The sequence below is a fragment of the Microcoleus asticus IPMA8 genome, assembly GCF_013179805.1.
In the GTDB taxonomy this organism is placed as follows: domain Bacteria; phylum Cyanobacteriota; class Cyanobacteriia; order Cyanobacteriales; family Microcoleaceae; genus Microcoleus; species Microcoleus asticus.
The window spans coordinates 1-57,671 of record NZ_SRRZ01000011.1; the positions used below are offsets into that span (position 1 = coordinate 1).

45 protein-coding genes (1 of these 45 running past the window's edge) are annotated in these 57,671 nt (G+C 46.3%); 22 read left to right on the plus strand and 23 right to left on the minus strand.

Annotated elements, in window-relative coordinates:
• Positions 1–177 precede the first annotated feature (177 nt).
• The 4 genes from E5S67_RS04370 (at position 178) to hppD (ending at position 5,119) form a co-directional block, all read left to right on the plus strand.
• Positions 178–1,449, plus strand: a complete 1,272-nt coding sequence (locus E5S67_RS04370) for an APC family permease (RefSeq protein ID WP_172185844.1) — start codon at positions 178–180, stop codon at positions 1,447–1,449.
• A 42-nt stretch (positions 1,450–1,491) separates the two neighbouring features.
• Positions 1,492–2,901, plus strand: coding sequence for a PIN domain-containing protein (locus E5S67_RS04375; protein WP_172185845.1), 1,410 nt, complete (start codon positions 1,492–1,494; stop codon positions 2,899–2,901).
• Between the two features lie 83 nt (positions 2,902–2,984).
• Entirely contained in the window at positions 2,985–3,692 is a 708-nt protein-coding gene (locus E5S67_RS04380) for an SDR family oxidoreductase (protein WP_172185846.1), read from the plus strand.
• Positions 3,693–4,057: 365 nt separating this feature from the next.
• Positions 4,058–5,119: a 4-hydroxyphenylpyruvate dioxygenase gene (gene hppD / locus E5S67_RS04385; RefSeq protein WP_172185847.1), complete on the plus strand. Its 1,062-nt coding sequence runs from the start codon at positions 4,058–4,060 to the stop codon at positions 5,117–5,119.
• Positions 5,120–5,139: 20 nt separating this feature from the next.
• Here the strand turns inward: hppD and E5S67_RS04390 are convergent, their stop codons facing one another.
• Positions 5,140–5,673: a GNAT family N-acetyltransferase gene (locus E5S67_RS04390; RefSeq protein WP_172185848.1), complete on the minus strand. Its 534-nt coding sequence runs from the start codon at positions 5,671–5,673 to the stop codon at positions 5,140–5,142.
• Positions 5,654–7,705 (minus strand): diguanylate cyclase, encoded by a 2,052-nt coding sequence (locus tag E5S67_RS04395; protein ID WP_246276625.1) that lies wholly within the window; start codon positions 7,703–7,705, stop codon positions 5,654–5,656. Before E5S67_RS04395 ends, E5S67_RS04390 begins: the two co-directional genes overlap by 20 nt.
• A 578-nt stretch (positions 7,706–8,283) precedes the next feature.
• Between E5S67_RS04395 and E5S67_RS04400 the strand changes: the two genes are divergently transcribed.
• Complete coding sequence (locus tag E5S67_RS04400; RefSeq protein WP_172185850.1) at positions 8,284–8,970, plus strand: HAD family hydrolase; 687 nt, start codon at positions 8,284–8,286, stop codon at positions 8,968–8,970.
• 189 nt (positions 8,971–9,159) lie between these two features.
• On the opposite strand, the gene E5S67_RS04405 is transcribed toward E5S67_RS04400, so the two are convergent.
• Together E5S67_RS04405 and pgeF are read right to left on the minus strand one after the other, a co-directional pair.
• Positions 9,160–9,771 (minus strand): CPP1-like family protein, encoded by a 612-nt coding sequence (locus E5S67_RS04405; RefSeq protein WP_172185851.1) that lies wholly within the window; start codon positions 9,769–9,771, stop codon positions 9,160–9,162.
• 243 nt (positions 9,772–10,014) lie between these two features.
• Positions 10,015–10,893 (minus strand): peptidoglycan editing factor PgeF, encoded by an 879-nt coding sequence (pgeF, locus tag E5S67_RS04410; protein WP_172185852.1) that lies wholly within the window; start codon positions 10,891–10,893, stop codon positions 10,015–10,017.
• Between the two features lie 428 nt (positions 10,894–11,321).
• Between pgeF and E5S67_RS04415 the strand changes: the two genes are divergently transcribed.
• Together E5S67_RS04415 and E5S67_RS04420 are read left to right on the plus strand one after the other, a co-directional pair.
• The gene (locus E5S67_RS04415; protein WP_339382706.1) at positions 11,322–13,109 is read left to right on the plus strand and encodes a M23 family metallopeptidase; all 1,788 of its coding nucleotides are present in this window, start codon (positions 11,322–11,324) and stop codon (positions 13,107–13,109) included.
• Positions 13,110–13,313: 204 nt separating this feature from the next.
• The gene (locus tag E5S67_RS04420; RefSeq protein WP_172185853.1) at positions 13,314–15,614 is read left to right on the plus strand and encodes a hypothetical protein; all 2,301 of its coding nucleotides are present in this window, start codon (positions 13,314–13,316) and stop codon (positions 15,612–15,614) included.
• Positions 15,615–16,158: 544 nt separating this feature from the next.
• On the opposite strand, the gene E5S67_RS04425 is transcribed toward E5S67_RS04420, so the two are convergent.
• The 9 genes from E5S67_RS04425 to ribE all read right to left on the minus strand — a co-directional run bounded on the left by E5S67_RS04425 (position 16,159) and on the right by ribE (position 27,254).
• Positions 16,159–17,514: a glycosyltransferase family 4 protein gene (locus E5S67_RS04425; RefSeq protein ID WP_172185854.1), complete on the minus strand. Its 1,356-nt coding sequence runs from the start codon at positions 17,512–17,514 to the stop codon at positions 16,159–16,161.
• 5 nt (positions 17,515–17,519) lie between these two features.
• Positions 17,520–18,290, minus strand: a complete 771-nt coding sequence (locus tag E5S67_RS04430) for a class I SAM-dependent methyltransferase (RefSeq protein WP_172185855.1) — start codon at positions 18,288–18,290, stop codon at positions 17,520–17,522.
• Positions 18,291–18,312: 22 nt separating this feature from the next.
• Positions 18,313–19,596, minus strand: coding sequence for a glycosyltransferase (locus tag E5S67_RS04435; protein WP_172185856.1), 1,284 nt, complete (start codon positions 19,594–19,596; stop codon positions 18,313–18,315).
• Positions 19,597–19,636: 40 nt separating this feature from the next.
• Positions 19,637–20,623 (minus strand): glycosyltransferase, encoded by a 987-nt coding sequence (locus tag E5S67_RS04440; protein WP_172185857.1) that lies wholly within the window; start codon positions 20,621–20,623, stop codon positions 19,637–19,639.
• 59 nt (positions 20,624–20,682) lie between these two features.
• Positions 20,683–21,906, minus strand: coding sequence for a glycosyltransferase family 2 protein (locus E5S67_RS04445; RefSeq protein WP_172185858.1), 1,224 nt, complete (start codon positions 21,904–21,906; stop codon positions 20,683–20,685).
• A gap of 21 nt (positions 21,907–21,927) precedes the next feature.
• Positions 21,928–23,724 carry an ABC transporter ATP-binding protein gene (locus tag E5S67_RS04450; RefSeq protein ID WP_172185859.1) on the minus strand — a complete coding sequence of 599 codons (1,797 nt, stop codon included), beginning with the start codon at positions 23,722–23,724 and terminating at the stop codon, positions 21,928–21,930.
• A complete protein-coding gene (locus tag E5S67_RS04455; protein WP_172185860.1) occupies positions 23,724–24,914 on the minus strand; it encodes a glycosyltransferase family 2 protein in 1,191 nt (396 codons plus the stop codon). Before E5S67_RS04455 ends, E5S67_RS04450 begins: the two co-directional genes overlap by 1 nt.
• Before the next feature lie 815 nt (positions 24,915–25,729).
• Complete coding sequence (locus tag E5S67_RS04460) at positions 25,730–26,518, minus strand: SMI1/KNR4 family protein (RefSeq protein WP_172185861.1); 789 nt, start codon at positions 26,516–26,518, stop codon at positions 25,730–25,732.
• 22 nt (positions 26,519–26,540) lie between these two features.
• Complete coding sequence (gene ribE / locus E5S67_RS04465) at positions 26,541–27,254, minus strand: riboflavin synthase (protein WP_172185862.1); 714 nt, start codon at positions 27,252–27,254, stop codon at positions 26,541–26,543.
• 229 nt (positions 27,255–27,483) lie between these two features.
• On the opposite strand from ribE, the gene E5S67_RS04470 reads away from it, so the two are divergent.
• From E5S67_RS04470 to E5S67_RS04490, 5 genes are all read left to right on the plus strand, one after another.
• A complete protein-coding gene (locus tag E5S67_RS04470) occupies positions 27,484–27,990 on the plus strand; it encodes a bifunctional nuclease family protein (protein ID WP_172185863.1) in 507 nt (168 codons plus the stop codon).
• Positions 27,991–27,995: 5 nt separating this feature from the next.
• Positions 27,996–29,126, plus strand: coding sequence for an aldo/keto reductase (locus E5S67_RS04475; protein WP_172185864.1), 1,131 nt, complete (start codon positions 27,996–27,998; stop codon positions 29,124–29,126).
• Between the two features lie 633 nt (positions 29,127–29,759).
• A complete protein-coding gene (locus E5S67_RS04480) occupies positions 29,760–32,978 on the plus strand; it encodes a PAS domain-containing sensor histidine kinase (protein WP_172185865.1) in 3,219 nt (1,072 codons plus the stop codon).
• Between the two features lie 233 nt (positions 32,979–33,211).
• The gene (locus E5S67_RS04485; RefSeq protein ID WP_172185866.1) at positions 33,212–33,718 is read left to right on the plus strand and encodes a hypothetical protein; all 507 of its coding nucleotides are present in this window, start codon (positions 33,212–33,214) and stop codon (positions 33,716–33,718) included.
• Positions 33,719–33,822: 104 nt separating this feature from the next.
• Positions 33,823–34,758 carry a YwqG family protein gene (locus E5S67_RS04490; protein ID WP_172185867.1) on the plus strand — a complete coding sequence of 312 codons (936 nt, stop codon included), beginning with the start codon at positions 33,823–33,825 and terminating at the stop codon, positions 34,756–34,758.
• A gap of 252 nt (positions 34,759–35,010) precedes the next feature.
• Here E5S67_RS04490 and E5S67_RS04495 read toward each other — a convergent pair whose 3' ends face one another.
• Both E5S67_RS04495 and E5S67_RS04500 read right to left on the minus strand, forming a co-directional pair.
• The gene (locus E5S67_RS04495) at positions 35,011–36,120 is read right to left on the minus strand and encodes an extracellular solute-binding protein (RefSeq protein WP_172185868.1); all 1,110 of its coding nucleotides are present in this window, start codon (positions 36,118–36,120) and stop codon (positions 35,011–35,013) included.
• 97 nt (positions 36,121–36,217) lie between these two features.
• Positions 36,218–36,397, minus strand: coding sequence for a hypothetical protein (locus E5S67_RS04500; RefSeq protein WP_172185869.1), 180 nt, complete (start codon positions 36,395–36,397; stop codon positions 36,218–36,220).
• 496 nt (positions 36,398–36,893) lie between these two features.
• Between E5S67_RS04500 and E5S67_RS04505 the strand changes: the two genes are divergently transcribed.
• Positions 36,894–37,451, plus strand: a complete 558-nt coding sequence (locus E5S67_RS04505) for a hypothetical protein (protein WP_172185870.1) — start codon at positions 36,894–36,896, stop codon at positions 37,449–37,451.
• Between the two features lie 388 nt (positions 37,452–37,839).
• On the opposite strand, the gene cobT is transcribed toward E5S67_RS04505, so the two are convergent.
• From cobT to E5S67_RS04525, 4 genes are all read right to left on the minus strand, one after another.
• Positions 37,840–38,946: a nicotinate mononucleotide-dependent phosphoribosyltransferase CobT gene (gene cobT, locus E5S67_RS04510; RefSeq protein ID WP_172185871.1), complete on the minus strand. Its 1,107-nt coding sequence runs from the start codon at positions 38,944–38,946 to the stop codon at positions 37,840–37,842.
• Between the two features lie 100 nt (positions 38,947–39,046).
• On the minus strand, positions 39,047–39,802 hold the full coding sequence (locus tag E5S67_RS04515) for a DUF2232 domain-containing protein (RefSeq protein WP_172185872.1): 756 nt from the start codon (positions 39,800–39,802) through the stop codon (positions 39,047–39,049).
• Positions 39,803–40,051: 249 nt separating this feature from the next.
• Complete coding sequence (locus tag E5S67_RS04520) at positions 40,052–40,549, minus strand: universal stress protein (RefSeq protein ID WP_172185873.1); 498 nt, start codon at positions 40,547–40,549, stop codon at positions 40,052–40,054.
• Between the two features lie 78 nt (positions 40,550–40,627).
• Entirely contained in the window at positions 40,628–41,338 is a 711-nt protein-coding gene (locus E5S67_RS04525; protein ID WP_172185874.1) for a Crp/Fnr family transcriptional regulator, read from the minus strand.
• Positions 41,339–41,633: 295 nt separating this feature from the next.
• Between E5S67_RS04525 and E5S67_RS04530 the strand changes: the two genes are divergently transcribed.
• From E5S67_RS04530 to E5S67_RS04565, 8 genes are all read left to right on the plus strand, one after another.
• Positions 41,634–41,843 carry a hypothetical protein gene (locus tag E5S67_RS04530; protein WP_172185875.1) on the plus strand — a complete coding sequence of 70 codons (210 nt, stop codon included), beginning with the start codon at positions 41,634–41,636 and terminating at the stop codon, positions 41,841–41,843.
• 190 nt (positions 41,844–42,033) lie between these two features.
• Positions 42,034–42,210 (plus strand): hypothetical protein, encoded by a 177-nt coding sequence (locus tag E5S67_RS04535; RefSeq protein ID WP_172185876.1) that lies wholly within the window; start codon positions 42,034–42,036, stop codon positions 42,208–42,210.
• Positions 42,211–42,426: 216 nt separating this feature from the next.
• Entirely contained in the window at positions 42,427–44,736 is a 2,310-nt protein-coding gene (locus E5S67_RS04540; protein ID WP_172185877.1) for a hypothetical protein, read from the plus strand.
• A gap of 53 nt (positions 44,737–44,789) precedes the next feature.
• A complete protein-coding gene (locus E5S67_RS04545) occupies positions 44,790–46,784 on the plus strand; it encodes an acetate and sugar kinases/Hsc70/actin family protein (protein ID WP_172185878.1) in 1,995 nt (664 codons plus the stop codon).
• Between the two features lie 274 nt (positions 46,785–47,058).
• The gene (locus E5S67_RS04550) at positions 47,059–47,769 is read left to right on the plus strand and encodes a sugar transferase (RefSeq protein WP_172185879.1); all 711 of its coding nucleotides are present in this window, start codon (positions 47,059–47,061) and stop codon (positions 47,767–47,769) included.
• Positions 47,770–47,854: 85 nt separating this feature from the next.
• Positions 47,855–48,694 carry an ADP-ribosylglycohydrolase family protein gene (locus E5S67_RS04555; protein WP_172185880.1) on the plus strand — a complete coding sequence of 280 codons (840 nt, stop codon included), beginning with the start codon at positions 47,855–47,857 and terminating at the stop codon, positions 48,692–48,694.
• A gap of 163 nt (positions 48,695–48,857) precedes the next feature.
• Positions 48,858–49,382 carry a CDP-diacylglycerol--glycerol-3-phosphate 3-phosphatidyltransferase gene (gene pgsA / locus E5S67_RS04560; protein ID WP_172185881.1) on the plus strand — a complete coding sequence of 175 codons (525 nt, stop codon included), beginning with the start codon at positions 48,858–48,860 and terminating at the stop codon, positions 49,380–49,382.
• A 45-nt stretch (positions 49,383–49,427) separates the two neighbouring features.
• Positions 49,428–50,879 (plus strand): HAMP domain-containing methyl-accepting chemotaxis protein, encoded by a 1,452-nt coding sequence (locus E5S67_RS04565; RefSeq protein WP_172185882.1) that lies wholly within the window; start codon positions 49,428–49,430, stop codon positions 50,877–50,879.
• A 140-nt stretch (positions 50,880–51,019) separates the two neighbouring features.
• Here E5S67_RS04565 and E5S67_RS04570 read toward each other — a convergent pair whose 3' ends face one another.
• From E5S67_RS04570 to E5S67_RS04580, 3 genes are all read right to left on the minus strand, one after another.
• The gene (locus tag E5S67_RS04570; protein ID WP_172185883.1) at positions 51,020–52,765 is read right to left on the minus strand and encodes a diflavin flavoprotein; all 1,746 of its coding nucleotides are present in this window, start codon (positions 52,763–52,765) and stop codon (positions 51,020–51,022) included.
• On the minus strand, positions 52,758–53,387 hold the full coding sequence (locus tag E5S67_RS04575; protein ID WP_172185884.1) for a vWA domain-containing protein: 630 nt from the start codon (positions 53,385–53,387) through the stop codon (positions 52,758–52,760). The genes E5S67_RS04570 and E5S67_RS04575 overlap by 8 nt, the downstream gene beginning before the upstream one ends.
• A 150-nt stretch (positions 53,388–53,537) precedes the next feature.
• Positions 53,538–55,265: a diflavin flavoprotein gene (locus tag E5S67_RS04580; RefSeq protein WP_172185885.1), complete on the minus strand. Its 1,728-nt coding sequence runs from the start codon at positions 55,263–55,265 to the stop codon at positions 53,538–53,540.
• A 478-nt stretch (positions 55,266–55,743) separates the two neighbouring features.
• Here E5S67_RS04580 and E5S67_RS04585 point away from each other — a divergent pair, with 478 nt between their 5' ends.
• A complete protein-coding gene (locus E5S67_RS04585; RefSeq protein ID WP_172185886.1) occupies positions 55,744–56,337 on the plus strand; it encodes a DUF4129 domain-containing protein in 594 nt (197 codons plus the stop codon).
• Positions 56,338–56,796: 459 nt separating this feature from the next.
• Here E5S67_RS04585 and E5S67_RS04590 read toward each other — a convergent pair whose 3' ends face one another.
• Positions 56,797–57,671: the final stretch of a Calx-beta domain-containing protein gene (locus E5S67_RS04590; protein ID WP_172185887.1), read on the minus strand. Its footprint extends 1,366 nt past the window's final position; 875 of the gene's 2,241 nt are visible here — the last part of the coding sequence; its start codon lies beyond the right edge, outside the window; its stop codon occupies positions 56,797–56,799.

Here is a 57,671-nt window from a genome sequence, read left to right on the forward strand (position 1 = left end):
TGAGAATTCTTTAAGATGCACCGTACTTGCTCTCCCTTTTTGGACACAATACGTAATTTACCATCATTTAAGCCTTAACTGAACCGTATTGTGCTATAGTTATGTCTTCAGAACAGGCAAGATGCCTGTTCCACAACAGACAAATATTTTTGTTCACGCATCTTGCTTGCTACAGTTATGTCTTCACCACTTCTTAAGCGAGAGTTAGGTGTTTTCGGCGCAACTCTCATGGGCCTGGGCTCAATCCTCGGTACCGGAGTATTTGTGAGTATCGGCATTGCGACGGAAGTTGCCGGACCGGGAGTGATTTTGGCTGTCGGTATTGCGGCTTTAGTGGCTGTTTGCAATGGCCTTAGCAGCGCTCAATTAGCGGCAAATCATCCTGTTAGCGGCGGTACTTATGAATATGGCTACAAATATCTCAATCCTTGGCTGGGTTTCACTGCCGGCTGGATGTTTCTGGTGGCGAAAACGGCTTCTGCGGCTACTGCTGCTTTAGGTTTTGCGGGGTATTTTTTAAATGCAGTTGGTGTCGCCGATCGCACTTACCTGATCCTAACAGCTTTAGTCGCCGTCGCCGCCATCACTTTAATTGTATTGACGGGAATTAGGCGATCGAATATCGCCAATACTGCCATAGTCTCAGTTACACTTTTATCCTTAGCGGTGTTTGTTGCTGTCGGTTTGCCAGAGGTAAGGTGGGAAATGGCCACCGTACAGAATGATAGCTCGATCGGCTCCATCTTCCAGGCTACCGCCCTGATGTTTGTCGCTTATAGCGGTTACGCCCGCATCACCACAATGAGCGAGGAAGTGCGGGAACCGAGGGAAACCATTCCCAAAGCCATAATTTTCACTTTGGTACTGACAATGCTGCTTTACGTCGGGGTAGCAGTAGTTGTCGCGGGTGCGGGGGGAGCCGATAAATTGTCTTTACAAATAGGCGGTACGGCTGCACCTTTGGAAGTCATCGCCCGCAGTTTCCGAATTCCAGGAGTTTCTCAACTGCTAGCCGTCGGCGCAATTACCGCTATGTTGGGAGTCTTGCTGAACTTAATTTTAGGGCTGTCGCGCATCTGGCTGGCGATGGGGCGGCGCTTGGATATGCCGAGAGTCTTGGCGCGGCTGAATCCTTCGGGGACAACTCCCTACGTGGCTGTGGTGGTTGTCGAAGTTACGATCGCACTTTTAATCCTCGTCGGCGATGTCAAAACCACTTGGTCGTTCAGTGCTTTTAGCGTTTTGATATATTACGCTATCACCAACCTCGCCGCGCTGCAACTTTCCCCCGCCGAAAGGCTTTATCCGCAGTGGGTGGCTTGGGTGGGTTTGGGGAATTGTCTGTTTCTGGCTTTTTGGGTGGAGAGGCAAATTTGGCTGACAGGATTGGCATTAATTGCCGCCGGTTTAATTTGGCGGGCGATCGTCCGACTCCCAGCGAGAAAGTAGAATTGTGATAAATTGAAACAGCATCCCGCATTGTAGAGGGCCATGCCCGATCGAACTCCCGAGCTTGCGACTCAAGAATCTCTCGCATTCAGCGCCATCAGTCGCTATATCGCTCAAACACTAATTACCATTCAGGAACAGCATCCCGAATGGATAGCTGAAAAATACAGGAAAACCCCCTGGGCTAAACCTGATTTTCAGTCTGTTTTGATTGGAAAATTGACAAAAAGTTTCCGAGTAGCCGGCGATACAGATTCCCTGCTGCTAACTGCGAAAAAATACTTACAAATTCTGCTGGTTCCAGAATTCGTTAATTCACCTCAATTCAGCAAATTATCTGCCAAAATTCAGCAGCTAGCCCAATCTCAAACAGCACCAGCTAAATCACAAAACTCAGTTTCCTCAGAACCTCCAACTCCAACAGCCAATCAACCAGCCCCGCTTCCTGTCGGCATTGCTATATTGCTGTTAGATGTCGAAAACTTGCAACTCACCATCGAAACCGAAAAATTCCTAGAGGGAATTTGCCACTATCCCATCCAAATCAAAGTTGCCTTTGCCAACTGGCGCAGCATGGGCAAGAAAGATGCCGAATTTCACCAGCGCGGGTATCAACTAATTCACGTCCCCCCCGGCAAAGACAGCGCCGACTTAAAAATGGCTACAGTCGGCGCATCGATTTTCGTACATTATCCCACAGCCAAAGAGATTTTTGTCTGTTCGTCCGATCGAGCCCTCACTCACCTCAGCAATACACTGCAAGCCCACGGATTAACAGTATTTCAAGTCCGCAAACAAATAGATAAAATTATAGTTTTAAACAGCAAAACCGGACAAGTGGAAACCCATTCCCTCGTAACTATACCGGAAATTACACCCCTAGAACAATTAGTTATCCAGCTTAAAGAATTAATCAAAAAAGAGCAAAAACGCACCTCAACTCAGTGGATAAAACTTTCTACTGTTTCAGCTTTATTTAGGGAAAATTACGGCTTAGTCCTAAATCAAGTTGTTGCCCATCATTCGCTCGGTACTAAAACCCGGGATATCTTTCTTAAATATCCCACCGATTTTGTCCTCCACAAACCCTCAGAAAATTCTCAAACTTATGTGACTCTTTTTGAAGTCAGACTGTCGCCCCCACAGCCAATACTTAGCCAAGAAATTCAGAATAATTACCAGGCAGCACCTGCAAGTTTGACAGATATTAATTCTCTGGAAGACTTGGAAAGAGCTCTTGTCAAAATAGTTGGCGACTTAACCGACAACTCTCCTAAAAATTATGTATTTCTCTCTAATGTAGGCAGCGAATTTCACAGACAATACGGCAAACAAATTACCCAAATAATTAAAGATTTTAATCTCGGTAGAAAGTTTACTAAATTTTTGCAATCCTGCGCTTCTCTCCAGCTAAAAAAAGGTGAAAAAGGCTGGCAAGTTTCTCTCAATTAATTAAAACTTAAAATATATAAGCATCCCCATTACTAGCAACTTGAGCTATCATACAAACTGGACGTAAAGAAATGTAAAGGGATATGCACGACAAAGTTGTGGTTGTGGTGGGTGCGACTGGCGGCATCGGTTCAGCGGTAGCCCGCAAACTCGCTGATGCGGGTGCGAGGCTAGTGCTAGCCGCCAGAGACAGCAGCAAATTAGACGCTTTAGCTAGCGAACTTTCAGCAACAGAGGTAATGTGCGTACCCACAGATATCACCGATTTGCCGCAAGTCGAGACGCTGATGCACAAAGCTGCGGGGCATTTCGGACAAATTGATGCCCTCGTAAACGCCGCCGGTGCCGGAATTCTCAAGCAGTGGAACAAGTTAGAACCCGCTGATTTAGATGCAATGCTTGACTTGAACTTGAAAGGCAGTTTTTACACGTCTCAAGCAGCGGCGAATGTGATGAAAGAGCGCAAATCCGGCCACATTTGCAATGTCATCGGGATTTTGGGCAAGCATTCAATGGCGATGGGAACGGCTTATTGCGCTTCAAAGTTTGGGGTAGTTGGTTTCAGCAAGTGCATGGCAGATGAGCTGCGACGCTACGGCATTAAGTTTACGCTATTCTATTTTGGCGGGGTGGATTCTCCGTTTTGGGATAATGTGAGTTTAAAGGTAGACCGGTCAAAAATGCTGAGTACCGAAACTGCCGCAAATGCGATTATGTTTGCTCTTTCGGCTGACCCGCAAGCTGTGCCGATGGAGATTAATATTCAGCCGGAAAGTCATTTGTTCTTTTAGCGATTGAGGAGTGATTTGAAGGCATTTGGGATTCGGCAGCCAAAGCTCAAAGGCAAAAAAATTATGACATCTTTAAGTTTGAGAACTTGCCCGTAACCTCTATATCTAGGGTGCTTATGGGTACACCTGACCGCTTGAGGCAGACCTCGCGGCCGAATCCAAGTTATCGCAGACACCGGGTTTCTTTTAATTGCCGACCTATTTCTGCCTTCAGGGGGATTTAGGATATTAAATTTTTACGTTATTATTAAGCGCGCGCACTAAAAATACATGAAAAATATCCTTTCCTCAGTTCCTTCCTTGCAGTTTCGCACTGAAAATCGGCTGATTTTCCATTTTTCAGTCTCCATTTTCAATTATTGATTATGGAGTTCGATCGCATTCACTTTTACGTTGAAAATGCTAAAATATCCCGCGACTGGTTTGTCAGCCGCTTAGGCTTTCAATCAACAGCAGGTTATGCCAACAGCCACACTCAAACTGAAGTTGTCACCAGCGGCAATGTATGTTTTGTTTTATCTTCGCCCCTAACTTCCGCTAGTCCCGCTGCTAGTTGGTTGAAGTTTCATCCTCCCGGGATTGGCGATGTGGGTTTTCGGGTAAAAAATATCGAATTAGCGGTAGCTAGAGCGGCTGCCGAAGGCGCTAATATCCTCGAACCGATTCAAGAAGGCCTAAACCAAGGAGGCTATTTTAAGCGGGCAAAAATTGCTGGCTGGGGAGATTTAAGCCACACGCTCGTTGAGCGAATTGGTGGTCATTCACAGCTATCGGCTTCGGGTAAGCTGTCCCTGTTTACCTTGATTGACCACGTAGTGTTAAATGTTGAATCTGGCGATTTGTCAAGTGCTGTTAGTTGGTATCAAAAAATATTAGGTTTTCAACCCCAGCAAAATTTTGACATTCAGACTCAGAAATCGGCTTTGCGGAGCCAAGTTATGGTGCACGCTGAAGGTGGGGTGCAATTCCCGATTAATGAACCGGCATCAACTAATTCTCAAATTCAAGAGTTTTTGAGTGCAAATCGGGGGCCGGGAATTCAGCACATGGCTTTGCAAACTGATAATATTGTGGGGGTTGTTGCCGATTTGCGATCGCGCGGTTTGCCTTTTCTGCCTGTTCCTCCAACATACTACTCGGAATTGCAGCAGCGGCAAAACTATTTGCCCTCAGATTGGCAATCAATTGCAGCTTCTGAAGTTTTGGCAGATTGGCAAGAAGATACTCCCGCAGCGATGCTGCTGCAAATCTTTACCCAGCCAATTTTTGCAGAACCGACTTTCTTTTTCGAGATGATTGAGCGCCGAGTTACTTTAGTTAACGGCAAACAGGTGCAAGCGGGAGGTTTTGGGGCAGGGAATTTTCGAGCTTTGTTTGAGGCAATTGAACGGGAACAAATGAAGAGGGGAAGTTTGATAAATGATTGATAAAATTTCCACTTTTTACGTCAGGCGGGCGTGTTAATCAGCACTGCGATATCCCTCCAACCGTAGGCAATTTCTTTGAGTGCAATTCCTGCTCTGCTTGTCTGTTGTTCCTCCACTTTTTCACCTCCTAAAAATTCATAAAACCTGCAAGCTGAATTGTCTGCCAGTACCCAAACCAGCATCGAATTCAAAGTGAATTCTGCCAATTTTGTTGCAACTGTTCTCACAAGTTGCTGTCCGATTCCTTGACGCTGATATTCCTCCAAAATATAGATGGCAAATAATTCTCCTTGATAAACATATTTGCCCGTTCGCTCGCGACCACCCGCAGCAAAACCCACAATTTTTCCCTCGTCATTCTCAGCTACACACACAAAATCTTCACTTTTTTCTGCCTTGACGAGGATTTCTTGCCAACGGCTTTCTCCTTTTTCATAGGATAACTGTGCGAGGTAATCTGCGGGTACAATTTCCCGGTAAGCTGTCCGCCAAGTATCTAGATTAACCCGTGCGATTGCAGGTGCGTCAGCGATTTTAGCTTCTCTCACAATCATCAGAAAATACTCCTTTCCCGCCCTGAAATTCTCTTTTCAAGTCTAGGCAAACTATACGATCGCGCCCTTCTAGTTTAGCTCGATAAAGCGCTCGATCGGCCTGTCCAATTAACCCCTCAATCGATAAACTAGCAGAAGGCACAGCACTAGCGATCCCGATACTGAGAGTTATAAACTTACTTACCTTGGAAGCAGCGTGAAAAATTGCCGCAGCTTTCAAATCGCTGCGAATTGATTCAGCTACCCGCATTGCTCCTTTCACATCAGTTCGCGACAAAATTACCGCAAATTCTTCGCCGCCGTAGCGGGCGGCTAAATCTCCCGCCCGCTGAGCGTTGCTAGCTAAAATCTGCGCCACTTGTTTTAAACATTCGTCGCCTCGTTGATGCCCGTAACGATCGTTGTAAAGTTTGAAAAAATCGATATCGCACAAAATTAAAGACAGCGACTCTTTTTCTCGCTCCATGCACTGCCATTCTAACTCCAATTTTTGGTCAAAACAGCGACGGTTGGGAATTTGAGTCAATCCGTCCATCGAAGCGAGGCGCTGCAATTCCATGTTAGCTGCTTCTAATTTTAATTTGGCTTGTTCTAAAGCTAAATTTTGCCGAGCTAATTCTTCACTTTGCCGTTTTTCTTGTTCGTACAAAAATCGGATTGAAGCTTCAGCTTTTTGCAATTCTTGCTCCGCAAATTTGCGCTTAACAAACTCGCCTAATTGAGAACCTAAACCACCTATTATCTGAAGTAACTCTTGATCCGGTGGCAGTTCTTCCCGACAAAAAAAAGTCATTACTCCTACAACTTGGCCCCTAGCGTGAATGGGAAAACCGAATCCCGATCGCAGTCCCGCTTCCTCGGCCAAGCCCGATCGCACGAAATAGCGATCGCCCGCAATATCAGTAATCCACTGCGGAGAACCGCTCCTGGAAACCGCTCCCGGCAAACCCTCACCCGGAGCAAAAGTAATCTGCGGGTCGTTTTCGGCAAACTCGCTAACTTCTTCCGCTGCCTGCCAAACTGCCACCCGCCGCCAACAAGGAGTTTCCTCGATCGGACTGCAAAGTGGCAGACACCAAAGTGACTGTTTTTCGGATTTTATTGTCGCACCCAATCTAGTTTCTTTCTCCCCCTCTGCGGGCGTCCACAGTTCGCCAATATCCCACCCAAAACTTTGGCAAATACCTTGCAAAATTCTCGGAGTTGCGCTATCTAGAGAACTTGATTCTGACAGGATATGAGTAACAGCATACTGTGCTTCTTGACAATTTTTTATGCGCTCTTGCTTGGTAATGTCTTTGCCGATATAAACAAAATCTTGTATAACCTCGCTATCTGGATACTTGCTTCCTATGCTTGTATTGAAAGTAGAGCATGAAAACGCGACAATCAGCTTTAAACCTATTTTCGTTTGGCAAGCTACTTTTACTTGAGGCCAATATTCGCTTTTAAGTGCAGGAGGTAGCTGGCTGATTTTGCGCAACAATTCTTCGTCCGTCGTAATCATGGATATGGATTTGCCGATAAATTCCGCTTCTGTATATCCAAATAATTGCTGTGCAGCTTGATTCACTTTTTTGATTTTTCCCGATGGTGCTGTTACTAACAAAACATCGCCTAGGGAATTAATAATTTTGTCAATATAATCTCCAGTCGCAGCTAAGTAATCGACTTTAATACTGTTTTCGTTGGCAGCCTGAACCATGTTTTGCTGAGCTACAATGCTATCTGTCACATCTTCGCATAAAATAATCAATCTGTCAGCATTGGCTTCTCCCTTATAGCCAAAGATGTACAAATTTAGATACAAATAAGATCCATCTTTGAGAACTCTGGTAATTGATTTTAACTGAAAGTCTTGCTCTCGTTCTTCAATAATGCCTTCAAGGATTCCTTCAATTCCAATCAGTTCAGGAAAGCTATCGCGCACGTCTCTTCCTTCGGCTACTTCCTCATGAATGTAGCTAAAATCTTGCACTTTCAAAGATATTTCTTTAATCTTAAGTTCCCGATCCACTGCGATGTATTCCATCCTGCGTAAGGATAACAGCTTATAAAGAAGAATATTAATATTTCTCAGGCTGCTCTCTAGAGTTAATGTTGGAAGTATTTCGTTATTGTAGAGCATCACTATCCAAGGTTAGCAGGTAAAGTTAGTTGTTTTTTGGCTGCTATTTCTCATGGGAATTTTCATCCTGGCGGATGCCACCACCTGCTACCGCTGGCTAATTTATGGAAACAGTGCACTTTGGATTCTCCCAACAGTTTTTTGCTTATTTTTAAAATGGGCAAAATATTAATTTTACCAACTTTATTTTTGAGAAAGCGCAGTCAAAATCAGTCTCACTTGAGGTTGAGATTTATGAACAATACGTAGCGGTTTGCACTATTTGTGCCGCACATCTTAATTTTAAATTTCCCGATATGGGTTACAACCACTAAAGTTGAGGAGCGGCACAGTTTAATTCAAATGTTTCCTTTAATTAGCACCATTCCTATAGACCTTACCTCCCCTGGGTATTTGTGTCAATTTTTGTCAATAAACTGTTACCTTTAAGTGATATTATAATATCGAACAATTTGTATAAAAGCTTAAAAATATTCTGCTAAATGCTGAGACTTATTACCGACTTTGATGGCCCGATCATGGACGTGTCCGATCGCTACTACCGAGTTTACCAGCAGTGTCTCGCCGAGACTAAGCGTTCGGGCCAACCAGTGTGCGAACTCCTCAAAGCGGAGTTTTGGGACATGAAGCGCGCGCGGGTTCCCGAAACCGAAATCGCCATCCTCTCAGGATTAGACGCAGCCCAAGCCCGCGATTTTGCCCAGAAACGCCGTCAAACCGTCCACACCCTACCCTACATGATTTACGATCGACCAGCTCCCAGCGCTCTGGAAACCCTCGAAAAGGTGCAGCGCGCTGGAGTAGACTTAGCGGTGATGACCATGCGCCGCGTCAGGGAACTAGACGAAGCTTTCAACCGCTGCAATTTAGGGCAATTTTTCCCTGAAAACCGCCGTTATTGCCTCCCCAACGATTACGTCAAAACCGGGGATGTCAAAGATAAGCCCCTGCTGATGGCAAGAGCTCTCGCCGAACTGCCGCCGGCTTCTGACATTTGGATGGTTGGCGATACGGAGGCAGATATTATAGCAGCAAAAACGCACGGTGTTAAGGTAATTGGTGTTTTGTGCGGAATTCGCGATCGCACCCAACTAGAAATGCACCAACCGGATTTAATTGCTAACAATTTGAGTGAAGCATTTGAGATTATTTTAAGTCGCCAAAATTAGTCATTAGTCATTAGTCATTAGTCATTAGTCATTAGTCATTAGTCATTAGTCATTAGTTATGAGTTATTAATTGTTAGCTGATATTATTTGTCCGAGGTCTGGCATTTCACAGTTATTAGTTGTTGGCTGCTGACTGCTGACTAATGACTAATGACTGCTGACTAATAACTGCTGACTAATGACTCTTGACTATCGCAGAAAACCGCTGACCAGCCACAGAATTAAAAACGTAAACAAAGCGATAAATTTCTCTGTTGTTATAAATGCCGGACTGACAAAAGATCCCACAACGCCTCCCAGCAGCAAGCCTATAACCAAGCCAGCCACAGTCAGCAGCACGGCCCGACCAAATTTTTGTTCCTTGCGATTAACAAAATAAAGACAAGAGCCGACCCCAAGAGCCAGAGTCAACTGTAGTAAAGCATCATTAGCCGCCGGATAAATACTCAGTCCGCCTAACCCCACATACACCCCAGCCGGCCACAAAATGTCCGATCGACTAGGAGTATCGATTAGGCGCTGCAACCAAGCTGGGCTGCCACTAGGAGGAGAGGGAGTAAAGCTTGCGGGTGGGGGAGTCAGCCGCTCGGGAAAGCGGATGCGTTCGGGCACTTTAATTTTACCTTCCTGTCGCTGCCGCAGGCGATCCATGAGGATCGCGTCGTAGGCTGCTTCGATCGATTCCAAACGTTTCTTGTCACCACTGTACTGCTCAGCTAGGCGCGTGCGGGCCTCTTGCACTTCATCAAAGGAAGCATCTTCATCGACTTCAAGCAGTTGATAGGGAGTTGGCTCACTCATTGTAATAACCCGCTGAAGACTCTCGTTATAGAGCAATCTTAACAAGAGAGGAAAGCGGGGCGGGGGCTCTGCCGCTTTCCCAAAAGTTTTGCTGCTAGTTTTTAGTGCTTTAAAACAGGAACCAGCAAACCTTAGGAAGGTAGAAGATAGAAGGCATTTGGCATTGGGAAATACAAAATAATGAATCCAAAGATTTTTATTTTTATCTTTGCCGTCTAAAATTTTACCTTCTGCCAAATGCCCTCAGAAGGAACTTGTCCCGCCGGCGCTCACAATTCCCGACCACTGGACTTTTTTAAGTCGATCGCGGCGGTAGGAAAAAAAGCGAGCCGAGTCAGAATAAGTACAGAAAGGAGCGATCGCCACTTGAGAAAGCTCGATTCCCAACTGCTGCAATTGCAGAGCATTGCAGAGGCGAACATCCAAGCGTACCTTTCCCGGTTCTGGATCGGCCAAGACAGGCGTTTCCGGCAGTTGGTGCAAAAACTCTAGAATGCCGTCGGCTGTCGCACTAACGCCACTCTTAGGAGCAATGGTGGCTCCCAGTTCCGCTGCTACTTCCACAGATACCTGGTAAACCTCTCCAGCGATCGCCGGCCCCATAGCAATCTTCAGACTTTCTAGTTGACTGCCTTGTGCCACAAGTTGAGCGATCGCCTCTGGTAATATCTTAGCAGCAGTCCCGCGCCAACCCGCGTGAACTGCCGCAACCAGTCCCGTGCGTTCGTCAGCAATCAGCACCGGCACGCAGTCGGCCGAGCAAACCCACAGCGCCTCCAATTCTCCCTCGGCCACCAAGCCATCAGCCTCAGCATAGTTTCGGGCAGCGGTGGACGGGCCCGGAGCCACAACAGGGAGCAACTGACTGGTTTTGAGTACCGCATTGCCGTGTACCTGTTGGAGTCGGTAAACCTGAGCTCCAGGTTGCAGAACTTCCGTCAGATCGATCGGCCCCTGCGACGAGAAATCGCGCGTAAAAAAGCCGTGAGACCAGCGGGAAAGCAAGGTGCAAGTCAGATAGGGCAAGCCTTCAGAACTCTGCCACTCCCAACTGATACCGTCTGGTTGTCCGGCGCACTCAGAGTCAGAAACATTTGTCAAGAGATCGCCAGCTACAGTCATGAAACCTATCCTTACCCAAGCGAATCATTTGCCTTGTATTCTAAACAATCAACAATTTTGCCGACTAAGTTTAAATCGACGATCGGCTTTAATCAAAAAATCGCGGTTCCTCGGCGGTTAACTCCGGCGGACTCCACCAAAATTTTGCATGACCCGAGAGCAAAATTTCGGTAACTAATTAACATATACGAACGCCAAAGCGCTATCATCAGTGTGACCGTCAGAGACGAGTTGTCAGTGCAATCAGGCTCGAGAACACCAGGGTATCCATCGCGACTCTACCCAGCGGCATTCGACTTATTCGATGCGCCAAAAAAATTGCCTCAAGCCCGGTAAAATCATTTAGGGCTGTATAAAGACAAGGATTGCAATACATTCGATCCTGACTTCGATCTCCTTTTACCCCCTGTTGAGTTGGGAAAAAAATCGTGAAACCAGTTCCAGACAAGCAAATAACAGCCCATTTGAACACCAAACAGCAAAAAAAGAACCCTACAGGCGCCCGGACTCGATCGCGCCTTTTGTCCGAGCGCTCACTGCTGGTGGGACTGGGTTGCCTTGCCAGTCTGGGACTGCTCAGCAAAGGCATAGTGTGGGCCCAAGCCGAAACTCCGCCAGCAGAACAAGCCGTCCCAGGCGCAGCAGAGCTCCAGCCATTATTTGAAGCTCCTGTCCCGCCCCCGGAACCCGAATACAGCCAAGTAGAGCCAGAACCATACCCTGAACCGCAGGCAGAAGTTCCGCCGTCCGAGCCTTTCGATGCCCAACCGCCGTCCGAGCCGGAGTACGCCAGCGAACCACCTCCCACCCAATATTATCTACCAGAGCCCGCGCTGATTCCCCTGCCAGAAGCGACGGCCCAGGAGCCGCCTTTTGAAGCGCCAGTTAACCCAGCCCACGCTGAAATTGACCAAACAGACTACAGCGTTGGCGCTACCAGCGAGTACCAAGAGTACGAAGCGCCAACAAGAATAGAGTTTGCAGAACGATCGAGCGGCTGCGAAGGAGTTGGCGGTTTGTGTGCGCCTCCTCCTGTTTCCGAGCCGGTGACGGCAGATGCCGGAGAACCCAACTACAGCCCGGAAACTCCGATCGCAGACGACGGCTATATTGCAGCCCCTCCTCCTCGAAATCTGCCAGAAAGCATTCCAGACAATGTTCGGGAAACTGTGGCCGGAAATAGTAGCGGGAATCCTGTCAGTAAAATCGGTCAAGCCGTTCAACAAATAGGCAGCCAGGTTTGGGGGGGTTCAAACCCGCCGGAATCTGCTTACGCACCCCCCCGCTACTCAGCAGGCGCTGGGTACTCCGCAGACGCTGGATACTCCGCAGACGCTGGATACTCGGCAAACATCGGCTACTCAGCAGACGCTGGATACTCAGCAGACGCTGGATATTATGCTGGATCTGCATCTTACGGCGGCGGCCCTCCAGCACCCAGCATGGGACTCGGGCCGGTTCAAGTCGGTGCGGTTAGTGTCAGCAGCGGCAGCAATACCGGTTTTGCTTACTACAATCTCACGCCTCGTCCCGCAGGCCTGCCCGGAAATGGCAACAAAAGCTTGCTGTTTCCGCTATCTATTGCTTCGGCAATTACTTCGCCGTTTGGGTGGCGGACTCATCCGGTTATGGGCTACGGCAGGTTTCACACTGGAACTGACTTGGGGGCCCCGCTGGGAACGCCGGTACTGGCCGCCTATGCAGGTCAAGTGGCGATCGCCGATTGGTTGGGCGGTTACGGTTTGACGGTGGTTCTCAACCACAACAAAAAGTCTCAGGAAACTCTCTACGGCCACCTTTCGGAACTGTTTGTGAAACCGGGAGAGTGGGTCAAACAGGGAGAGACGATCGGCCGCGTCGGCAGTACAGGAATGTCTACAGGGCCTCACCTGCACTTCGAGGTTCGGCAAATGACTGACCAGGGTTGGGTGGCGATCGACCCTGGTTCTCAGCTAGAATTCGCTCTGGCAAAAATGATGGGCACTTTGGAAACCGCCAAAGTACCGCAAATGCCGAAAATGGTGGAAATACAAACCGCTAACTCACTCAAGGATTTGGAAAACGATCTGCCACAGCTTCCACCTCTGCCGCTGGGAATGGACATCGAAGTTCACAACCTCCAGCCGCCATTCCCGGAACTGTTAAAAGCTGACACTTCTAAGCCCAAAGATGCCGAAGCAGTCAAACCCAAAACTCAGAAGCAAGCTAGCAGGTAAAAATTGGGGATTGGCTGGATTAATTTTTTTGGTGGGCGGGCTATTGCCCGCCCACCAAAAAAATTGATATTTTGTAGAACGGGCACTCCTAACCTGTTGTTGAGCAGGGTGCAAGATTTGTTGATATCAGATCTGATGGATTTCTCGTTACCAGAAAAAGCCTGGTAACGAGGAAAAACCGATTAAAAGGGTAACTTGCAGCTTATGCTAATTGCGCAGCATTTGTGGGAATTAATTTTATTTCTAATTATTGTAGTCGGGCCGGTTCCCTTAAGCTTGTCTCTTGCCTTCGAGAATCAGAAGGAAAACAGTAACTATTCATTTCCCCATTTTCTTCTCGTACTCCTGACGGGATGGAGTATTGCACAAGTTTGTATCGGCTTGATTTTAGGAAGTGCCGATCGACTAAATATTTCTGCGGTCATTATAGTAGAAATTCTGATTTGTGCGATCGGCTTAATCCTAATTTATGCCAAAAACCACAGAAATTTTACCTTCTCGCAGTGGCAGATTCCCCAACTCAAGCAACCTCTGGACAAAGCAGAATGGCTAATTATTGTTGCCGCCGCTGTTGCAGGATTTGCGCTGTGGGACACTCTAGCAACCAAACCTACAACCAATTATGACTCATTGTGGTTCCACCTGCCTGCGATCGCCCGATGGTATCAAACCCATTCATTTACATTATTAGATGCCGCCGGAAATTGGATTTTTGAACAAGAGCAAGCTAAAGTATATCCCTACAATTGGCACGTTTTATCTGTTTTATGCTTAATCCCATTCAAAGAAGATTTTCTCACAGCTTTTCCCCTGCTAATTGCCTGGGTACTTGAGGGAATTGCCGTTTATCTATTGAGCGTAAAATTTGGAGCCACCCGAATTCACGCTATGGCAGCAGCATCTTTAGTATTGACAGTACCGATGGTACTCAACCAAGTTAATACCATTCACCCAGACTTACCGCTAGCTGCAATATTTACAGTGGGTTTGTATCTGGGTTTCTCGTATCATAGCAGCAGAGCGCAATCCGAACTATCCCTATTTTTGGCAGCCGCAGGAATGCTAGCCGGCATAAAAATCACGGGAATAGTTTATGCTGCCTCACTTTTAGTAGGATTAGCAATATTAGAACTTAAAAGATTCGCGGTTAATAAAAAATCCACACCAGCTCATTTGAGAATTCGCCGATCTCTCAAACCAGTCTTGCTGTGCGGCATAGCTTGTTGCTTGTTTTTAGGAGGTTTTTGGTATGCGAGAAACTTGCTGCACATCAATTATCCTGTCGGCGAGGCTGGCGATATTAAAGTTCCCTTACAGCCTTATTCCTTACCATCTCCCGTACCGCAGACAACACCGCCGGTACAGCAGCTAACACCTACCCTACCTGCGCCGCCCGCTTCGCCACTTTTAAAGATTTGGCAAAGCACTTTAGCAGCTCAATTTAATCCCAGCAATATTTCCCACTGGCAAACTCTCGGCTTGCAAATCCTCATTAGATTGCAACTGCCATTTCTGGCGATCGCCTTTCAGGTATTGGCAGCGCCTCTGGCTTTTATCCAGGGTAAAACCAGAATAATTAATCAAAATAATATTATTTTAATTATACTTCTCGCCAGCACAGGAATTTTGTATCTAATTACACCTTACACCTCCGGTACTGTTGGAGAGTCGATCGGTAAACTCAGCCCTATACTCGGTTTTAACCTCAGATACGGATTTCCATTTTTAAGCGTACTCGGCATCGCCGCAGCAGCTACAGCAACTCTCTTAAAAACTCAAAATCTAGTTGTTCTGGTAGTGGTTTTCTTTAGTGGTTTTTGCGGAATTATTAGCAGCACAAGTTTTGATTATATTAAAAATGCTTCTTTTACCGGAGATAGTATTGTTTGGGGGAGTTTGTTGATTGACAATTTTAAGTCTAATCCAGTAGAAGCTATTAATAGTATCTGGAAAATTTTAGCTCCCAGTTGGCAATATATATTAAAATATCCCATATTTTACCTTGTGTCAATGACACTGGCTTTGATATTGTTGAAAAAAAATCCTGGCTTAGGATGGCTGGATCATCTATTTCCAACAAAAGTAAAATCAGGTTACATAGTGATAATTGGTGTCTGTATAGGATTGATAGTAATTGGTAATTGCAGGGAAAAGCGAGATTTTGCACGCACCGAACTGTATCGCGGTATTTACGAATATATTGATATAAATACAGTACCCGATGAAAGAATAGGATTCTTTTTAAGTTCGCGCAGCTACCTTTTTTATGGAAAAAACTTGGACAGACAAGTTTTATATGTGCCGTTTAGAGCCGATCGACTTTCTGCATGGAGCGACAAACTCCGACAAAATAAAATTAGGACTGTGGGATTCGGACCCCTGACTGAGAAAGACGCAGCTACCAAAAAAGCTCTATCTTGGCTGACAAGTGCCGAGGGCCCGCTGCAACGAGTTTTCGGAAAAGATTTTAATACTGAGTCGGTGTTATATCGCTTAAAGAATTAAAATATATCAGTTATAATTAGGACTTACTAACGGGTGTTTAGAAACCGGGTTTTTCAACCCAAATACTTGCTTAGAACCCTCTATTTCGGTTAAAAACCCCGGTTTCTTTGTTCGGAGTGTGTCAGCCCTAATCATCAACAAAGCTAAAACTATATTTTAAATTATTCTTCCGACTTACAATCGCCCCGATAAGTTAGCTGCGTGTCTCCCGTCTTTTGTGTAACTGGAATATCCGTACGATAAATTTTAAGTCAGTGACAGTGCGTAAATTATCTGGAACAATATTTTGAATACGTGCAATAGTTAATGAAGTTAGCTTGTAATAAACTTCGCTTTTATCAACAGGGTTGACGGGTAGAAAACCTGATTCTGTTTAGTTCCTAGACATTCTTTCACCATCCGAGAATAAGTTGTTTAATAGAAAAAATGAATCTATTAAAAAAATCCGTCAAGTTAACTTTCTTATGTTTCCGATAATTTGCACAAAAAGTGACAAAAAAGCCAGAAAAATTAGGCGGAGATAAAATTTTATGGCTGGGATTTTTCAAGCATTCCCAGTGCTGCGAGTCTGATCGGCGGAATTGTGTGCTAAAGAGCGATCGCCCAAAAACTGTCGCAGTTGCACACCGATCGCCTCCAGAGAAAAATGAGTTTCCACCCGAATGCGAGCGCGCTTGCCCAAATCCCGCCCCCACGCCCGATCGTCTAAAACCCGACCGATCCCCCCTGCCAAAGCGGTTGCATCCTCACGGGGCACAACGATCCCACCGTCAGCTTCGCCCCTCTCGAAAATATCAGGCACTCCAGGCGCGTCAGCAGCCACAACGGGCAACCCGCAAGCCATCGCCTCCAGCGGTGCAACCGGAAACCCCTCATGCCGAGAAGGCAAAGTATAAACGTCAGCCGCCGAGAGGTACTGTCGCATCAAAGCGCGATCGCGCACATATTCATTCACCCAAACAATGCCCGAAAGCTGCATCTGAGCGATTCGCCGGCTCAATTCCTCCGCGTCGCTACCAGTCCCCACCAGCAATAGCCGCAAATCTCGGTTTGGGCGATCGCGGCAGATCCGTTCCCAAGCTTCCAGCAAAATATCTAACCCCTTGCGGCGAATCTCAATCCGCCCGTGACAGGCGACAATTTCAGCGTCACTGGGAAAACCCAGCAGTTGCCGAGCTTCAGCGCGGTTCATTGGTTGCCACAGTTCCAAATCCAGCGGGTTAAAAATGCGGGCAATCTTGGCAGGAGGCACGCCATAGCGACTTTGCACGCGCTGTACCTCGGTTTGCGAAGCAATAATTAAACCCGCGCTCGCTTTGAGGGCGATCGGGCGCGACAAGCCTTCCCAAGGACTAACCTGAAAATCGCCCCCCTGAAATGTCGCAAAAACAGGCAGCCCCATCCGCCACCCCAACCAAGTACAAGCGTCGAAGCGCGGGTACTCGTATTCTTGGCAGAGAATCGTTTGGCAGTTTTCGCGTCGCAGTTCTCCCGCCAGCAACCCCAGCGGTGTAGCCAGGTAAGGAGTAACGCTTTTCACCCCTGCCAACATCAGACGGCGGAGGCCTCGAACCTCCCCAAACATATCCTGAACCGTCCATCCTTGAGGGTTAACCATCTGGCGGCGGACAGCTTGGTAGAGTTGAGGTGCCGGCAGGGTGCAGATTGTTGCTCCTGTCTGTTTGTGGGTGTAGTACACGGGTTCTGTTACGCTACCAGAGATGCAGAATAACACTGTCCGCACCCCTGCCCGTCGCAGCGCCTCAATGTAGCCAAACATCCAGCCCCCCGTCATTTCGTTGCAAAAAGCTTCAAAGGAAACCCCGATGGTATCTAAAAAATCTTCGATTAAATCGCCCCAGTGCAGGAGGGCGATCGTTGGTTCTGGTTGGACATTCATAAATTTTATGGCTTCTGCCAAGCTGATGCTGTTTCCGTTCCCAGGGAATCAGGTTTGTGCCGCCAATAGCTCGTCCACGTTACAGGACTCAGGGCAGTACAGAATAATAGGCGCATGAGGCGGGGCAAGCGAGAGAAGGCAAAATCATGGCAAACTACTGTCAGGGGATTGATAAAAGTAGCAGAACTCTGGTAAGGCAAACCGATTAAATCCGTCAGTCGATCGATCGTATAGCCGCGCCGAACGTGGCCCCATTCTGCCATCACCTCTGCTTCAGGCGGGCAGATCGGTTTCATCACGCCGTAATAAGGAAACTGCCAATTCTCATTGGGGCTGCTAACTAATAAAAATCCCTTTGGTTTAAGCACGCGCAGCGCTTCTGATACCGCTTTTTGGTGGTCGGGAATGTGTTCGAGAACGTCGAACATCGTCACTGCATCAAAGGACTCATTTTCAAACGGTAAATTGGTCGCGTCGCCACAGATGAAGCGTACTTTTTCCTGCTGGTTGCAAGGAACATTTGCATATTTAGGATCGAGGTCAATGTTAGTAATTTGCGCTTGCGGATAAAGTAAAGACGTTAAGCCTCCTTGACCTCCTCCTACTTCTAAAATTTCTTTAAAGGGCAGGTCTGGGGAAATGCGGTGAATTGCCCGCATCTTTTCTCTGTAAAAAAATCCCAGGGTCAAGGGCTGACCGAAAGGGTTGCGGGCTAAGAAATTGCCCAGCTTTTCTTTATGCGTTTCAGATTTCTTGGTTTCAACAACTGTTGCCATAATCTCCCTTTAATTGGAAAAACTATTGATCCTTATTTACACGATTTTTGAGGTAAAAGCTGACTCCTGCAAAGCAACCTAATACCTCTGTCAATAGCGTTCTATTAATCCCTTTAAATCCGGTCAAAATGCCGATTAAAAATCGTTTTACATAGTAGAGAGGTAAAATGATGAATAAACGAAGCAAGTTCCCCCAGTGCTTGTAACGCTCAAACTGAATCAAAAGGGCGACGATGTGGCCCTGCATATATTGGTACATCTGATGTTTCAAGCTATCGAGATCGTCCCGGTGATAGTGATAAACAACAGGCGTGGGATCGTAGTAGCAAATCCACCCTTCCGCCAGCACTCTGTACCATAACTCTGAATCTTCACTGCACCCAGATGCCCCTGCACCTAAGCGTTCGTCAAAGTCTCCTAGTAACTCAAAAGCTTCACGCCGAAAAGCCATATTTGCTCCTGCGCCAATGCGCCAAACGGGAACGCCTAGGTGTTTCGTATCCTTAAAAAATTCAGGGTCAAAAGTCAGAGATCGGTATCCCCAACCAAAGCCACTCTCACCTTTTTGGAAAATTAATTGGGCTTCTGTTTCGAGTTCTGCTGGCAGGATCAGGCCGGTTACAGCGATGACCTTGGGTTCGCTGAAGCTTTGTGCAATCCTGGCCACCCAGTCAGGGTGAACGATCACATCATCATCGGTAAAGGCAATAATGTCGCCTGTACTGTGGGGGATGCCAGTATTGCGGGCGACGCTTAAACCAGGGCGAGGTTCTAATACATATTTGACTCCAGGGATCTCGGCCACCAGTTGGCGGGTAGCGTCTGAACTGGGAGCATTATCAATTACGATGAGCTCATGAGCAGGTTGGGATAAATTTTGCAGCGATCGCAAACATCGCGCCAATTGTTCTGGCCGATTTCGAGTGCAGATTATGACAGAAACAGATGCGCTGCTAGTCTGGGAAAAGCGATCCCGCAGCTTGGCAAGGGGTTGCTCTAAGGCTGTCAGGGCATGAAACTCAGGGGGCTGGTGCCACGCCCGATTTTTTTTGTAAACTTCTGGCAAAGGCGCTTTAAAACCTTGCTCTAGGAGGTGGCTGCCGACTGCAGGAGCGATCGCCAGCGCCGCTAGATTCGCTAGTTGTGAAGCCGAGATTGGCAACTGATCCTCTAAAATCTCCCGTTCCCCAAGGGGGATATTATGCCACAAAAACACTACATACACTCCGGCGTAGTTGGAAATCAAGGGCAATTCAGGAATCTTTTCGCTCAATTCGACATTGAGAACTTTCCAAGGCTTGCTCACAGAAATTACCTCAAGAAATATCGATCTATTTACGAGCTGGCTAAACGGCTAATTTTGCACGCCCCAATAGCAAGCTGCGTTCTTCTGGGCTCATGCCAACCACGCGCCTAATTCCGGCCCACTTACCGCGTACAAAACTCCTGTTTATCTCTACTTCCGCCGGATTCATCCGCCCAAAAGCCGCTCTTAAAGATTGAATCAGGACATTTTGGGAAGCTTTCACCGCATCGATAATAAATTTCAACAGCCAATCTCGATAAGAACCAGACCAGAGAAGAGAATCGCCCAAAACTTGAGAGGTTCCTAGACCATAGTTAATGTCGATCAAGTATTTTTGAGAAGTACGCCTAGCCGGAATAAAGTGCCTTAACTTACAGTCGGGAGTGTACCACAGGCCGTATCCTGCTCCGTAAATCCGCAAAGCGATTTCCACATCTCCCCCTGATATGAGCTTGGTTCCGATGCGATCCTGAAGTAACGGTTTATCGATCCAGCCAGTATGAGCGAGGGCTGCTCTATTCAGAACTAATCCTGCTCCCACTAAACAAGACTTTTTTTGAGGACTTGGGCCGTGTTCTTGTTGAGCAAAGGAGTACCCATAATTCAATACATATTTAGGCGGTAGAGTTTCCCAATCTAAAATCACTCGACCGCCAAAAGCGCCGCAGTCGGGATGAGCCGCTGCAAATTTAGCAGCTTGCTCCACCCAATCTTCTGCCAGGAAGCAATCGTCATCTACGAAAGCAATCCAATCAGCCCTTGTATTTTGAACGCCACAGTGGCGGGCATAGGTTAATCCTTGCTGTGTTTCTGATACTGTGGAAAGCTGGGGTATTTTTCCCACCAACACACGATAGTTTTCGACAACTTCCTGCGTGTTATCCGTGCAATTATTGTCAACTACTAAAACCCTCCAATCTAGCTCTGCAGGCACTTTTTGTTGGGAAAGAGCTGAGAGAGCTTTGTCTAAAAGGGGAGCATTATTATAAGTACAAATGACGATATCAATGGGCGGAAGCTTACTCATATTTAACTGTTGTTTCCTGCGCTCAAAGTGAAACAAATTTCTGAATAAAATCTACTATTTTAGGCAAATTTCTGCCGCATTTTTTCAATGCGTTTTAAAGAGCGGGGGTATTCCCCAAACAGCCCCACTACACCACCCCACAACTCGGCTAGAATCATGGTTGGAGGTAATACATGGCATCCTCTGACACTTTTTTGCAACTGATTTAACTGATCGGCAAACCACCAGCCGACGAGCCAGCACAATTTCGAGCGTTGGCTCGGATCGGTCTGATAAGATTTTACGACAAAAGCCATAAAACCTAAACCCCACGTCCAATACTGGTGGCGCAATTTTTCATATTCCCGGCGGTGTTGGTGAAACACCAGATAGCGAGGCTCATAGACGAGGAGATAGCCAGCGCGAACAACTCGATAAAAAATATCTAAATCGCCACCCCCGGGGAGGGGCGCACCTGTATCGAGTGCATCATCAAATCCCCCTAATTTCAGTAAAACATCTCGACGAAATGCCATATTGCAACCAGCTCCAAATATGCCAGCTCCACAGGGGTATAAAGGATTATACGGCAAGATTTGACCGTAGCGAATTTTCTCAAAGCCGCGTCGAAAGCCTCCCCTGCTTTCAAATAAAATTTGGGCTTCAGTCACTAACTCATAAGGCAGAACTAACCCTGTAAAACCTCCAGCATCAGGATTTTCTGCCCAAGCTTCCATCAAGCCGTTCAGCCATTGGCGATCGGGCGTGACATCATCGTCAAGAAAGGCTAATAGTTCGCCAGTTGCTTCCTGCAGGGCGCGATTGCGAGCGAAGTCTAAACCGGGTTTTTGTTCCCTGGCATAGCGAACTCCTGGTAGAGAATCTACCAATTCCTTCGTTCTTTCATCAGAAGGTGCATTATCAATTACTAACACTTCAAAGTAAAGCTTTTCACCCGCAATAGGTGTTTGCAACTTTAGTAAATGTTGCAGGCACCGCGCCAGGTTTTCCGGCCGATCTTTCGTACAAATTGCTACTGTCAGCGACGGAAAGCGATCGCCATTTTGGGCAGGAGTTAGCTCTTCTCTAATCGCTTCCTGAAGTAACTTAATGCCGACCTCCCGTTCAATCATTTTAGCTAAATCTTCAGGAGAAAGGACGCTATTTGGAGCAAGAGGCTGCATGATCAAACCAACAGCTTTATCTTTGCGCCGCAAAACTAAGGCAATTCCTGTATCCTCCTCAGAAATTTTCAGATTTGGGAGGGGCTGTGTCACTTCAATGTCAAGGATGGGATAAGGCATAAGTAATTCACCAACTTACTCTTAATTTTGTACGTTGCGGTGTTGCAAGTGATAAAGCTTGGCAAAGAGGCCGTCGAGTTTCAGCAAATACTGGAGGTTGCCTTGTTCGATCGCCCTGCCATTTTCCATCACAATAATTTGATCCGCATTTTCAATCGTCGATAAGCGGTGAGCGATGACAATAACGGTGCGGTTCTGGCTGAGCGTGTTGAGCGCTTCCTGAATCAAGTTTTCGGCAATACTATCCAGAGCATTCGTTGCTTCATCCAGAATTAGAATATCTGGGTTGCGGACAATGGCGCGAGCGAGGGCAATTCGCTGTCTTTGCCCGCCAGAAAGGCGAACGCCGCGATCGCCCACTTTCGTGTCATACCCTTCCGGCAGTTGGCTGATAAAATCGTGAGCATTGGCAAGTTTTGCCGCCTCAAAAATTTCTGCCTCGGTTGCTTCTAAACGCCCATAAGCGATATTATCCCTCACCGTCCCGCTAAAGATGTGGACATCTTGGCTGACAATCGCAATTGCTTTCCGCCAGTCCATTAAATTAATTTCTTTTAATGAGCAGTCATCAACATAAATTCCTCCTGATGTTGGCTCGTAAAAGCGGCAGAGGAGGCTGATGATCGTAGATTTTCCCGCACCCGACGGCCCCACTAAAGCAGTCGTTTGGCCGCGTTTGAACTCGACCGAGACATCCTCTATTGCCGGCCTATCTTCAGGATTGTAAGTTAAGGAAACTGACTCAAAATAGATCGCCTGCTTCAACTTGTCAAAGGGAAGGGTACCAGAGCGGATGTAAGGTTTATCAGAAGTGTCTAAAAAAGACATCACCAGTTCTGCTGAACTGGCGGTAGAGACTAAACCTAGCCTCGCGACATCTAGCTGTTGCACCTGCGGTTGCAAGCGGTAGAGGATGAATAAAAAAGTCAGCAGCGTTGGCATAGCTGACTGGTTTTGCAGGAGGGCGATCGCCAAAATTCCTAACAGGAGGAGTGCGGAAAAAACTTCATAGAGCGGATTGATGAGCCCTCCCAGCATATCGAGTTGCAAAAAGGTGTTTCGCACCTGCAGGGAAGCGCGATCGAAGCGTTCTTGCTCGTAAGTTTCCCGTCCAAAGGAGCGGATGGTTCTCATCCCCCCTAATCCCTCCCACATTCGGACAGCGAGCTGAGAATTGGCGTCTACGGCTTGCTGTGCCAGATGTTTGACTCGGCGCGTCACAAACTGGATGAACTGTGAGATGAGGAAGAGCGCTATACTGATAATTAAGGTGAGTCGCCAAGAGATGAGCAGTAACAGCGTCGCCAGGACAGTAATCGTACAAGCACACGTAATCAAGTTAACAAACAAACTCAAAGCTTTGCTAGTCTGCCAACTCTCTGTTGCCAAAATATTCATAATCTTTCCCGATTCGCTGCGCTCTAAGAAAGAGTAGCTAACGCTTAAAGTTTGGTTGAAAATTTTGCAGCGCAATCGGTTGCTAATTCGCGAGTTTAACCAAGCAAAAAGCAGAGAATTACTATAGACAATTAGGTTTTTGATCAGGATGCTGACTAAAATACAAAATGGGATGATTAAGACGCGGTAGCCAGCAGGGACACCAGCGAATATCTTGTTCAGAGAATCAATAAAAGAATTGCCAGTAACAGCCTGAGCTTGTTCTTGCTGTAAAGTTTGCAAAAAGGGAATGAATAAGCTAATGCCAAAGCCGTCGGAAAGGGAAGCAAGCATACCCAAGGAAATCATTGCCGGGATTGCCCAAGGGTAAAGCTTGAGGAGGGGTAGCAGAGTTCTAATAGCTTTAATCTCTTTTTTCATTAAGACAACTCTGCCTTTGTCGGTGGCGTGGCGCTAATGTTCGCTTGAGGGAGCGTGTCAATATTTGCTTGATTTCGCTTGACAAGGAAGGAAATTGAGCGGTGAAAAATGTTTCCTATCGTTACCATTAATTCGATCTTTTTGCGCCGGATCTCTACCAACACCTCCCGGCCGATCGGTTGGTTCTCAGAGGATGGGGTATCTTCTACTCTCACAGGTGCATCGAGAGCATCGTGATGTTTCCCAGACTGGGATAATAGGTTGAAAAGGCTCTTTCCCAATACTCTGTAAAAGCCAGAACGGAATAAGGGTGAGATGCACTCAGTTTTTAAAGCTTGGAATAACCAAAATAGCGCGGTGCGATCGCGGCCGTTGCGGCTGCTTTGGTTCGCTAAGTACAGCAAAAAATTACTGGTAGATAATCGGTGCAGGAAATCGGGAATTTCGGGATGCCGTTGCTTGGCAGCTTGCAACATCAAAGATTGAGACTTCGCCATTGTCGTATAGTTGGTAGACATAGTGTTATACATCCTGCGATAGCCAATTGAAAATTCCGGCACGGCTCGAAATTGATAAAGCTCTGCTATCCGCAGGTACAAGTCCCAGTCTTCACAGCCTTGAGCATTCCTTTCCTTCAATGTCTTGTCATAAATTCCCACCTTTTCCAAACAACTGCGACGGATCATAGAAGCACTCGCGTTTCCTATAAAGTTGTGGCAAATTAGGGTCGCGTACACGTCACCTTCAATTCTAAAAGACCGGAATCCTCCTGTTAGCAATCCTTTTTCATCCAAGTCCACTGTCCACGAATAGACCACCCCTACTTCTTCCCCTCCCTCCAACATACATTGAACTTGTTTTTCTATGTTTTCAGGATACCAAATATCATCGGCATCAATGGGGGCGATAAATTCTCCTCTCGACTTCTCAATTCCTAAGTTTCGAGCAACAGCGACTCCAGAATTTTGCTGTTTCAGAAGCTGAACGCGAGAATCTTTTTCGCCAATTTTTTCTACAATTTCAGGGGTTCGATCCTGGGAACCGTCATCGACTACTAAAACTTCAATTGCTGGATAAGTTTGAGCGAGAACAGATTTCAAAGTTTCTTCAATAAATGGCTCAGCGTTGTATGCAGGAATAATGACTGATACGAGAGGCAAAGAGAGGGATTTTTGAGAATCTGGCTGCATTGGTTTTTAACAATATTTTTCAAAATTTTTGTTGCTTTCTAGATTGGCAGGTATACCTTACACTTCTCGCAGTCAGGACTTACACATTTGAAGGAAGAGACAGCCAAGCTCCGCTGACAATAATTCTACCCCATTCTCATTTCAATGTCAATGGTAGATAGCATATATAAATGAGTTTTTCCAATTAAAATAATGGTAATAGACTAAAACTAAAAATCATATTTTAAGAGTTAAAAATATGTCAATAAATAAAATGTATGATAGTAAAAAAAATAGGATGTTAAACCATTTCTTTATAACACAAGTCGGATAACTTGTCATCAATGTTTATATTTAGGTATAATAATTCTATAGTGGGAACTTTCTATCAGTTTTGGTAAAAGAGGCAATCTACTGCATTTTTTCATTGTTATATCTAACAATCCATCAAGTTAGGGATTTTGCCTTCCTAAGTCTACGCAAATTTGGGCAACAGCAATTCAATTATGGTAGAGGTGCTTTTTTGTTTCACCCAATTATCTCGCAAAGCGCGGCTAATGGGAAACTACAACATCGGTTATTTTATCTGAATTTGCTAACTTATCCATTCTTCGATGCACCCGGCATTCAAAAGCTATTAATTGCTACATAGTTTTTAGTTTCACAGGTGGGAATTGCTGGGTGATGCTTTTGAAATAAAAAAGATTGAACCCTTTCTGAAGAGCAACTTCAGTAGTTAAAATTTCTGGCTGAGGACTTCTAATTACTTCTAATATTTCCAGTAATTTATGCAATTTTTAGATAATTACTATTTTTTACATCTTTGTCTTAACAATTTAAGTTAACCAGTAATCTTCTTCCTCTTCTTCTTCTTCATATTCTTCATAATCTCCTTCTTCTATATCTGGATCTGCTGTTATGCTAGAGGGATTCCCATCAAGCAAAAAAGTTGTCCTTCGGTTGAACAAGTTATTTTCATCAATATCTAGCTGTCCTCCTAGTAGTAATTCGGGAAATTCTGCTTTTGCCCGTTCGCCAATACATATGTCGCGAACAAACTCAAAAAAGTCTCGACCTAAAGCACAAGTAAAGTCATTATTGCAGTTGACTCCATAAATATCATAACTTCTATCTTGTTCCCTGTAAGTTCTTAAGTCAAAAATACAAGCAACAAGACCGCATCCGCCGCCAAATAGATAAGAATTATCCAGTAATTCCTTGACTTCACTTGACCACAATGAGCTATTTTTACAAGAGTCAAGAAGACACTCATTTTCGCCTAAGTGTCCTTCTATATCATCAATATCAGGAACATCAATGAAAAAACCATCCGCACCAAATTTTCCTGACCCAAACACCTGGCAAAATTCTCGATATCCTTGAGGAAGAATCAAGCCGGCTTCAGATTCAAATTTTTGAATTTGGTCTTCAGTTAAAGTTGACAAACTTCCCTTTGACCAAAAAATCAATCCTTCTTGGGATGCAAAATCTTCCAATTCAGCTTCATTCAAAGTTGATACGCGATGAGGATATATTGGATCTCCAAAACTTCCTAAGCATAAATCTAATTGGGAAAGAAGCGATCGCCATTTGGTCAGATTATCGTTAGTCATATCTTCATCCATGCTATGTATCGCAATTCATTGATTACATAAATCCGTGTTCTGCTAAGAATTCGGGTGTAATTGTTCCTAAACTGTTGATTGCGGGGTCTTCTTCCCAAGGTTCGGGATGAGATTTTGAACCGCTGCGGAGAAATTTGGCGACATATTTGCCGAGAATATCTGCTTCTAAATTAACTAAACTTCCTGGTTGCAAATAGCTGAGGTTTGTCTCACCAAAACTGTGGGGAATGACAGCAACTTCAAACCAATTACCGTCAGCATCGCAATCTGCCACGGTTAAGCTGATGCCGTTGACGGCGATGCTGCCCTTAGAAACGATATAAGGTGCGATTTGGCGTTGCCATCCCGAATTTGCTGCTGGTGGGGCAGTAAACCGCATCTCCCAAGCGTTGGCGGTTTGGGTTGATGTCGCTAAAGTGCCGATCGCATCTACGTGCCCCGTCACGAAATGTCCCCCCAATTTGCTACCGGCGCGCAGGGAGGTTTCTAAGTTGACCCAAGCATCGGGGAATGCTCCCAAAGTAGTACGGCGGAGGGTTTCCGGGGAAGCGACGGCGACAAAACCTTGCGGTAGAACTTCCACTACCGTCAAACAGACTCCATCCACGGCTACGCTGTCCCCAATGGCTAAATCTTGTAAAATCTGATAGGAGTTGCTGGAGGTGCAGGAAATTTGGAAATAATCGTTGCCTAGCGACTTCAGCTTTCCGAGAGATTGAATTAGTCCTGTAAACATAAGTATTTTTCCCTAATCGATCGCTTATTTACATCAAACCACAGCCAAAAACCAGACGCAGGAGCTTTTGCCCTCCCCCTGTCCCCCCAGAGTCAATGTCCCATCTCAAATCGACAGTGCCCGATTCGTTGCAGATTCAGGCGAAGATCGAGTCATACTGGATTTAGGTAATCTTTATGTCCAAGTTCTCTACTGCCTTACAGTTTCTTAATTCTATGAGGCCGATCGAATGATTGAAATGAAAGTCGCTGGAATTGCCTTAGATGCAGCCACGCGCAGTCCTATAGTCCTATTGAGAGACGCTACTGAGCGGCGCGCTTTGCCTATTTATATCGGTCAGGAGCAGGCAAAGGCTATTATTAGTTCTCTGGAAGGTCACAAGCCTCCTCGACCTTTAACTCACGATTTGATGGTCAATTTTCTAGAAGCCTGGAATCTTACCTTGGAGCGTATAGTTATTCACTCGCTGCAAGATAACACGTTCTATGCCGTGCTGATCGTCCGTCAGGGAGAAGTTAAAAAAGAGATCGATGCCCGACCTAGCGACGCGATCGCCCTAGCCCTGCGCACGAATAGCCCCATCTGGGTGATGGAAGAAGTCGTAGCCGATGCTTCCATACCGGTCGATCGAGATGCTGATGAAGCAGAACGCCGGGCCTTCCGGGAATTTATATCAAACCTCCGTCCAGAGGATTTGATCAAGAGAAGCGGCTTTAGCCCGGGCGAAACTTCCTAACAGTTATGCGCTATCGACGGTTTGGCAAAACTAACTTGCACCTGTCCGTATTTTCCTTGGGAACCATGCGCTATTTGGCTTCTGAGGAAACTGCCTGTCAGACTGTACAAGAGGCTGTTTCTCAGGGAATCAATCACCTGGAAACAGCGGCTGGTTACGGTTGCAGCGAGGAATATCTCGGTGCGGCCATCTCGGCTGGTTTGTCTGTCGATCGATCGCGCTTCCACGTCACTACGAAAATTTCCCCAACGGAGGATGCTGCAGCAATGGAACGCTGCATCGACGCCTCCCTAAAACGCCTGAATTTAGACTATATCGACTGTCTGGCAATTCACGGTTTGAATACTTGGGAACATTTGGCGATTGTGCGATCGCCCACAGGCTGCATGGAATCTGTACGCAAAGCCCTCGCCGATCGCCGCATTCGGCACGTCGGCTTTTCGACTCACGGGCCTCTGGATCTGATTTTGGCTGCAATCAATACAGATTTGTTTGAGTTTGTCAATCTGCACTACTACTATTTTTTTCAGCGCAACGCCCCGGCAATTGAACTCGCCAAGCACAAAGATATGGGCGTTTTCATCATTTCCCCGGCAGATAAAGGAGGGCAACTCTACACGCCCCCGGAAACTCTCGCACAATTGTGCTCGCCTTTCTCGCCTTTAGAGTTGAACTATCGGTTTTTACTGAGCGATACTAGGATTGGGACTCTAAGTGTGGGGGCTGCAAATCCGACAGAATTAGAGCAACCTCTGAAATATTGCGATCGCGACTTTCCCCTCACCAACGCCGAAATCGCTGCGTTCGATCGGCTAGAATCGGCTATTGCAGCCAGTTTGAAAACCGACAAATGCAGCCAGTGCTATGCCTGTTTGCCTTGCCCGGAAAACATCAACATTCCCGAAGTATTGCGACTCCGCAATCTCGCCGTCGGGTGCGACATGACTGACTTTGGCAAATACCGCTATGCGATGTTTGAAAATGCCGGACACTGGTTTCCCGGCAGCAAAGGCAACCGCTGCACCGATTGCGGCGAATGTTTGCCCAGGTGTCCCGAAGAGTTAGACATCCCAACCTTGCTCAAAGATACTCACCAGCGACTGGGCGGCAAAGCAGGCAGGCGGTTGTGGGATTGAAAAAAGGTGAAGCAGGGAAAAGGTCGATCGAGCGTATCTAAGTTTTGCAATAATTACGCTAAACTTTGGTTTAAGTAAATTTACTGTATAGTCGAGCAAAAAATTACTTAGTCTGGCGACTGTCTGCAAGAGCATCCCGATTTTGCAAAAAACGTTTTCACATGAGTGCCACCATACTGCACAGCCAAGCCTACATCTAAGCGCGAGCACTCCTGTGAAAGCAATCATTGGGATGCTCCGAACAAACTTTCAATAGGAACCGACACTATATGTAAAAACAGCTAAATAAGATAATCTGATTAACACCTAGAAACTGATTTCTGTGAGCATACCCCAGTCATTTTCTTGCTTGGTTGGCGCCGGCGAGAGGCAACAATTTTATGATGATATCATGTGCGATCGATTAACCATAATATCCCGGTCGGGGCGGGTTTTTGAGATTGGAGATTGTTGGCAGGTATTGTTGTGAACCCGCCCCGACAAAAATCGCTGTCGCTCGACCGGACATGATATGAGTAATTAACCGAATTCGATCTAAAATCTAAAATCCAAAATCTAAAATCTAAAATTGATTGATTGTTTTCCAGATTAATTTATCGCCTGTCATCTATAACCGATTCAGTATCTACTACTATGGCTCAAACTCAGTTAAACGACAGCAATCCAAATTGTCTGCAGCCAACTGAAGTTGCGACTTCCGAAAGATTTAAAACAGCTTTCAAGCCGTCCACTTACAACTTGTCCGTCACCAGAAAACAGTTAATTGGACTGCTGGCGTTACAAACAATCTTGCCAGTCGGACTAACGGGAGCAGCACTTTGGCTAACATCGGCAGTTGGAAGCAACAAACTGCAAAATCAAGCTAAATCAGAACTGAGCCTTAGTGAAATTAACTACAATTTCAAACTCGATCGCGCCGCCGACCGTTTGCAAAACTCCTCTGACAGCAAAACGATCGCCCAAACAGCTTTAGCTTACAACAGCGGCAAAAAATCATTATCATATTTGGAAAAATCTGTCAAGCAACTTCTGGAAAAACAAGTCAAAACAGGGGAAATAGACAGTGCGGCTTTAGTAGGAAAAAATCGGCAGATAGTTGTTAGCGTCAACCCCAAGCAGAAGGGAAAAAGTTTAAACCTGCAAAAAATAGTCGATCGAGTATTCGCTGCAAAACAGCCAATTACGGCTACCGAAATCATTGCAAAATCAGAAGTTCAGAAACAATTGGGATCTTTGCCGCCCGGAAAGGGCGATCGCCCTGTGCTCCTCCGCTACGCAGCAATTCCCGTAAAAGATCCAAAAACTCAGACAGTGATTGCTGCTTTAGTTTTAGGAAAAATTATCAGCCAAACTTCGGCAGTTGCTAGCAGCGAAACGCTCAATTTACAGGGCGGCGGATATCAGGCTATCTACGCACGGCTGGCTGACGGCAAATTTGTCTTGGCAAGTTCGCAAACAGTTATAAAAAACCAACAGTTACCAGACTTGCTGGCAGACAAATCGCTGCTGAAATCTGCATTCTCCGCCGACGGCAAATTAGTCGCGGCAGACGTACAAACAGGCAGTCAAACTTATACAGTAGCTGCCCAATCCCTGAATAATCTAGCCGGAAAACCCGCAGCAATTTTAGTGCGGGGCATCCCGAAAACCTCGATCGAAACATGGTGGGGCAACAACTGGCTGCTGGCACTGTCTGCTGCTGCCGTTTTCCCCTTCGCCTTGGCAGTTGCCGTCACCCGCCGGATTGCCAAACCCGGTAACTCAGATTTATCAACAGCAGAGGGGAATTGGGCATTTAACTCCACCGCCGCACCGCAGCAGCGATCCCGGAATTTGGATCTAATTTATGACAATTTAAATTTCGGCGAAATTCCCGATTTATTTCCAAAAAAATTGAGTTTAAACGCTAAATTAGCGGTCGATTTTCGATATAAAAAAACTGCGGGCGATGGCCCGATCGCAAATCCCCACATCCCGCTCGCTTTCCAACCCCTAGAATTGCCCGCAAACTCCGCCTCAAATCAGTCGCGGCAGGCAAATACAGAACTAGAAAAAAGCGCGATCGCCTTAAATCAAGTCCAGGAAGCTTGGCAAGACTTAAATCGCCTCAACTTGGAATTGCAGCCAGAAATACTCGATCGCCAAAACACTCAAAAAGCCCTGCGAAAGAGCGAAGCACTGCTGCAAGCGATTTTAGACAACTCAACAGCAGTGATTTACATCAAAGATGTTGACGGAAAATACCTGCTCACCAACCGCCATTTTGACAATTTGTTCGACATCGCAAAAGAGCAAATAACAGGCAAAACCGACGGCGATATTTTTCCCGAAGATAAAGCAGCAGCCTTGCGAGAAAATGACCTGAAAGTTATCGAATCTTCCTCGCCCCTAACCATCGAAGAAATCATCCCTCAAGACGACGGCCCGCACACTTATATTTCTCTGAAATTTCCCCTCTGCAACTCCGAAGGTCAAGCTTATGCAGTCGGTACAATTTCTACAGACGTGAGCGATCGCAAACTTGCCGAACTCACCCTAGAAAAAGCCAAAGCAGAACTAGAAAAAGAAGTCGAACAGCGCACCCTATACCTCCAACAAGCCAACGAACTTTTGCAGTTTGAACTCGCCGCCAAAGTCCGCGGCGCGATCGCCGTCAGACAAATGACTGCTCAGGTAGCCCGACACGCCAGAACAGTTGACGGGATTCTCGGCGCTTCTCTTGACCTAATTTTTCTAGTCGATCAATCGGGAAGGTACACTTACGTCAGCCGCACCGCCGCTCAAGCTGCCGGCATGAATCCCAGAGAAATGATTAGCAAAACCTGGCAGGAATTAGGCTGGTCGCCAACAATTATGCAGCGGGTTCACGAAGAATGCGACGCCATATTTGCCACAGCCGAGCCCAAGAAAGGCGAAGTCATCGTCCCCACGGCAAGCTGGGGAACCCGCGACTACGAGTACATTCTCAGCCCGCTTTGTGCGACTGACGGCAGCGTCGAAGCGGTAGTGGCCACGCTGCGAGATATCACCGAACGCAAAGACGCTGAGGAAGCGTGGCAGTTGGCAAAAGAAGCCGCAGAACTCGCCAACCGCGCCAAGAGTGCTTTTCTGGCAAACATGAGCCACGAGTTGCGGACTCCCCTGAACGCGATTATCGGCTACAGCGATATGCTTGTGGAAGATGCCGAAGAGTTAGGCAACTTAGAGATAGTCTCGGATTTAGACAAAATTCGCACTGCTGGCAAACACTTGCTGCGGCTCATTGAGGACATTCTCGACATTTCCAAAATTGAAGCTGACAAGATGGAGATTTACCTCGAAAGCTTCGATGTTGGAGGCTTAATCGAGGAGGTAGTAACAACTATCAAACCGCTAATGGATAAAAACCGCAATACTTTGCAAGTATTGAGTTCTGACAATATCGGCGCTATGCACGGCGATTTGATGAAAGTGCGGCAGGTAATGCTGAATTTGCTCAGCAATGCTGCTAAATTTTCTGCTCAAGGGACGATCGTACTTACTGTCGAAAGAATTACCAGTGAAGAATTAAAAAATAAATATCAACCGAGAGTTGCTCAAATGTTAATTTTGGATTCAGACTTTTTAGTTTTCCGAGTGACGGACACGGGCATCGGCATGACACCAGAGCAGCAAGAGCGACTGTTCCAACCTTTTACTCAAGCCGACAATTCAACTACTCGCAAGTACGGCGGTACTGGTTTGGGACTGACTATCAGCCAGCGTTTCTGTCAGATGATGGGCGGCGATATTGAAGTTTATAGCGAGTTAAATTGCGGTTCTACTTTTACTGCTTGTCTGCCTGCTTCATTGTTTAGGCGATCGGAATTTTAACATGACTGTGGGGGCGGGTTTTACCAACAATAAAAGCCCAAAATAAACAATCTAATAAACCCGCCCCCACACCACACAAAATCGCAATGTACATCTTTTGCAGATAATAAAATGTAAGGTTGATGCAGGTTATCTGCTGTGCGGGGGCGGGTTTTCTAAATTGCGAGTTTCCGACATAAATTGTTGGTAAAACCCGCCCCTATGGGAAACATATAATAAAGAACACAATAATTATGAAATACGATCTTGATACGCGCAGGCATGGCATTTTGACAAAAAGTTTATTTTTGTTGCCGATCGCCTGTTCTGCGTGCCTCGGAGCCTTGCTGTGGGGACAATCTGCGGCTTTTTCCCAGCAGCCGGCTTGCCCGAGTGGCAACGCTGCTAATTTGCCGTCGCCCCCGCTTTCGCAAACCGAAAAAAGCGTGCCGAGTCTGTGGTTAGCTCAAAAACAGTTTGGCGGAAAATTGCTCGATCGCTGGTTTGTCGATCCCGGCAATACTTGGGTAATTATCATCGTCAACCGCCAACTTTGGAGTTTGCTCGATTATATGGAACGCTATCAGTTTGTCAACCGCTTCGGCACTGTCGCCAGCGAATACGGTTACAATGTGCGAGTTTGCAACCGTCAAGGCACAGCTTTGGCAGTTTATTCGTGCAAGGGCGATCGGCTTAGTTGTCGCATTGATTTAGAATCTCTCTCAAATCCGCGTCTTCGAGGAAGGCGGAAGGAGTTTTAGTAGGGTGCGTCAGCACCGAGTTATTTGATGTTTAATGGATAAATCAAGAGCTGACGCACCGTGCATTTTAGCTGATAAATGCGGTTTATAATATGTAGAAAAAAATGAAAACAAACCTTGAGCTTCCTGCTGAATTAGAACCTTTTCGCCAAGAAATTGAAAGTTCAGAAAAGCCTGTTATCAAAATCACTTACGAACGAAAGGCGACTGATTTCTGGTCAAGCAAATTTGGCGGAGTGCCTTACTTGCCGAAAGGTTACGATTTTCCCAAAGATAGTGATGGAAAATATATGCACCTTTTGGCACAACTCAATTTTGAGGAAATCTTTGCCCAAGTGCCATATTTAGCCCCTTTCCCCACAAAAGGAATTTTACAGTTTTATATCGGTCGGACAGGTATGTTTGGAATGGATACAGAGAAGTTGGACAATCAAAAAGATTTCAAAATATTGTATTTTTACAAAATTGAAAAAAATAATTGTCAAACAGATTTTGGTTTTTTATTGGATATAAATGAGACATATTCAATTTTAAATAAGCAAAAATTTAGTGGGTGGCAAGCTTTTGACGAAAATAATTGTCCGATTGATTATCCTTCTTCCGATTGTGTTTATGAACATTATTATTCACCTTTACAGCACCAAGATGTGAATAATTCTCAAGAATGTTTGGCTTTACAGTTTAGTTTTGACAAGGCGTGGGTGAATCCAGCGGACTATCAATTTGATATTTTTTTAGGAGAACAAAAGCTTCAAAATTATTTGGATATAATTTCGGAAGATGATAACGGATTATTTGAGTGGTCTTCTGGTAATATATACGAGAATCACCATAAAATAGGGGGATACGGCTACTTTACGCAAACTGATCCTCGTGAGGATAGTCCGCAATACAAAGACCATAAAGTTGTACTCTTACACATGATTAGTGATGATGAGATTTGTTGGGGTGATTGTGGAGTAGGTAACTTTTTGATTCGTGCTGATGACTTAGAAAATTTAGATTTTTCTCAGGTGATTTATAATTACGATTGTTGTTAAAATTAAAATAATAACACTTCAACCCGTGCTATTTTTTTATTTTTCTAAGGTACGTTGTTGCGCTTCAGCGCTCTTTGCAAGCATCTCATTTTTGTAAAAAGTATTTTTTATTTGAATAATGTCCCGCTCGCCTATTGTACAATACGGGAGCGGGGACAGCACTATAAATACAAAACTGCTCTTTGCTCCTTGCTCTTTCATAGATAAAAGAGCGCTGAAGCGCAACTACGTACCTCAAAACGCAGTGAAATTTTAGCCTTTCACTACTTGCCGAATTTCTTGCCAGAGCGATCGATACAGCGAGATCCCCGCATCCCCAAACGGCAGCAGAAACTCGCTAGCCGCAAGAATCTTAGCATCCGGCAACAACACAGAATTAGTGCGAACAGCTTCCGGCAAATCCTCGGGTTTCATGCCGACAATTATCGGCGAACTAGCCTTAGCCAGCAAAGATAATTGAGGAGCAATCCGAGGCTGCAAACAAAAATCAATCCATTTTTCCACTAACGAAACACGATTCCCCGATGCAGGTTCTACCCACAAATCAGTCCAAAGTGCAGTTCCAGAAACCGGGATTACTAAAGCAATATCCTTTTCAGTTTGCAGCAGCGGTAGCAAGTCCCCAGAGGAACCTACTGCCAACCAAGTATCGCCTAAAGTTAATGGTTGCAGGTAAGCATCAGAACTATAAAGTTTAACTTGTTGGTGCAGATTTGCCAGTTCTTTTTTGAGATTTGGGACTTTATCTAATTGCTGCGTATTGTAAGATTTTCCGAGTTTTTTTAATGTTAAACCAATAACTTCTCTCGCACTGTCCGGCAAAGAAATTCGATCGCGCAATTCCGATCGCCACAAGTCACTCCAATCTGTGGGAGTCCACCCCAAAGACTTGAATTTATCTGTTCGATAGGCAATTACTGTACTTCCCCAGCGGTAGGGTGCGCCCCAAATTTTACCTTTAGGATCTAATTGACCGTCATCGTTGCGCCTGACGAGTTTTTGCCATCTTTCGGGCAATTGTGCCCAATTAGCAAACTTAGCAGGATCGATCGGCTGAATCAATTTTTGCCGAATTGCCAAAGTCAGCCAGTAATCTCCCAACATCACCAAATCAGCTTGATTTTTTGATTTGGGAACCTGTTTCCACTCCTGCAATAGGGCGAATAATTCTTTTAATTGTGGTTCTTGCGTTACCTGCAAAAGCGGAGACGGTTGTACATCGCGGCTAAATTTGCTTACCAGTTGGGCCGGAATACTGTTTTTGAGCGATCGAATTTTGAGAATGGGCTTCGAGTCGCACCCTGCCGCCAATTGACTTAAAGTTAGGGTGGCGGCCCCCAATAGCAAAGACCTTCGTTTCACCTGTGAATCCGCTTTTCTAAATATTGACCGATCGTTTTGTGTTCTGCAGCCCGGAAAATAATTGTTTGTCGAGTCCGGTAATTGGCGCCGATTTATCTTATTTCTTCCTCAAACACAGAGCCATTGTACTCGGTTCTGCTGCGCTGTGAGTCTGTTTGACTCTTGCCCTGATTTTACCTTCTACCTTGTCGATCGAGCTTTCGGATGCCGACAACCCCCTCAACTTAACGCCTGATTTCTCCCCGAAAAGTTCTTTTGACCTCACATCTTGCACCATTCTCGATGGCCTTCTATAGGCGGGATCTCCTGCCCACCCCACAAGAAAATGCACTTGTTCTGGAACAGGCCGGAAAGCCTGTTAAGCGAGAATGGTGCAGCATATGAGTTTGACCCAATTTTGCTCGCCCCCGTTGGCGATCGACTGCATCTGTGTTACATTTGTTAATATAACGAAACACTGAGAGTGTTGCCCTCTGCCGCTGGATGACGCTTTTTACAAAACCGAGCGGTATTTCCCAAAGTCAGTCATGTCGAAAGTGAAAAATCCTTTTTAAATCCGCGACAGCTTAATAACTAAAAACCCACTGTTCTGAATCCTGAAAGCGCTGGCTAGAGCGAAGTCAATCTAATAGGACGCTCCGCGATCCGATTCTCAGAAACCTGATGTTTTAACTCTGATTGAAGGTTTGAACGAAGTATGGGGTTAAAAAACTAGGTTCCTGCATCCAAGACTATCTAAAACCTAAAATCTCAAATCTCAAATCGACTCACGAATGGCGATCGATTATCTTCAGGCTGGCTTCCTAAATCTACCGTCAGGATTGGGAACACAACAATTACGTCAAAAATTAAATAATTTAGTGATAAATCGCAGTTATGTAAAGATTTACCTTATATGTAAAGATATAAGTTACGAGCCAAAGGATGATTGTATGGAACCGCTCCAGCAGCAAGTTACATTATTGACCCAACAAGTCGAGGCCCTTTACAAACTCATAGAAAACCTCAATGACAAGCTATTCGAGTCAGCCCAGGAGACGAAGCTGACCCAGCAGCAGAGAAACGCCAGCTCTGGAACGGTAGGAAATGACAAAACCTCGTCATATCAAAGCTACAGCCGTCTCGACGGGCTCCTCGAACACAAAGACATACTGTTAGATGACAGCTACTTCGACAAGAATTCTCAAAGCATCGAAAAAGAGCTGAGCGCAGAAATTCAAATCCAGCGCCTAACTGCTCAGCTAACAGCAGCTTACAATCGAATTGCTGCTTTGGAAGAACAGTTGCTCGCCAAAAGAGTGCACTCGCAACAGGTAGGCGGATCTCATTAAATATTGCTAGCGGGGATCGGGCATTAATCTCAAAAAAATACAAGTTGCGTTGATTTATGCTCGTCAACTTATAGAGTCATTGCATAGAGTTTTTTCTCTCGCGCAATTAGCAGGAAGAATACTGCATTAAAGCCAGATATTGTGTATAAACTTCTGTAAATATGAGAGCATTTATGCTCAATAAAATGAGATAATTATTCAGCCAAAATGAAGCTGGTTGAGCAGCAGAACCAGATTCGCTGCTCGATAGGCGCATCTTAATTTTTAATGTTTAATTCCTCACAGCACTGGACGCAAAGAAAACTAAAAACCCGGTTTTGGAGTGTATTCATCGCTGCAAAACCCCAATATTTGGAGTAAAAAACTGGTTTTTGGCATCCAGGACTATCTAATGTTTAATTTCACACCGCGAGGCTAAAGCTTCAACAGCTTGGAGGAGTTGAGTTGGAGTCCAATTTGCAGCCAAGCCACTGGCGATCGCACAGGCTCCCGCACCCACACCTTCCTTAACATAGCCGCGATCGTAAGCTTGCAGTTGCCCGTAGCGAGATCCAGCAAAACTTAGCTGCGCGGCCAACAAAGGCACACCGCCGATATCATTAGCGAGTCCTACAGTGTCTCCTGTAGGGTCTTCCGCCACCCAGCGAGTAGTCCCCACCGCAACTTGTTCGGGACACCATACCAGAGCATATTCACGGGCTAAGGCTTGCATCAAAGCGTACACTGCCAGCATTTGCGTCCCCCCGGCCAGGAGCACCCCGCAAGTCCGACTCGCGGCGATCGCCATTCCCGCCACAGCTATTTGCATCGGATCGCCCACCGCCGCCACCAATTCCAGGGGAGTGCTGTTTTGTCCGCCAATTTCCCACTCAGCATGATTGAGTCCCGCTGTCACCGCAGCCAATTTTTGAGCGTGATTGCAGCGAGGATGAGAACTATTAACTTTGCCCGCCGCTGCAATACCCAAACCCATTAACACGCCCAAAGCAGTAGTCGTTCCCCCAACTACGCACTCCCCTAAAATTAAATAGCTGCCATTAGTTTGAGCGGCCAATTTAGCTCCCCAAATTAATCCTTGTTCGAGCAAATGTTTGACTGTTTCGAGTTCTAAAGCATTCCCAGAAATCACACACTTTGCCGGAGTGCCGCCCAAATCAATTGCAGGTACGGGAGGTGGGAGGGCCAAACCAGAATTAAACAGGTAAAGGGGAATTTCCAAAGCTTCGACTACTGCGCGAGATATCAGTACCGGCGAGGCACCAGCTTCTAGGGGCGGCAAAGGATATTGGGGCGACGGTTGGGGGCCGTTATACAAAAATTCTGCATCGGCCAAACAAGTAAATTGTCGATCGTGCGGCGTTGCTCCTGCTGCTGAAATTCCCGGAATTAATCCTGTAGCGGTAAATCCTAACACGCAGGCAAATATCGGTTTTCGTCCCCGATAGCCTTCAAGCCACCGCTGACCCTGTTCGATTTCTGTATAAATACCAATCATAGTTAGTCATTAGTCATGAGTTATTAGTTATTAGTCATCAGTCAACAGTCAACAGTCAACAGTCAACAGTCAACAGTCAACAGTCAACAATTCCCAATAACTACTCTTCATAATCGATCAAAAGTTGCACCCAGCGCGGTGGCCGCGGAATCGGATTTCCCAAACGATCTAACAGCAGCAAAGCTACTAAATGCACTACAAATAAATAGACAATATTGTTAACCAAAATCATCCCGGCGGCGATCGCCCCAATAGTGTTCAAACTCGGTACATTAAGCCAGCCGAGCTTCACAAAAACCCATTCCACCATCTCTGTTACCTGGGCTGTTACGTAAACCCAGAGGTCTTGACCCACCAAAGCTGACAGCAACCAAAACTTAAAAAAGAAGCCAAGAGTGCCAATTAACGCGCCCAAACTAATAGAAAAAGACCAACTCGCTTTGCGCCTCCAAAGTCCTCCCAGCGCAACTCCCATAATTCCAAAAGGGATCACGTATAAAATGCTGCGCGTCGGGCCCATGAGTACCGACAGCAGCAAACCCGATACCAAAGCTGCCATCCAAGAAGCGCGGTTCCCCCAGCGCAGGTAGACAAGGGCGATCGGTATCGGGAAAAAAACCCGCAGCAAAGGCCCCAGCGGAAAGTAATAATTTACCAGCCAAATCAAGCTAGCGGTACTTGCCAAAAAAGCCGTTTCTACAAGCCTTAAAGGCGCTTCCCCTAATTCGCGCTTCCCCGGATCGGGATTTGTGCGATCGCCAGCCATTGCTGAAATATCGGCGGTTTGTGGCTCGTTATTTGTAGTGGGTGAACTGCCTGAATTAGACGCAGCATCTGCTGACAAAAAATCACTCATCCGATTTTAGATTTTAGATTTTAGATTTTAGATTTTAGATTTTACGGAACTTGGGCGCTATACGGCTGATTCCCGGTTTTCCGATTTTAGATTTTAGATTTTACGGAACTTGGGCGCTATACGGCTGATTCCCGGTTTCACTTTTTGGAGCTTCGCGGCCAAATTTAATTTGGCTCGCAGAAACCGGGTTTAGGTACGAACGCGACTCTTATTTTAGATAGACTTTCTCAGCAAAAATTTTCAGCAGCATCATTTTTCGGCTTTGACTTCCTGAATTACAAAAACCGAACAAGATGCGTGGTGAACGACATAATTGCTGACGCTGCCGAGGAAAGCTTCTGCCAACCCCGTGCGGCCGCGCCTCCCCAACACTATTAAATCTGCGCCCCAATTTTGGGCGGATTCACAGATAGAATACCCCGGAGCGCCCTCCATTTTGCAGTCAAATTCCACCTGCAATCCTTCTTTTGCTGCCGCGTCGCAGTATTTTTTCAGAAAACCCGAAGCCTGTTTTACCTCACTTTCCAGCCGCAAACGTTGAGCTTGATAAGCTTGATTCATTAACTCGACATTCATACCCAAATCTACCGGAATTGGCACGGCAGTCTCGCCCAGCGAGTTGACAGTAACGCAGTTAAATAGCATCACCTGGGCCCGATCGCTCACAGCTAATTCTAAAGCTTGACTGAAGACGCGGTGGCTAAGTTCAGAATCATCTAAGGCAACAAAAATTTTCTTAAAACTCATAGCTTTACCTCCGGCGGGAAATCATCAATAACAGAGAGTGCTTTTGAATTAGATTCAATTTAGCAATCTCTGATACTTCTAGACTAACAGACGCTCCAAGGCGTGCAGGTCGGGAATGCACAAAACGTCACGTTCGCGCTGAATAGTTCCTTTTTTTTCCAGCTTGCTCAGCACTCGCGTTACTGTTTCGCGAGCCAGCCCGCTGAGGCTGCTCAATTCTCTGTGTGGCAGGTTGGGAATTTCTGTACCTCCTGATGACATGATTTTCCCTTGCCCCTCTGCCAAAAATAATAGAATATCTGCTACTCGCGAGGTACTGTCAGATTCTCGCAAACGCAGGCGGCGGTTGACTTGTCGCAGGCGACGGGCCATCAGTTGAGCTAGGCGAATGCCTGCTAGCGGCTCGGTATGAATGAGCTGCACAAAATCCTGAGATGGCATATTGCCGATCAGTGTCGGCGCTAGGGTGATGACATCTGTCGATCGCGGTGCTTCTTCGATCGCGGCCATTTCCCCGAACAGTTCTCCTTTCCCTAAAATATTCAGTGTTACTTCTTTTCCGTCTAGGTTGTAGGTGCGAATTTTCACCCAACCATCCAATATAAAATACACTGATGTTCCCCAGTCATTTTCGAGTAAAATCACTTGATTTGACGGATGACTGCGGGTAACGATGTGGAGAGTTGCTCTCTCAATTACAGGCTCGGGCAAGCCTGCAAAAAAAGGAGTAGAAACTATCAATTGATTTATATTGGAATTCGGATCTCGGGTGTTAAAGCGGTCTTCCATGAGGCCATCATTTTAATTTATGCGCTTGAGCTGCGCTGGGCAGTTAGAAATAGCTTGCAGCCGAGTCATTCGATTTTAGATTCAAGATTTCACAAACAAGTATCTAAAATCGGCAATTTTACCTCTAAAGTTTTGCGGTCGTCAAAGGTCGAATATGGAAATTTATAGCCTTAAGCTCTGATTGCGAGCTAGAAACTAAAGAATATACCATAATTTTTTAGATACCTACCACGGAGCAAATTTTATTAACAAAATTTTAGCAACGTGGCAAGCGACTGAGCCGATCGAATTACCTTTGAAAGCACTTCGCTTAGAAAGCTTAACACTGCTGAGAGATTTGTTGTCAGTCTGGCCTGCTGTGGACGATCGGCAGAATCCGCGAGCACAAGCGTGCCAGCACCGCAGACAGCCATCAAATCCGACTGCAACTGCCTGGAACCTATCAAATTTCAGCACGATCGGCAAAATCCACAGGTATTGCGAGCCTAAAGGCGGGCCCTCTTAGCGAGCAAAACCGACGCAGTTGGCAGCAAACTTTTCTGCTACCCCGAGATTATTGTACCATTAGTATCTAGGCATGAATACAGATAAAAGGCTATTATGAAAGGTTACTAAAACCGAATGTACGGAGACAATCCCGAATCCCAGCATCCCAAATCGCAAATTGTTTGAGGTTTTTTTCAAGTCGGTGAAAGATGAAGAGACAGTGGGGCGCCGCCACGCTAGCCAAACTTGGGGTGACGGGTGTGCGGCAGGCCGTTAGAGCGGGTGAAGACCAAAGTTCGTGCGATCGCAGCTATCCCGAGCAGGAATCGACCTCCGGCCCGGCAAACAGGAAAGCAGCCACAGAATTTGGCAGCACTTGCAGTTGATAGAAGCGGGCATTTGGTACGGAAGTACCGGCTAACCTATCATAGGCAATAGAAGTTATCCGAAGATAAAAGGTTAATTAACAGTTGTCAGAAAATATTAGTGAATTATTGACGGACTCGCATTCAGATTATTCTATGTATTGGCATCGCTGCCGCCTGACTTCAGTCTTTTTTCGGTAAAGTTTCTCCCAAGCCGCATTCCCAGAGGTTCCCCCCTTGAATTCTCAGAAGTACAAAATTCAATCACTGATTGCTGAGATTGACGAGGTACTCAGCAAGCCCGCACCCCGCTTGCCTTGGACGGGTTCGATCGATACTGTCCACCAGCGCCAACTTTTAGAGCGAGTTCGCGCTTATCTGGTTTCCTCAGACTCCAAACTAGCGGCCAAAAAGGCGCCCGCCAGTACCAATGTCCGCCCGCAACCAGTTCCAGTGCCCAAAGTTCCGCTGAGGGCGCCTAGCCCCTCAGCCGCAGAGCAAATCATGCTAGCCGTAAGCGGAGAAATCAGCCACCTGCGTTCAAGCCTGACGGGGCCGCTCCAAGAAGACATAGAAGCTCTGCGCCAAGAGCAGCAAGCTCTAATTCAAGAAATCAAACAGCTAGAAGCACAACGGCAGCAGCAACAATCCCTAGCTCAGCAACAAGCAAACCAACAGCAAATCATTTCTGAATTCTTGCAGGTACTGAGTGCCCGTTTGGAAGAAACCTTGACTAGCGATTTCTCCCAAATTCTAAGTTCGCTAGAGAATCAGTTATTGCAAAGCAGCGCAGCACCTCACTCTTTGGGCAGTGCGCCTGATGAACAATTGGCTATTGACGTAACACTTAACCGACAAACCTCAGAAGAACACCCGCTGCTGACGCCGGATCAGAGGTTCGAGCAAATGCAACTGTTGCAATCTCGTGCTGACAGTCTGCTGATGAGTCTCGATTCTAGGATGGGTATCGTGTTCGAGGCTTTGCAAGCAAATCTGCAAAGCTATCAAGCTTCCTTGAGACAAGAACTCGACAATATGTACGGTTTGAGCCAGCAGAGCGAGGCGAGGTTCGCGGCTTTCGTCAACCACTTGGCCGGACAGTTGGGGCGAGAAGCGTCTTCCTACGTACAGCAGCCGATCGATTTAGCAAATCTCGAAACAGTCATCCCAAACGCAGCCGATCCGTCTGATGCCGCTCCAGCCCTCTCAAATACTGCGATCGAACAGTCAGCCCCCGACACTCAGAGTGGAGACTTGGTGCAGTCCAATCGCACCGGCGAATTCGGAGAACAAGACAGATTGCCCTATGCCGGTACAGAAATTTCTCCGCAATTCGGACAGTTGAGGCGCGACCGCGACCGCATTCCATCCCCAATTTCGCTCCCTGACTTGGAAGAGAATTTGTTCGGTTCGGCACCCGAAAGACCTAGACCGACAATTGCCTTTTCCGGCGCTGAATCGGAAAATAAATTAGCAGAAACAGGCGAAGATATTGAGGATTTGTATGCAAGTTTGTTCGCGGGAGAAGCAGTCGCCGAAGTAGAATTAGAACTCGAAACTGTACTACCCCAAAATACTGCATTTGAAACCGCAAGTGAGGCTGTACAATATCAAGCGGCGTCGGATAATGAAACTGCCGACGCCCTAAATATGACCGAAGATTTGTTTGTAAATCTGCTGGATGAAGGCGAATCACTGGAAGAAAATATTTTAGTAAATCCAGATTCAAACTTCGTAATAGGTAATTCTGTAGAATCTCTAACTTTAGATAGCGCCGGTTTATTTGAACCGCAAGTGGCATCAGTACCTCAAGTTTCAGAACCGCCAGCCTCAACCGCCTCGCTGCAACTTGACGCGGACGATCGAGAAAATCTAGAAACGGCTCAAAACCGAGGCGAGGATTTCGACGCTGCGATGCCTGAATCGCCACCTTTGCCGTTGAGAACGCCTGCTGAAATTAGCCGGAACCGCCCCAGTGCCGCGCCCGGTTTGTCGAGTATCGGTGATTTTCAAACAGGCGAGTCCGGCACTTCGTCGCAGCGGCTTGATGATGGCTACATCCAAGCTTCGGCGGACGAGGATTTGCTGCCGGTTGAGGCATTAGAAGATGACCTCGATCGAGCTTTAAATTTGGACAACAATACTCTGCAACTGTTGGAGACAGACCTCTACAATCTGGAGGGATTGGGAAATACTAGCTTCGGGCGATCGAATTCCTCAGCCGCTAACAGCTTGGATTTATCGGCGAGTTCCCCCGAAGTCGGTGCAAAAAATCCCTTTGCCGAGGCCGTAGATGAAGAACTCGGCACGCTGGAGGATTTGTTCTCCGAGGTGTTGCAACTCTCATCTGATGATGAACCCTTTGTTGTGGAAGACGAACTTGAGGATGATTTGTTTGCTGAGGAAGACGAATCGAACTTGACGCTAGACGAGATTTTGGCTAGTTTGACCGAGACCGATCGACCTTTGACTGATTCTCCCCCTCCAGAAACTGCCGAAACTAACGAACTGCCATCGACTCCTCCAGAAAATAAAAAAAAAACCTAATTTCGACAGAGAGTAAAGCAGGAGTTGTTGAGGAGAAAACCGATTTTAGCGAGTTGGCCGGGACACAGCAGCAAGACTCGGCTGGGCATTCTGCAGCAGGTGCGATCGCCCCATCCCCAGAACGCCGGAATTATAGCTGGTATTTGGGCATTGATTTCGGTTCCAGTGGCTTGTCTGCGGCTTTGCTCGATCGCACCAGCGGCCAGTTGCACCCGATTTACTGGGAAGCACCGCAGGCTGAGGGTTCCGCTGCAGGCCCCAGCTTTCGGATTCCCTCGGCTGCGGTGCTTGCGGAAACAGCCTCAGGGAGCCCTGCACCGCAGGTGACAGTCAAGTCGGTGGGATTCCCACCCCTGGCTTTGCCTGCTAGAGAATTTTTACTGCAAAATTTTAAATTGCCTTTAAAGGTGGGCATTCCTTATCAGCGGGAAGCTGCTGGAATGTACGAACCGCTGTTGCAGTGGTCGCCCTTGCAGGCTGTTTCTATCGCCTTGCCGCTGCAAGGTGTGCGGGCGCTGCTGGCTACTTTGAATCCGAGGAAGCAGGGGCAAAAATTTGACGGATCGGGGGAAGTTTGGGATTCTGCACCGAGGACGAATTTTGCAGGATTGCCAGTTTCTAATTTAATTTGTAGGGCTTCGGGACTAGCGCCAGAAACTCTCGATGCGGCGCTTTTAGAATTGCGGGGTGTAATTTTGGGGACTCCGGCCGGTTGGTCGGATGCTTATCGGTTTAATCTGCGGGAGGCTGTTTTGGGCGCGTCTCTGGTGGCTTCGGGTTCGCAAATTTTTGTGGTGGAAGATGCGATCGCCACTTTGCTTGCTGCTGTAACTCCTGTGAAAAATGGCATGGAAGTCGAGTCGTCAGCCGTGGATTCTGCTAAGGACGGTGAAGAAACTGCACCGCTGAGTGTGAATGCTTCGTCTTTTAGCGGGGGAACTTTGATTTTGAATGCGGGGGCCGCGACGGTGGAATTAGCTTTAGTTGAGTTGCCGTCCAATCTTCAAGATTTAACTCGTGCTGATTTTACTTGCCACAGTTTTGCTTTTGCTGGCGATGCTTTCGATCAAGATATTATCTGTCAGTTGTTGGCTAAAAACGAAACTTGGGGAATGTCGATCGATTTGCCACGTCCTGGGCATCCAGATTTGCCGAACCGCTATCAATTGCAGCAGCGGTTACAAGGTTCTGCTTTTGGCCTGCAATTGTTAGAGGCGGCAAGGCAAATAAAAGTTATTTTGCAACATCAAAAAAGTTTTGCTTTGGATATTGGCCAGCAGCATTGGGATGTGAAGCGCAAAGATTTGGAAAGTCAGGTTTTAGTGCCTTTTGTGCAGCAGCTGAACCGCGAATTGAATGCTTTGCTCAGCCGCGCGGGAATGTCGCCGGCGGGGATTAATCAGGCGATTTGTGCAGGGGGTATGGGTGCTTGGCCTGCGATCGCCCGCTGGTTGCGGCAGAAGTTGCCGAATGCGATCGTTGTTCAAGACCAGGAATTGCAGGTCGATCGAGATATTTTGGAAATTGACAATTCTGCATTAAATTCTGTATCTCAAAGTACAAATTTTTCAGAAAAAATTGGTCGAGTTGCCTGCGGGTTGGCGAGTTTGGCTCTTTATCCTCAAATTTTGGATGTGTCGCAGCAGCAGTACAGCGACTTTTTTCTGCTGTGGGAATTAATGCAGGTTTTGGGTGAGGAAACTCTGAGCTTTCAGGAAATTTTGCAGTTGTTGGAACGCCAGGGCGTGAATACCCGCACCTGCGAGTCCCGGGTTCTGCGGATTTTGGAAGGAAATTTGCCGGCGGGACTTGTGCCTGCGGAGGAAGATTTCATGCTGCTGGGCGAGGAGTCGAGGCAAAATCCCGATTGGGAAGCAATTTTGGCCGAGCCGCTTTTCTTTGAAGATGTCTCGCTGGGTTATCGCTTGAATCTCGAACAAGCCTCTGTTGTTCGCGATTATTTAGGCAAACTCGCTTCTAGCAGCCAGCAAAAATTGTTAGAACCGCTAACAATTACTTGGGATGTTCGCACGGATACTTATCGCTAAACGGCAAAAAACCCGGTTTCTCAGTGGAATCCTCCCTGTCGTTCCCCGAACATTCCTAGTAGAAACCGGGTTTTTTGTGGTCAAGAGTAACTTTTTTATGTAAATTTACTTAAAGTTACATAAACTTTATACCTTTTTAAAGGAAATACACAGAAATTTTATAAAAATGTTGTTGCTTTTTAAAGATTTTGTAAAGCTCAGCATTTGAGGTTCTGCTGATTTGGGGTGGCGAATAAGATGGACGTAAGATCTCGTTAAAGTTGAGACTAATCAAATGAAATTTCCGATGGGTGCCTATATATCATCATTATTATCAGAAATGCTGTCCTTATTTCTGCAAAAATTTACTTACAAAGTTTGTGTATCAAGACAGCAGGTTCACCGATCCGTAACTAGCAAGGTAAAACGGTCGATCGATATTTTGGGTTCGCTGCTGGGACTGGCAATTGCTGTTGCGGTGGCGGTGCCGGTGGCAGTGGCGATGCTGTTAGACAATCCTGGCCCGCTGCTTTACAGTCAAGTCCGCTGCAGCTTCAAAGGGCGACATTTCAGAATGTGGAAATTTCGATCGATGGTTGTCGGTGCAGAAAAGCTCAAGCATTTAGTTAACAACCAAGCCAAGGGTCACATTTTTAAGAATGAAAATGACCCGCGAGTTACCCGCGTCGGCCGCTTTTTGCGGAGGACGAGTTTGGACGAGTTGCCTCAATTCTGGAATGTGTTAGCGGGGGAAATGAGTTTGGTTGGAACTCGACCGCCCACTCCCGATGAAGTTGCTGCCTATGACAATTTTCACTGGCAGCGTTTGAATGTTAAGCCCGGTATGACTGGGGAGTGGCAAGTTAACGGGCGTTCAGGAGTTAAAGATTTTGACGAGATTGTGCTGATGGATCTCGACTATCAGCGCAAATGGTCTGTTGTTTACGACATTAGTTTGATGTGCAAAACGATTTGGGTTGTGTTGAGTAAAAACGGCGCGTTTTAGATAGTCAGGCTGTTTTGGGTTGTGTGTTTATTTTAAAACTTGGGTAAAAATAGGGTATTAAATATTTGGAAATGGGATTAAATATATGTTGCTAGAGTTAGCGATCGGTGATGCTTACGGTGCGGGTTTTGAATTTGTTGACCGGCAGACGATCGAATTGTACAACAATCTCAACTGCTACATACAACATCCCCGTCACGACATCCAGCCGGGATGCTACACAGACGATACGCAGATGAGTTTAGCCGTCGCAGAAGCTATAGTCAGCCGAGAACCTTGGACGCCGGAACTTTTAGCCACCAAATTTGTTGCAGCTTTTCACCGCGATCACCGAGTAGGTTATGCTGGTAAATTTTACAATTTTTTGCTACAAGTTCAAGACGGCAAAGAATTCTTAGCAAAAATTCACTCTGCTAGCGATAAAAGCGGATCGGCGATGCGAGCCGGGCCCATTGGCATTTTTCCTACTATTGAAAAAGTAATCGAAAATGCCACCATTCAAGCTGCAATTACTCACAACACTCCCGATGGCATTCAAGCAGCTATAGCGGCCGCTTTGATGTCTCATTACTTTATTTATAAGTTAGGTTTAAAGAATAATTTGGGAAATTTTATAGAAAGGCACGTTGCTGGTGAGTGGTCGATACCTTGGCCAGGAGAAGTCAGCACTAAAGGTTTGGTCTGTGTTAGAGCCGCTATTACTGCTGTCATGCGAAATGATAGTATGAGCAAACTGCTCCAAGATTGCATTGCCTTTTCGGGAGATGTCGATACAGTAGCAACTATTGCTTTAGCTGCTGGTTCCTGTAGCAGTGAAATTGCCCAAGACCTACCAGAAAATCTGGTGCAAGGATTAGAAAATCAATCTTACGGCCTAGATTATATCATAGAACTGGATAAAAAATTGATGAACTGCATTGTTTAGTAAAGTGACTGCAAAAAATGTTAAATTAAGGGCAATCTTCGCAGAGTTGCCCTTAATTTTTGATTTTTGGCAACCGCGCCCGACAGTCAGGACGTTCTTAATCACTGAAACGATTGTCCCCAATTGCATTTTTACATCGCTCTTATTCCTTATTCCTTCTGCTATGAATTTGCCTAATTTGATTACTTTTTCTCGCTTGCTGGGAGTGCCTTTTCTGCTCTACGGTTTGTACGACCCAAGCGCCCAAAGCCGCTGGATTTGCACCGCGATTTTTGTGGTAGCTGCGGCTACTGATTGGCTGGACGGCTATTTGGCTAGGAAGCTGAATCAAATTACCGATTTGGGAAAGTTTCTCGACCCTTTGGTGGATAAATTGTTGGTGCTCGCGCCGCTTTTAGTGTTGATTGAGTTGGGGAAAGTGCCGGCTTGGGCAGTGTTTTTAATTTTAGGTCGGGAATTGACAATTGCGGGGTGGCGTGTTAATAAAACTACGATTTCTGGAGCTAATATTTGGGGCAAATTGAAGACGGTGAGTCAGATTGTGGCGATCGCACTTTTAATTGCTCCTCTATCTGAAGCATGGAATTTTCCCGCATTAATTGCTTTTTGGGTTTCTGTGGCTTTAACTTTGATTTCTGGCGCTATTTATCTGTGGCCGGAAAAGGCTGCTGAGCTTGACAAAGCCTAGTTCTTCCTTATTTTTTATTCTGTATAAGATAAAATCTAAAATCCAATGAATTTAGGAATTCGGGCTAAATTGTTGGCTAGCTTTGGAGCTTTGATAGCCTTACTCGCAGGTGTCGGGTTTGTTGGTTGGCGAAACACAGTTGAACTAGCACAAGATGCGGAGAAATTGTACGCATATCAAGTTAAGGGGACAGTTGCTCTAGCCAACTGCGAATCGGCTTTGTGGAAGCTGCGTTACGACTTCCCCCAATTTATTGTTCAACCAGAGAAGCGATCGGAAATTTTGGCCCAAGAACCAAAGTTATACAAAATAATTGACGATAACCTACGAGAATATGCTAAAGGTGAACTCACACCAGAAGAGCAAGTAGCTTTCAAAAAAGTGCAAGATGCTTATCAAAGGTATATCGCAGCCAGACCTAGGTGGTTTGAGTTGCTGCAAGCAGGCAAAATTAAGGAAGCCGCAGAGTATCGCGCAGCTACGACAACTCCTTTTGGTGCCCAAACAGTTGATGACTTTTCAGCACTAATCGAACTCCAGCGAAAAGTCGGCGAAACAAGACACGACCGCATTGAAGCGAAGATTGGGCATTTGACCGTGCTGCTACTGCTTACTCTCGTCTTCGCTTTGTTGTCTGCTGCATTCCTGACTGCGATCGTCACCCGTGAGATTGTTAACCCAATAGTACAATCTGTGAGGAAAATTGTCTCTTCTTCAACGCAAATCACGGCCGCCGTGGCTCAGCAGGAATACACTGTGTCTCAACAAGCTAATGCTGTGAATCAAACGACTGCGACGATGAATGAGTTAGTTGTTGCTTCGGGACTTTCAGCCAAGCAAGCAGAAGCATCAGCAGTCTCGGCTCATCAAGCGCTAACACTAGCTGATTCCGGTAATCAATCCGTAGAAAATACTATGAAGGGGATAGTAACTCTTCAAGAAAAAGTAGGAGCTATCACTAAACAGATTACCTATTTGAGCGACAATGCTGTTAAAATTGGTGGAATTTCTGACCTAGTAGCCGATATCGCTAACCAAACCAATATGCTGGCTCTCAATGCCACAGTCGAAGCAGTCCGTGCTGGCCAAAATGGTAAGGGTTTTGGTGTAGTTGCGACTGAAATTCGCCGACTAGCTGAGGAAAGCAAAAAATCAGCAGATAAAATTAATGCTCTGGTGACAGAAATTCAAGTGGCGATCGACCACACGGTGATAGTAACGAATGAAGGAGCAAAAACAGCGGAGCAAGGTATTAAACAAGCTCAAGGGACAACAGAAATTTTTGCGGGTGTAGCAGATGCGATCGACAAAGTATTTTTGAACAACAAACAGATTTCTCTGAATGCTAACCAACAGGCGGTCGCAATTCAACAAGTGCTTGAGGCCATGAACAATGTTAACTTAGGAGCAACAGAAACTGAGAGTAGCCTTGCTCAAGTTAAACTCAGTACGCAACTCCTCAACCAAACCGCAGAAGAACTTAAAAACCTATCTTAGCAGAAGGAATAATGCCCTTCGGCTGCGCGAGCGGTCAAGTCGCTGTTCATGAGCGAAGTCGAAGGGCAGGGTAAAAAGAAATAAGAGCGGGTACGAGGGTCCCGCCCTACAAAAACAGGCTTCTGCGAGATTGTTTCGATTTAATAATGAGTCCCAGATTTCCGGTAGTGCACCGCAGTCACGCCGTCATTTTTGAGCAAATGACCGTTGTCAATCGCCGCATAAACTACCCAGTGATCGCCGCATTCCATCCGACTTATCACTTTGCATTCCAGATAAGCTAGAGCATCAGTCAAAACGAGACAGCCGTTGCTAGCTTCCATTGTTTCGAGTCCCGAAAATCTGTCTTCTCCCGGAGCAAAGTTTTTCATGAAATACTTCCGCAACTGTCGCCCTTCTGCTAAGATATTCAGCACAAATTTATCTCCGGCGTACATCAAAGATTCGATCGATCGATCTTTCGCCACCGCAATCGTCACGCCGGGCGGATTAAACGTTGCTTGCGACACCCAGGAAGCCAGCATCGCACTGGTGACATCCTCCCGCTTCGCCGAGACTACGCACAGCGAACCAACGAGTCTCCCTACTGCTTGTTCAGTGCGATCGCTCCCTGCTGCTAACTGCGGTTTCGGTGCCCGCAATTTTTGCGATCGAATCAAAGCTTGAGCAAAATCCGTTCCCGTTTCTGTACACTCGTGAATCGTCGCAGCAGTCGGCTTAAATTTAGCTCTAATCGGTTCAAATCCGATGCGATAGCCGGCATCTTTCAGCTTGTTTTCCACCAAGTCGATTGCCTCTCCACTCCAGCCAAAAGAACCGAATACCCCCGCTAATTTGCTCTTAGTTGCGGTAGATAAAACAATTCCCAAAGCAGTTTGAATTTGCGTCGGAGCGTGTCCTGCTAGCGTGGGAGTTCCGATGATAAATCCCGCACATTTTTCGATCGCCTCTTTAATTTCTCCCGGTTCGGCAAATTCGCAGTTGATACTTTCCACCGCAACCCCAGCCCTAGTAATTCCTTTGGCGATCGCCTGCGCTAAAGTAGCCGTATTTCCGTAAGCCGAAGCATAAATCAAAGCAACTGTCAAGTCTTTTGAATTTTGTTGCTGGCTCCATTCCCGATACAAATTGCTCAGTTCGTGGAGGCCGTAACGGACGATCGGGCCGTGACCGGGAGCATAAAATGCTGCTGGTAAATCGGCGAATTTATCAATTGCGGCCAGCACTTGTTTTGCCTGAGATGCGTGCAGGGAATCGTAATAATAGCGCCGGTCTTCGCTGTAAACGCTCCACCCTTCATCGAATACTTGATCGCCGCAAACGTGAGCTCCAAATAGTTTGTCAGTGAACACGATTCGAGTTTGCGGATCGTAGGTGCAAAGTTGATCGGGCCAGCGAGGAGTCGGAGTCGCGATGAATTTTAAGGCGTGACCTTTTCCTAAGTTGAGAGTTTCTTCTCCCCGAACGATCATAATGTTTAACTCTTGTTCGGGAAATGCCGCTCGTAAATTAATCGCCGCTGGATTCGTGCAAACCAAAGCTACTTGAGGAGCTAAGTCTAACAGAGCTTTAATTGTTACTGACCTGTTAGCATTGAAATGCCCTAAAATTATGTAATCCAGCTTTGTCAAGTCCACCCGTTCCTGCAAATATTCCAGGTAATTTTCAGTAAAAGATTCCCCCGGCGGGTCGAACAAAGCAGTTTTGTCAGCTTGAATAATATAGCTATTTGCTGTCGTACCCTTTTGCAGCGAATACTCGACTTCAAATTTTAGTCTGTCCCAAGTGCGCGATCGCACAATAAAAGTATCAAGTGCGATCGGGATAAACTGCACGTCGCGGGGTTTAGCATCAGATCCGAGCCTAGGAATCAAAGTGTTAGTCATTAATTGCACCTATGAGAAACTGAACTACAGAACTTCTTTTGATTTCGTGCCAAAACTTGGTATCTACAATGTCAAACCTTGCACCTCGATCCTGTAAATTTGTATCCAGGTCAATCAGAAATTCCCGGGTTTTCACATCGTCCCCAATTTGGATAAAGCTGACTCCAATTTCTTCATCTTTATCTATTTTATTTGCCGCACTTATCAGAATTTCGGCGACAGCAGCGGTCTTTTCTGGTTTTTGATCTAGGACTGCAACAATTATTGCTCCTTTCTTCCTAGCGGCATTTGTTTTGCTTCCGAAATAATCGCTGAAAGTTTCTTTCAGAGCTTCTTCCAAATTAATTGCAGTCGGGTTTGCTGAATCCAGTTCCGTATTTTGTCGCTGCAAAATTTCAGCTAACCGGGCAACATTAGAATTTTTATACTTCCACATAGGAGTAGAAGCTTCGTAAAGGGTGATACCGTCGCTGTCAAATTCCTGACATTTTTTTGCTAAGTCGATCAGAGATGCCTGTGCTTCTACCCACTCCTCGTACCAAGGATGTTGGGGGTCTTTGCTGGCATCGCTTCTGGCAATAATAATTGTGTAATCTCGGTCTTGTAAAAGATTGGCAGGCATTGGCAATTCCTAGTAAAAATGGAGAAACAAAAGGTAAGAAGATGCTGATGGCGCACCCTACGTTTAGAGCTCGGTAAGGTGCGCCATCAGCACCCTACGTTGAAAGTTTTTGCGTAGGTAAGGTGCGCCATCAGCACCCAAACTTCCTTCTTAATAGTGATTTCCCACTTTGCGGTGGTGAACTGCCGGCAGTGCATCGGGATTGGATACGCGGCCGTTATCGACGATCGCATATACGATATGATGGTCCGAAAGTTCCATCCGGCTGACTACTGCGCATTCCATGTACGCCAAAGCATCTGTCAGAATCGGAGAACCGTTGGTAGCAGGTTGAGTTTTAACTCCGGCAAATCGATCGGCACCTGGAGGAAAACGCTTTAAAAAGTGCCTCATCAAGGTTTGATAATTGCCTTCTTCCAGCACGTTGAGAACAAATTTATCTCCCGCGTGCATCATCGATTCGATCGCCCGATCCTTCGCAACTGCTATTGTTAAACCCAGCGGTTTAAAACTTGCCTGCGTTACCCAAGAAGCCAGCATCGCACCGCTAACCTCGCCTTTTTGAGCGGTAATGATGTACAGTCCGCCGCTGATTCTTCCTAAGGCTTTATCGAGGTCGCTGTCGAGAGATTTCATCTGTTTGACAGCCTTGTCCCGCGTCAGCCACTGTCCCAAGTCGGTGCCGGCTTCGTCGCAAAGTTGATAAATCGGTTCCGTCGGCGTTTCTTTAATTACAATGTTGGGAAAAGCTTCTTTTAAACCCAATTCTTTGAACTTGTTTCCCAGGGGGTAAATAGATACGTCATCGCCGCCGCCGGATTCGCACAAACCGAAAGATTGTTTGTTGTTAGCTGCAACTAAAATTGTGTTGATGGCAGCTTCGGCATTCGCAGCAGCAGTACCCCCACTCGGCGGCGAACAAATTACAATGCCGACAGCATTACCGACAAGTTCCGCAACTTCTTGCAAGTCGGCGGTTTTCAAATCCATCATTTCCACAGCAACACCGGTTTTGGTGATACCGTGGGCGATCGCTTGGCTGAGCCGATCGCTAAATCCGTAATCGGAAGTGTAAAATACCGCTACAGTGGTTTCTGCCTTAGCTTGCTCTTGACTCCACTTTTTGTAGCGCCCGGTGAGTTCGACTACGTTGTGCCGCAGCAGCGGGCCGTGACCGGTCGCAACTGTACCGATTTCTCCCAATTCTGCCATCCGCTTCATCGCAGCGAGTACCGATCGAGCGTTGGGAGCCATCAAGCACTCATAATAAAAGTGGTAATCTTCCTCAACTGCTGCTAAATCGTCATCGAAGGTGCTGTCGGTACAGTAGTGCATCCCGAAAGCGTCGCAGGTAAACAGCACTTGAGTTTTGCTGTCGTAGCTGAAAATAGTATCGGGCCAGTGCAAGTTCGGGGCCGATACAAATTCGATAATGTGGCCGTTTCCTAAATCTAGTTTGTCCCCATTTTTGACTACCAATCGTTCAAATGGTTGGTGTACAAGATTTTCTAAAAATTGAATTGCTACTTTCGCCCCCACGACAATCGCTTGGGGTGCCAGCGCCAACACGTCTTTGACTAAACCGCTGTGGTCTGGTTCGGTGTGGCTGATAATTAGATAGTCAATCTCTTTGGGGTCAATTTCGCCCGTCAGAGTTTCCATGTATTGCTGGCGAAACTTCTCGTGCGAGGTATCGACGAGGGCTGTTTTTTCACCGCGAATGATGAATGAGTTGTAAGTTGTACCGTTTTTGAGTCCGAATTCGATGTCAAAGCGGTCTCTATCCCAGTCCAGGCATCGAATTGCCGTTGTGTCAGGGGCAATTTCGACTTTTTCCACCGTCAATCTGCGTTGGACTCGTTCAGTCAGCGCTACCATCAGTGCCTCCTTGTCTGTTACCCATTACCTTATTGTCTTCATTCTGACACGTTTTTTTTGTAAATCTTTATAAAATTTCTTATGAGGCTGTTAAGTATCCCAAAATTTATGGCATAAGGCAGTTCGGCAACGCGCACTGAATCGGGATGTAACGGATTTGAGGAAGAAGGAAAATTCAATAAAATCAATTTTTGGTCTATCGACAGTTGACAAAAAACTTATCTCTGTGGTATTAAAAATGAGTTTTAGCGGTTGGGCGATCGCCCCTTTAGAAGACTATCAGTCAAATGCGATGCTCGATCGCGCGGCGGTTTGGATTAGGGACAATAACTCGGCATTTAAGTCAACCTAATCAAAAGTAAAACGCGATCACGTTATCTTATCTCCGATTTCTTTAATCAGTCGGGGATCAGGGGATAATGATAGAATAAAAAAATTCTCAATCCACAAGCAACAATCGACTCATTGATGTAAAGCTATGTCTGAAAGTTTCTTTGAGAAAACTAATTTGAGTTGGCAATTAGGACAGTTGCAACAGCGAGTAGAGGAGTGGTGGGAACTAAAAACTGCCCAAAATATATCGAATGTCAAATTGCCATCTTGGTTTGATTCCCCGATCTTGTGGGCGATCGCTAAAGCAGCCTTTTGGTTAATCTTAGCATTGCTCGCAGTCTGGGCGAGTTGGCAGATTTGGCAACTGTCGCGTTTTTATATTCATAATTTTAAAAAGAGGAATCAAACAACTGATGGCAGTGCGAAACAAACAATTAAAGATTTGTCGGTAGCAGAGTGGTTGTTGCGATCGCAAAAGTTGCAGCAGCAAGGGAAATACCGCCAAGCTTGCCGCTGTCTTTACATGGCGGCGTTGCAGCGGTTAAATGATACCGGAACTGCGGTTGACCAACCCAGCCGCACTGATGGCGAATATTTGCAATTAATTCAGCAATTACCCCAGCCAGTGCCTTACGAAACTTTGATAAAAATACATCAGCAACTATATTTTGGGAATAGGGAAGCTTCCGTCTCAACCTTTGAAGAGTGTCAGCAAGCTTATCAACAAATTAAGGATTAAGTAGGTAAGCGCAAAAAAACAATAATATCCAATCGATAATTCTCGGGGCAGGTTTTACGAACAATAATTGCCAAAAACCGACAATCTCAAAAACCCCCACCCAATGGCAAAGCGCAATCTAATTCTTTCGATATACAAGGGTTCAAAGTCGTACTCGAATAACGCGGGTAGCATCTAAGAGTACGACCTTGCAATGGTTCTATCAGACCGAAGTAGCAAATAGGTTGAAATCCACGAAGCTACCACCAGGAAAGGGATTCGGGTCGAGGTCGCCCACAATCAGCCCTGTAGGTGAATCCCATTAGTTGTCGGTGCCAGCGACTGTCACACAGCGAAGATTTTACCTGCGTACCTCACTTTCTTGAAAAAAGCTGTAGTGAGGAGCCAGACTGATAAAAAGCATTTAACTACTTGCGGGACATATTAGTAGAGCAAGGATTCCTCGCCCTACTAACAGCCTTAGATGAGAGTGATACTTGTTGCCGCTGTACTGCCGAAACTGTAGCCCGCAGTGGGGTTAGCAAGACCTAAGCGCACAGTCCCATTATTGGTACTAAATGGGTTGTCTTGAATAGTAAAGGTTTGGCTGAGTTGGCCGTTGGCGAAGGACAACGTGCCGCCAGTGGGGCCGCCCGGGTTAAGCAGGTAGTCGGAACCATATACAGGTGCAGGGCCGATGCCTGGAGTACCCGCCAGAAGAATATAATCAATCGATGCTGCACCTAAGCCGCTTGAGCGGGTAACTGTAACCGTTGTGCTGCCCCCCTGAGTGGCGATCGAGCCGTAATTAGACGCACTATACTCGAAGAGATTGCCAGATGCACTGCTGCTACCGTCAATAATCTGTAGTTGTGCTGTTGACGGAGTGCCGACGGGGCCGCTGTTGAGAAATAGGTTAACAGTCTCAGTCATTTCAGGCACAGTATCTGCATTGACAAAGATGGTGAACGTCGTGGAAGTTACCCCAGGGCCAAAGTTGAGTACACCAGCAGTAGACGCATAATCAGCCGCAGTTCCTCCAGTTGATAGGGCGGTGCCGTCAAGAGTACCGTAGCCAATGCTTGCGGCAGCCGTAGTGGCGCCGATGCGATTGACTGTCACCGTAGCAAAGCCAGATGATTCTGGAGTGGTGAAAGTAGCCGCACTAAAAACAAACTGGGTTGCTGTTGATGTTGCTGGAGTTGGAGTCGGCGTCGGCGTCGTCCCAGTTGGCGGCACATCACTAATCGTCAAAATTGACGGACTACTGCCGACATTGCCACCGAAGAGCACCAAATTCACCGTTTCCGGCGATGATTCCACATTTAAATCAGTCAAAGCCGTCACGGTGAAAC

Bases quoted from the DNA above. Each gene is read 5' to 3' on its own strand.
- E5S67_RS04370 (WP_172185844.1), top strand. From the start codon at position 178: ATGTCTTCACCACTTCTTAAGCGAGAGTTAGGTGTTTTCGGCGCAACT.
- E5S67_RS04375 (WP_172185845.1), top strand. From the start codon at position 1,492: ATGCCCGATCGAACTCCCGAGCTTGCGACTCAAGAATCTCTCGCATTC.
- E5S67_RS04380 (WP_172185846.1), top strand. From the start codon at position 2,985: ATGCACGACAAAGTTGTGGTTGTGGTGGGTGCGACTGGCGGCATCGGT.
- hppD (WP_172185847.1), top strand. From the start codon at position 4,058: ATGGAGTTCGATCGCATTCACTTTTACGTTGAAAATGCTAAAATATCC.
- E5S67_RS04390 (WP_172185848.1), bottom strand. From the start codon at position 5,673: ATGATTGTGAGAGAAGCTAAAATCGCTGACGCACCTGCAATCGCACGG.
- E5S67_RS04395 (WP_246276625.1), bottom strand. From the start codon at position 7,705: ATGGAATACATCGCAGTGGATCGGGAACTTAAGATTAAAGAAATATCT.
- E5S67_RS04400 (WP_172185850.1), top strand. From the start codon at position 8,284: ATGCTGAGACTTATTACCGACTTTGATGGCCCGATCATGGACGTGTCC.
- E5S67_RS04405 (WP_172185851.1), bottom strand. From the start codon at position 9,771: ATGAGTGAGCCAACTCCCTATCAACTGCTTGAAGTCGATGAAGATGCT.
- pgeF (WP_172185852.1), bottom strand. From the start codon at position 10,893: ATGACTGTAGCTGGCGATCTCTTGACAAATGTTTCTGACTCTGAGTGC.
- E5S67_RS04420 (WP_172185853.1), top strand. From the start codon at position 13,314: ATGCTAATTGCGCAGCATTTGTGGGAATTAATTTTATTTCTAATTATT.
- E5S67_RS04425 (WP_172185854.1), bottom strand. From the start codon at position 17,514: ATGAATGTCCAACCAGAACCAACGATCGCCCTCCTGCACTGGGGCGAT.
- E5S67_RS04430 (WP_172185855.1), bottom strand. From the start codon at position 18,290: ATGGCAACAGTTGTTGAAACCAAGAAATCTGAAACGCATAAAGAAAAG.
- E5S67_RS04440 (WP_172185857.1), bottom strand. From the start codon at position 20,623: ATGAGTAAGCTTCCGCCCATTGATATCGTCATTTGTACTTATAATAAT.
- E5S67_RS04445 (WP_172185858.1), bottom strand. From the start codon at position 21,906: ATGCCTTATCCCATCCTTGACATTGAAGTGACACAGCCCCTCCCAAAT.
- E5S67_RS04450 (WP_172185859.1), bottom strand. From the start codon at position 23,724: ATGAAAAAAGAGATTAAAGCTATTAGAACTCTGCTACCCCTCCTCAAG.
- E5S67_RS04455 (WP_172185860.1), bottom strand. From the start codon at position 24,914: ATGCAGCCAGATTCTCAAAAATCCCTCTCTTTGCCTCTCGTATCAGTC.
- E5S67_RS04460 (WP_172185861.1), bottom strand. From the start codon at position 26,518: ATGGATGAAGATATGACTAACGATAATCTGACCAAATGGCGATCGCTT.
- ribE (WP_172185862.1), bottom strand. From the start codon at position 27,254: ATGTTTACAGGACTAATTCAATCTCTCGGAAAGCTGAAGTCGCTAGGC.
- E5S67_RS04470 (WP_172185863.1), top strand. From the start codon at position 27,484: ATGATTGAAATGAAAGTCGCTGGAATTGCCTTAGATGCAGCCACGCGC.
- E5S67_RS04475 (WP_172185864.1), top strand. From the start codon at position 27,996: ATGCGCTATCGACGGTTTGGCAAAACTAACTTGCACCTGTCCGTATTT.
- E5S67_RS04480 (WP_172185865.1), top strand. From the start codon at position 29,760: ATGGCTCAAACTCAGTTAAACGACAGCAATCCAAATTGTCTGCAGCCA.
- E5S67_RS04485 (WP_172185866.1), top strand. From the start codon at position 33,212: ATGAAATACGATCTTGATACGCGCAGGCATGGCATTTTGACAAAAAGT.
- E5S67_RS04490 (WP_172185867.1), top strand. From the start codon at position 33,823: ATGAAAACAAACCTTGAGCTTCCTGCTGAATTAGAACCTTTTCGCCAA.
- E5S67_RS04500 (WP_172185869.1), bottom strand. From the start codon at position 36,397: ATGGTGCAAGATGTGAGGTCAAAAGAACTTTTCGGGGAGAAATCAGGC.
- E5S67_RS04505 (WP_172185870.1), top strand. From the start codon at position 36,894: ATGGCGATCGATTATCTTCAGGCTGGCTTCCTAAATCTACCGTCAGGA.
- cobT (WP_172185871.1), bottom strand. From the start codon at position 38,946: ATGATTGGTATTTATACAGAAATCGAACAGGGTCAGCGGTGGCTTGAA.
- E5S67_RS04515 (WP_172185872.1), bottom strand. From the start codon at position 39,802: ATGAGTGATTTTTTGTCAGCAGATGCTGCGTCTAATTCAGGCAGTTCA.
- E5S67_RS04520 (WP_172185873.1), bottom strand. From the start codon at position 40,549: ATGAGTTTTAAGAAAATTTTTGTTGCCTTAGATGATTCTGAACTTAGC.
- E5S67_RS04525 (WP_172185874.1), bottom strand. From the start codon at position 41,338: ATGGAAGACCGCTTTAACACCCGAGATCCGAATTCCAATATAAATCAA.
- E5S67_RS04535 (WP_172185876.1), top strand. From the start codon at position 42,034: ATGAAGAGACAGTGGGGCGCCGCCACGCTAGCCAAACTTGGGGTGACG.
- E5S67_RS04550 (WP_172185879.1), top strand. From the start codon at position 47,059: ATGAAATTTCCGATGGGTGCCTATATATCATCATTATTATCAGAAATG.
- E5S67_RS04555 (WP_172185880.1), top strand. From the start codon at position 47,855: ATGTTGCTAGAGTTAGCGATCGGTGATGCTTACGGTGCGGGTTTTGAA.
- pgsA (WP_172185881.1), top strand. From the start codon at position 48,858: ATGAATTTGCCTAATTTGATTACTTTTTCTCGCTTGCTGGGAGTGCCT.
- E5S67_RS04565 (WP_172185882.1), top strand. From the start codon at position 49,428: ATGAATTTAGGAATTCGGGCTAAATTGTTGGCTAGCTTTGGAGCTTTG.
- E5S67_RS04570 (WP_172185883.1), bottom strand. From the start codon at position 52,765: ATGACTAACACTTTGATTCCTAGGCTCGGATCTGATGCTAAACCCCGC.
- E5S67_RS04575 (WP_172185884.1), bottom strand. From the start codon at position 53,387: ATGCCTGCCAATCTTTTACAAGACCGAGATTACACAATTATTATTGCC.
- E5S67_RS04580 (WP_172185885.1), bottom strand. From the start codon at position 55,265: ATGGTAGCGCTGACTGAACGAGTCCAACGCAGATTGACGGTGGAAAAA.
- E5S67_RS04585 (WP_172185886.1), top strand. From the start codon at position 55,744: ATGTCTGAAAGTTTCTTTGAGAAAACTAATTTGAGTTGGCAATTAGGA.